The organism is Salegentibacter agarivorans (assembly GCF_900113135.1).
Taxonomy (GTDB): Bacteria; Bacteroidota; Bacteroidia; order Flavobacteriales; family Flavobacteriaceae; genus Salegentibacter; species Salegentibacter agarivorans.
The window spans coordinates 115,344-173,014 of the sequence record NZ_FOOH01000002.1 but is presented as its reverse complement, the minus strand read 5'-3'; the positions used below and the strand labels follow the sequence as shown (position 1 = coordinate 173,014).

The 57,671-nt window shown below is 35.7% G+C and carries 57 protein-coding genes and 1 pseudogene (2 of these 58 cut by a window edge); 34 read left to right on the top strand and 24 right to left on the bottom strand.

Annotated features, from left to right (window positions below; all coding sequences use genetic code 11):
* Positions 1 to 280: the 3' portion of a hypothetical protein gene (locus BM084_RS02800; RefSeq protein ID WP_093302668.1), read on the top strand. It extends 200 nt beyond the left edge of the window; 280 of the gene's 480 nt are visible here — the last part of the coding sequence; the start codon falls outside the window, past its left edge; its stop codon occupies positions 278 to 280.
* 162 nt (positions 281 to 442) lie between these two features.
* On the opposite strand, the gene BM084_RS02795 is transcribed toward BM084_RS02800, so the two are convergent.
* Positions 443 to 1,957, bottom strand: a complete 1,515-nt coding sequence (locus tag BM084_RS02795) for a DEAD/DEAH box helicase (RefSeq protein ID WP_075326828.1) — start codon at positions 1,955 to 1,957, stop codon at positions 443 to 445.
* A 158-nt stretch (positions 1,958 to 2,115) separates the two neighbouring features.
* On the opposite strand from BM084_RS02795, the gene BM084_RS02790 reads away from it, so the two are divergent.
* Together BM084_RS02790 and BM084_RS02785 are read left to right on the top strand one after the other, a co-directional pair.
* Positions 2,116 to 2,814, top strand: a complete 699-nt coding sequence (locus BM084_RS02790) for a Crp/Fnr family transcriptional regulator (RefSeq protein WP_093302665.1) — start codon at positions 2,116 to 2,118, stop codon at positions 2,812 to 2,814.
* A gap of 120 nt (positions 2,815 to 2,934) precedes the next feature.
* Positions 2,935 to 3,501 carry a hypothetical protein gene (locus BM084_RS02785; RefSeq protein WP_143083615.1) on the top strand — a complete coding sequence of 189 codons (567 nt, stop codon included), beginning with the start codon at positions 2,935 to 2,937 and terminating at the stop codon, positions 3,499 to 3,501.
* 56 nt (positions 3,502 to 3,557) lie between these two features.
* Here BM084_RS02785 and cysM read toward each other — a convergent pair whose 3' ends face one another.
* Positions 3,558 to 4,442, bottom strand: coding sequence for a cysteine synthase CysM (gene cysM, locus BM084_RS02780; protein WP_075326825.1), 885 nt, complete (start codon positions 4,440 to 4,442; stop codon positions 3,558 to 3,560).
* On the bottom strand, positions 4,442 to 5,230 hold the full coding sequence (epsC, locus tag BM084_RS02775) for a serine O-acetyltransferase EpsC (RefSeq protein WP_093302663.1): 789 nt from the start codon (positions 5,228 to 5,230) through the stop codon (positions 4,442 to 4,444). The genes cysM and epsC overlap by 1 nt, the downstream gene beginning before the upstream one ends.
* Positions 5,231 to 5,703: 473 nt before the next feature.
* Between epsC and BM084_RS02770 the strand changes: the two genes are divergently transcribed.
* Positions 5,704 to 6,918: an MFS transporter gene (locus tag BM084_RS02770; protein WP_093302660.1), complete on the top strand. Its 1,215-nt coding sequence runs from the start codon at positions 5,704 to 5,706 to the stop codon at positions 6,916 to 6,918.
* On the opposite strand, the gene BM084_RS02765 is transcribed toward BM084_RS02770, so the two are convergent.
* The 3 genes from BM084_RS02765 to BM084_RS02755 all read right to left on the bottom strand — a co-directional run bounded on the left by BM084_RS02765 (position 6,907) and on the right by BM084_RS02755 (position 11,641).
* Positions 6,907 to 8,760: a T9SS type B sorting domain-containing protein gene (locus BM084_RS02765; protein WP_093302658.1), complete on the bottom strand. Its 1,854-nt coding sequence runs from the start codon at positions 8,758 to 8,760 to the stop codon at positions 6,907 to 6,909. The two genes, BM084_RS02770 and BM084_RS02765, sit on opposite strands and share 12 nt — an antisense overlap.
* Before the next feature lie 115 nt (positions 8,761 to 8,875).
* Positions 8,876 to 9,397: a DUF6155 family protein gene (locus tag BM084_RS02760; RefSeq protein WP_093302655.1), complete on the bottom strand. Its 522-nt coding sequence runs from the start codon at positions 9,395 to 9,397 to the stop codon at positions 8,876 to 8,878.
* Complete coding sequence (locus BM084_RS02755; RefSeq protein WP_245764324.1) at positions 9,398 to 11,641, bottom strand: FUSC family protein; 2,244 nt, start codon at positions 11,639 to 11,641, stop codon at positions 9,398 to 9,400. It lies immediately after the preceding gene.
* A 303-nt stretch (positions 11,642 to 11,944) separates the two neighbouring features.
* Between BM084_RS02755 and BM084_RS02750 the strand changes: the two genes are divergently transcribed.
* The gene (locus BM084_RS02750) at positions 11,945 to 12,940 is read left to right on the top strand and encodes an NADP-dependent oxidoreductase (protein WP_093302653.1); all 996 of its coding nucleotides are present in this window, start codon (positions 11,945 to 11,947) and stop codon (positions 12,938 to 12,940) included.
* A gap of 84 nt (positions 12,941 to 13,024) precedes the next feature.
* Here BM084_RS02750 and BM084_RS02745 read toward each other — a convergent pair whose 3' ends face one another.
* The 5 genes from BM084_RS02745 to BM084_RS02725 form a co-directional block, all read right to left on the bottom strand.
* A complete protein-coding gene (locus tag BM084_RS02745; protein WP_093302752.1) occupies positions 13,025 to 13,771 on the bottom strand; it encodes an SDR family oxidoreductase in 747 nt (248 codons plus the stop codon).
* Between the two features lie 144 nt (positions 13,772 to 13,915).
* On the bottom strand, positions 13,916 to 14,971 hold the full coding sequence (locus BM084_RS02740) for an ArsO family NAD(P)H-dependent flavin-containing monooxygenase (RefSeq protein ID WP_093302650.1): 1,056 nt from the start codon (positions 14,969 to 14,971) through the stop codon (positions 13,916 to 13,918).
* Positions 14,971 to 16,020, bottom strand: coding sequence for an ACR3 family arsenite efflux transporter (gene arsB / locus BM084_RS02735; protein WP_075326817.1), 1,050 nt, complete (start codon positions 16,018 to 16,020; stop codon positions 14,971 to 14,973). Before arsB ends, BM084_RS02740 begins: the two co-directional genes overlap by 1 nt.
* A 66-nt stretch (positions 16,021 to 16,086) precedes the next feature.
* A complete protein-coding gene (locus BM084_RS02730; RefSeq protein ID WP_057483221.1) occupies positions 16,087 to 16,419 on the bottom strand; it encodes an ArsR/SmtB family transcription factor in 333 nt (110 codons plus the stop codon).
* A gap of 199 nt (positions 16,420 to 16,618) precedes the next feature.
* Positions 16,619 to 17,329 (bottom strand): SDR family oxidoreductase, encoded by a 711-nt coding sequence (locus BM084_RS02725; protein WP_093302648.1) that lies wholly within the window; start codon positions 17,327 to 17,329, stop codon positions 16,619 to 16,621.
* Between the two features lie 253 nt (positions 17,330 to 17,582).
* Here BM084_RS02725 and BM084_RS02720 point away from each other — a divergent pair, with 253 nt between their 5' ends.
* From BM084_RS02720 to BM084_RS02705, 4 genes are all read left to right on the top strand, one after another.
* Entirely contained in the window at positions 17,583 to 17,957 is a 375-nt protein-coding gene (locus tag BM084_RS02720) for a hypothetical protein (RefSeq protein WP_075326814.1), read from the top strand.
* Between the two features lie 190 nt (positions 17,958 to 18,147).
* Complete coding sequence (locus BM084_RS02715) at positions 18,148 to 18,765, top strand: YqaA family protein (protein WP_075326813.1); 618 nt, start codon at positions 18,148 to 18,150, stop codon at positions 18,763 to 18,765.
* A 169-nt stretch (positions 18,766 to 18,934) separates the two neighbouring features.
* On the top strand, positions 18,935 to 19,711 hold the full coding sequence (locus BM084_RS02710) for a DUF1206 domain-containing protein (protein WP_093302645.1): 777 nt from the start codon (positions 18,935 to 18,937) through the stop codon (positions 19,709 to 19,711).
* A 91-nt stretch (positions 19,712 to 19,802) separates the two neighbouring features.
* Complete coding sequence (locus BM084_RS02705; protein ID WP_075326811.1) at positions 19,803 to 19,961, top strand: YqaE/Pmp3 family membrane protein; 159 nt, start codon at positions 19,803 to 19,805, stop codon at positions 19,959 to 19,961.
* Positions 19,962 to 20,042: 81 nt separating this feature from the next.
* Here BM084_RS02705 and galE read toward each other — a convergent pair whose 3' ends face one another.
* The gene (gene galE / locus BM084_RS02700; RefSeq protein ID WP_093302643.1) at positions 20,043 to 21,083 is read right to left on the bottom strand and encodes a UDP-glucose 4-epimerase GalE; all 1,041 of its coding nucleotides are present in this window, start codon (positions 21,081 to 21,083) and stop codon (positions 20,043 to 20,045) included.
* Between the two features lie 154 nt (positions 21,084 to 21,237).
* Here galE and BM084_RS02695 point away from each other — a divergent pair, with 154 nt between their 5' ends.
* The 6 genes from BM084_RS02695 to BM084_RS02670 all read left to right on the top strand — a co-directional run bounded on the left by BM084_RS02695 (position 21,238) and on the right by BM084_RS02670 (position 28,134).
* On the top strand, positions 21,238 to 21,522 hold the full coding sequence (locus BM084_RS02695) for a DUF3817 domain-containing protein (RefSeq protein WP_075326808.1): 285 nt from the start codon (positions 21,238 to 21,240) through the stop codon (positions 21,520 to 21,522).
* A 3-nt stretch (positions 21,523 to 21,525) separates the two neighbouring features.
* Positions 21,526 to 22,833: a mechanosensitive ion channel family protein gene (locus BM084_RS02690; RefSeq protein WP_093302640.1), complete on the top strand. Its 1,308-nt coding sequence runs from the start codon at positions 21,526 to 21,528 to the stop codon at positions 22,831 to 22,833.
* Between the two features lie 113 nt (positions 22,834 to 22,946).
* Positions 22,947 to 24,020, top strand: a complete 1,074-nt coding sequence (locus BM084_RS02685) for an endonuclease/exonuclease/phosphatase family protein (protein ID WP_093302638.1) — start codon at positions 22,947 to 22,949, stop codon at positions 24,018 to 24,020.
* Positions 24,021 to 24,262: 242 nt separating this feature from the next.
* Positions 24,263 to 26,107: a peptidase MATCAP family protein gene (locus BM084_RS02680; protein ID WP_093302635.1), complete on the top strand. Its 1,845-nt coding sequence runs from the start codon at positions 24,263 to 24,265 to the stop codon at positions 26,105 to 26,107.
* Positions 26,107 to 27,156, top strand: coding sequence for a glutathione synthetase (locus BM084_RS02675; RefSeq protein WP_079713200.1), 1,050 nt, complete (start codon positions 26,107 to 26,109; stop codon positions 27,154 to 27,156). The genes BM084_RS02680 and BM084_RS02675 overlap by 1 nt, the downstream gene beginning before the upstream one ends.
* 57 nt (positions 27,157 to 27,213) lie before the next feature.
* Positions 27,214 to 28,134: a succinylglutamate desuccinylase/aspartoacylase domain-containing protein gene (locus tag BM084_RS02670; RefSeq protein ID WP_093302633.1), complete on the top strand. Its 921-nt coding sequence runs from the start codon at positions 27,214 to 27,216 to the stop codon at positions 28,132 to 28,134.
* Between the two features lie 110 nt (positions 28,135 to 28,244).
* Here BM084_RS02670 and BM084_RS02665 read toward each other — a convergent pair whose 3' ends face one another.
* Together BM084_RS02665 and corA are read right to left on the bottom strand one after the other, a co-directional pair.
* Positions 28,245 to 29,366 carry a lactonase family protein gene (locus tag BM084_RS02665; RefSeq protein WP_093302631.1) on the bottom strand — a complete coding sequence of 374 codons (1,122 nt, stop codon included), beginning with the start codon at positions 29,364 to 29,366 and terminating at the stop codon, positions 28,245 to 28,247.
* A 12-nt stretch (positions 29,367 to 29,378) separates the two neighbouring features.
* Positions 29,379 to 30,455, bottom strand: a complete 1,077-nt coding sequence (gene corA, locus BM084_RS02660; protein ID WP_093302629.1) for a magnesium/cobalt transporter CorA — start codon at positions 30,453 to 30,455, stop codon at positions 29,379 to 29,381.
* A gap of 268 nt (positions 30,456 to 30,723) precedes the next feature.
* Here corA and nhaA point away from each other — a divergent pair, with 268 nt between their 5' ends.
* The 10 genes from nhaA to BM084_RS19490 all read left to right on the top strand — a co-directional run bounded on the left by nhaA (position 30,724) and on the right by BM084_RS19490 (position 40,851).
* Entirely contained in the window at positions 30,724 to 32,046 is a 1,323-nt protein-coding gene (nhaA, locus tag BM084_RS02655) for a Na+/H+ antiporter NhaA (protein ID WP_093302626.1), read from the top strand.
* A gap of 77 nt (positions 32,047 to 32,123) precedes the next feature.
* Positions 32,124 to 34,529: a heavy metal translocating P-type ATPase gene (locus tag BM084_RS02650; protein WP_093302625.1), complete on the top strand. Its 2,406-nt coding sequence runs from the start codon at positions 32,124 to 32,126 to the stop codon at positions 34,527 to 34,529.
* Between the two features lie 60 nt (positions 34,530 to 34,589).
* Positions 34,590 to 34,784, top strand: coding sequence for a cbb3-type cytochrome oxidase assembly protein CcoS (ccoS, locus tag BM084_RS02645; protein WP_075326798.1), 195 nt, complete (start codon positions 34,590 to 34,592; stop codon positions 34,782 to 34,784).
* A gap of 2 nt (positions 34,785 to 34,786) precedes the next feature.
* The gene (gene ccoN / locus BM084_RS02640) at positions 34,787 to 36,988 is read left to right on the top strand and encodes a cytochrome-c oxidase, cbb3-type subunit I (RefSeq protein ID WP_093302622.1); all 2,202 of its coding nucleotides are present in this window, start codon (positions 34,787 to 34,789) and stop codon (positions 36,986 to 36,988) included.
* A gap of 2 nt (positions 36,989 to 36,990) precedes the next feature.
* Positions 36,991 to 37,179: a cytochrome C oxidase subunit IV gene (locus tag BM084_RS02635; RefSeq protein ID WP_075326796.1), complete on the top strand. Its 189-nt coding sequence runs from the start codon at positions 36,991 to 36,993 to the stop codon at positions 37,177 to 37,179.
* A complete protein-coding gene (locus BM084_RS02630) occupies positions 37,176 to 38,057 on the top strand; it encodes a cbb3-type cytochrome c oxidase N-terminal domain-containing protein (protein ID WP_093302620.1) in 882 nt (293 codons plus the stop codon). The genes BM084_RS02635 and BM084_RS02630 overlap by 4 nt, the downstream gene beginning before the upstream one ends.
* Positions 38,058 to 38,075: 18 nt before the next feature.
* The gene (gene ccoG / locus BM084_RS02625) at positions 38,076 to 39,491 is read left to right on the top strand and encodes a cytochrome c oxidase accessory protein CcoG (protein WP_394333632.1); all 1,416 of its coding nucleotides are present in this window, start codon (positions 38,076 to 38,078) and stop codon (positions 39,489 to 39,491) included.
* Positions 39,492 to 39,552: 61 nt separating this feature from the next.
* On the top strand, positions 39,553 to 39,999 hold the full coding sequence (locus BM084_RS02620) for a FixH family protein (protein ID WP_093302614.1): 447 nt from the start codon (positions 39,553 to 39,555) through the stop codon (positions 39,997 to 39,999).
* A complete protein-coding gene (locus BM084_RS02615; protein ID WP_093302611.1) occupies positions 40,000 to 40,701 on the top strand; it encodes a sulfite exporter TauE/SafE family protein in 702 nt (233 codons plus the stop codon).
* Between the two features lie 15 nt (positions 40,702 to 40,716).
* The gene (locus tag BM084_RS19490) at positions 40,717 to 40,851 is read left to right on the top strand and encodes a hypothetical protein (RefSeq protein ID WP_262506661.1); all 135 of its coding nucleotides are present in this window, start codon (positions 40,717 to 40,719) and stop codon (positions 40,849 to 40,851) included.
* Between the two features lie 91 nt (positions 40,852 to 40,942).
* Here the strand turns inward: BM084_RS19490 and hemN are convergent, their stop codons facing one another.
* Positions 40,943 to 42,298, bottom strand: a complete 1,356-nt coding sequence (gene hemN, locus BM084_RS02610; RefSeq protein ID WP_093302609.1) for an oxygen-independent coproporphyrinogen III oxidase — start codon at positions 42,296 to 42,298, stop codon at positions 40,943 to 40,945.
* A gap of 291 nt (positions 42,299 to 42,589) precedes the next feature.
* On the opposite strand from hemN, the gene BM084_RS19080 reads away from it, so the two are divergent.
* From BM084_RS19080 to BM084_RS02570, 9 genes and pseudogenes are all read left to right on the top strand, one after another.
* Positions 42,590 to 42,742 (top strand): hypothetical protein, encoded by a 153-nt coding sequence (locus tag BM084_RS19080; protein ID WP_177195644.1) that lies wholly within the window; start codon positions 42,590 to 42,592, stop codon positions 42,740 to 42,742.
* Between the two features lie 21 nt (positions 42,743 to 42,763).
* Positions 42,764 to 43,054, top strand: a pseudogene (locus tag BM084_RS02605) (SRPBCC domain-containing protein); the annotation flags it as partial.
* A 78-nt stretch (positions 43,055 to 43,132) separates the two neighbouring features.
* Positions 43,133 to 44,200: an AI-2E family transporter gene (locus tag BM084_RS02600; protein WP_075326789.1), complete on the top strand. Its 1,068-nt coding sequence runs from the start codon at positions 43,133 to 43,135 to the stop codon at positions 44,198 to 44,200.
* Between the two features lie 38 nt (positions 44,201 to 44,238).
* Positions 44,239 to 45,069 carry a DUF1853 family protein gene (locus BM084_RS02595; RefSeq protein WP_093302604.1) on the top strand — a complete coding sequence of 277 codons (831 nt, stop codon included), beginning with the start codon at positions 44,239 to 44,241 and terminating at the stop codon, positions 45,067 to 45,069.
* Positions 45,070 to 45,154: 85 nt separating this feature from the next.
* Positions 45,155 to 46,033, top strand: coding sequence for a cation diffusion facilitator family transporter (locus BM084_RS02590; protein ID WP_075326787.1), 879 nt, complete (start codon positions 45,155 to 45,157; stop codon positions 46,031 to 46,033).
* Between the two features lie 111 nt (positions 46,034 to 46,144).
* A complete protein-coding gene (locus BM084_RS02585) occupies positions 46,145 to 47,305 on the top strand; it encodes a baeRF7 domain-containing protein (protein ID WP_093302602.1) in 1,161 nt (386 codons plus the stop codon).
* A gap of 224 nt (positions 47,306 to 47,529) precedes the next feature.
* Complete coding sequence (locus tag BM084_RS02580; RefSeq protein ID WP_075326785.1) at positions 47,530 to 48,270, top strand: NYN domain-containing protein; 741 nt, start codon at positions 47,530 to 47,532, stop codon at positions 48,268 to 48,270.
* A gap of 79 nt (positions 48,271 to 48,349) precedes the next feature.
* Positions 48,350 to 48,748, top strand: a complete 399-nt coding sequence (locus BM084_RS02575) for a GlcG/HbpS family heme-binding protein (RefSeq protein WP_093302599.1) — start codon at positions 48,350 to 48,352, stop codon at positions 48,746 to 48,748.
* A 159-nt stretch (positions 48,749 to 48,907) separates the two neighbouring features.
* Entirely contained in the window at positions 48,908 to 49,366 is a 459-nt protein-coding gene (locus BM084_RS02570) for a VOC family protein (protein ID WP_075326783.1), read from the top strand.
* Positions 49,367 to 49,424: 58 nt separating this feature from the next.
* On the opposite strand, the gene hisIE is transcribed toward BM084_RS02570, so the two are convergent.
* The 9 genes from hisIE to BM084_RS02525 all read right to left on the bottom strand — a co-directional run.
* Positions 49,425 to 50,042 (bottom strand): bifunctional phosphoribosyl-AMP cyclohydrolase/phosphoribosyl-ATP diphosphatase HisIE, encoded by a 618-nt coding sequence (hisIE, locus tag BM084_RS02565; protein ID WP_093302597.1) that lies wholly within the window; start codon positions 50,040 to 50,042, stop codon positions 49,425 to 49,427.
* A gap of 215 nt (positions 50,043 to 50,257) precedes the next feature.
* Positions 50,258 to 51,013, bottom strand: coding sequence for an imidazole glycerol phosphate synthase subunit HisF (gene hisF, locus BM084_RS02560; protein WP_075326782.1), 756 nt, complete (start codon positions 51,011 to 51,013; stop codon positions 50,258 to 50,260).
* Between the two features lie 49 nt (positions 51,014 to 51,062).
* Positions 51,063 to 51,800, bottom strand: a complete 738-nt coding sequence (gene hisA / locus BM084_RS02555; RefSeq protein WP_075326781.1) for a 1-(5-phosphoribosyl)-5-[(5-phosphoribosylamino)methylideneamino]imidazole-4-carboxamide isomerase — start codon at positions 51,798 to 51,800, stop codon at positions 51,063 to 51,065.
* A 175-nt stretch (positions 51,801 to 51,975) separates the two neighbouring features.
* Positions 51,976 to 52,578 carry an imidazole glycerol phosphate synthase subunit HisH gene (gene hisH, locus BM084_RS02550; RefSeq protein WP_075326780.1) on the bottom strand — a complete coding sequence of 201 codons (603 nt, stop codon included), beginning with the start codon at positions 52,576 to 52,578 and terminating at the stop codon, positions 51,976 to 51,978.
* An 80-nt stretch (positions 52,579 to 52,658) separates the two neighbouring features.
* A complete protein-coding gene (gene hisB, locus BM084_RS02545; RefSeq protein ID WP_093302594.1) occupies positions 52,659 to 53,801 on the bottom strand; it encodes a bifunctional histidinol-phosphatase/imidazoleglycerol-phosphate dehydratase HisB in 1,143 nt (380 codons plus the stop codon).
* Between the two features lie 117 nt (positions 53,802 to 53,918).
* Positions 53,919 to 54,965, bottom strand: coding sequence for a histidinol-phosphate transaminase (gene hisC / locus BM084_RS02540; protein ID WP_075326778.1), 1,047 nt, complete (start codon positions 54,963 to 54,965; stop codon positions 53,919 to 53,921).
* Between the two features lie 122 nt (positions 54,966 to 55,087).
* The gene (gene hisD / locus BM084_RS02535) at positions 55,088 to 56,371 is read right to left on the bottom strand and encodes a histidinol dehydrogenase (protein WP_075326777.1); all 1,284 of its coding nucleotides are present in this window, start codon (positions 56,369 to 56,371) and stop codon (positions 55,088 to 55,090) included.
* Position 56,372: 1 nt separating this feature from the next.
* A complete protein-coding gene (gene hisG, locus BM084_RS02530; protein WP_093302749.1) occupies positions 56,373 to 57,236 on the bottom strand; it encodes an ATP phosphoribosyltransferase in 864 nt (287 codons plus the stop codon).
* 374 nt (positions 57,237 to 57,610) lie between these two features.
* Positions 57,611 to 57,671, bottom strand: the 3' end of a protein-coding gene (locus BM084_RS02525; protein ID WP_093302591.1) for a serine hydrolase domain-containing protein. 1,238 nt of this gene lie beyond the right edge of the window; 61 of the gene's 1,299 nt are visible here — the last part of the coding sequence; its start codon lies beyond the right edge, outside the window — the gene reads right to left on this strand; it ends in the stop codon at positions 57,611 to 57,613.

The window sequence follows — 57,671 nt, the reverse complement described above, 5'->3', positions numbered from 1 at the left end:
TTTTTTAGGGGTTTGGGAGGTTTTAATAGGCGTATTTTTACTCTCTAAACGCACGCTAAGGCTGGCAATTGTTTTACTGGTATTACAAATGCCCGGAACATTTTTACCTTTTATTATTTTACCTGAAGTTTGCTTTGAAAATTTTCCATTTGTGCTAACTACCGAAGGCCAGTATATTATTAAAAACCTGGTGTTAATTAGCGCAGCTATAGTAGTTGGTGGCTCGGTTAGGGAAAGGGAATTTATTGAGCGGGATGTAAAATCTGCAGATACCGATTAATTCTATTTCTTCTTAAAGATTCTGAACCCGCCAGACGCCTAAGGCAGGTTCAGAAAAAAATCCCGCTTCGAAAATCTTCGCAACGAGATCTATTAGTTTGTATTTTGACTTCAACTAATATGGAGTATAATCAAGAAAAAACTTACTTGACGTAAAAACCACTTAAAATTCTTTATTAATGGCCATTCGCAATTTTCGGGAGTAATCTTCTTCCAACCAATCGCGGTAATTTTTAGTGCTCTTGCTTATACAATAAGAATATTGCTTAATGCGAGAACTAATATCATCTTTAAGCTCTTTTGCAAGGATTCTTGCATCAAAAACATCTTCAGAATTTTCTACGCACATTTTTACGTGCTGCTCCATAGACCATTCTAAGACTGCTTTAGATTTTAATCCTTTTTTAATCACTTTATCGTAAGCTTCTTCAACGTCAAAATCTACATCTTCGGTATTAGAAAATTGCTCCCTTATTTCGGGAGGCATTACGTATTTAAACTCACGCTCAATTTCTTCATCACTTAATAGATTTTCAAAATAGAAATCTGGAGCCCTAAAGATTTGTTTCCAGTCTACTGGAGAACTCCACTCTCCAAAACGAGCCAGGTTATTACCTAAATCTATCACATTGAATTCAGATTTTCCCGGTAAAACCCTGGAGCCACGACCAATCATTTGAAAATAAAGCGTTAGGGATTTTGTAGCCCGGTTCAATACAATGGTTTCTACCGTAGGTTCATCAAAACCGGTGGTAAGAATACTTACCGAAGTTACAATGGCATCAGGCGTGTGCTTAAACCATTTTAAAATATCTCTTCTATCCTGTTTACTGGTGGTATTATCTAAATGCCGAATAGGTAAACCTGCATTTCTAAAAGTCTCATAAACTTCAATAGAAGTATTAATACCATTATTAAAAATAAGGGTTTTCTTTCCCTTAGAGCGTTCGTAATAAGCTGTAAGCAGTTTTTCCTGCATGGAAATATTAGAATATAACTCTTCTGAAGATTTTACGGTATAATCTCCATTCATTCCCACTTTTAAACTGGTAAGTCCTACGTTATAGCTATAGGTATTTGCACGGGCCAAAAAGCCTTTTTCAATAAGTGAACCTATAGAATCTCCTACAATGAGTTCGCGGTAGTTATCCTTCATAGGTAATTTTATGTTAGAGCTTAGCGGCGTGGCCGTTACTCCAAGAATAAAACACTTCTCAAAAAATTTAAATAATTTCCGGAAAGAATTATAATGAGCCTCATCTATAATTACAAGCCCAATATCTTTAATTTCCAGCTTTTCATCGTGCAAGCGGTTATTTAAGGTTTCTACCATAGCCACAAAACACATATAGTCTTCCTGATCTGGTAATTCTTTAACCTTGGAATTTATAATTTTATTACGCACGCCAAACCCATCTAACATATTGGAGGTTTGCTTACACAATTCTATTCTATGAGTTAGAATAAGTACTTTCTTTTCGGTACGTTGTATATATTCACGCACCATTTGTGAAAAAATAACCGTTTTACCACCACCTGTAGGTAATTGGTAAAGCAGGTTATAATGTTCAGGATGCTTATCTATCACATTAAAGATCTTGTCTATATCTTTTTGTTGATAGTCATAAAGTTCCTTGTCAACTTTTTTGTCTTCTATTCCAAAGGTTTCCACCGCCATAATTTTTTTTCAGATCTGCAAGTTTGCAAAAATAGCTGATTTCTTAGGTTTAAAGAAATATTTACGACAGAAATACAATTTAATAATTAGGAAATGAGTAATTTTAGAATTCATTTTTTGTTCCCTCCCGAAGGTTTTATAAATCAAAACAATTGATTATGAATCAAAAAGGAAAGGGAAATGCGTTGGGATTAAAAACCATTGAAAACAGTATTCTTTTCAAAGATTTTGATAAAGAATCTTTACTATTGATTGCTTCCCAGTTTATTATAGAAAAATGGCCAGCTCATACCTGCAGTAGCTGTTATCAATTAAGACATAAATTTCATATTATAATTTCGGGCCGTTTAAAAGTTTTTAAAACAGACAAAAGGACTGGACGGGAATTTACTTTGTTTTTACTTAGAAAAAATGACTTCTTTGATGTTATAACTTTAATTGAAGATTGCTCTCACAAATTATATTATGAGTCTTTAGAAGATGTAAAAATGTTATCTACACCTATATTAATTGTACGCCGGTGGTTAATTAAATATCCTATATTAAACCAAAGACTGCTCCCTTATTTAGGAAAACAACTTTTAAATATAGAAGAGTATGCCGTTAATCACACTCTTCTAGAAATTCCCGCTCGACTAGCCAGTCTAATTTTAAAGAATATAAATCAGGAATCAAAAAAGCTGGAATTTATTAATGACCTGTCTAATGAAGAAATTGCCAATTTAATAGGATCTACCCGCGCTGTAGTAAACAGGCACTTCCAGGAATTTAAGCATGAAGGAATATTGAAATTAGGGAGAAAAAAGATGGAAGTTATAAATTTAACCCTACTTATAAAGAAAGCGACCAACCAGTAAAAATTTATTCAATTAAATTTTGTTAAATATTATATTAGTGATACTTAAGTAGTTTTACTTCAAGTAATACTCGATTAATTTTAGAGAACAATTATTTATTAATCTCTAAATTAAATTATTATGAGAAAGTTAATCTTAAGCTTACTTTGTATTGCCTTTTTAGGGATGGCATATTCACAGAATGTAATTAAGCTAGACGAATTGAAAATGGACTTAAATCCAAAATCCCTTGAAATTGAAGAATCTTCCAATTCATTAACCTATAATGTGAGTGAAGATTATGTAGGCCAATTTCATTCCAACCCAATGAAATATGCCAGGCAAAATTTTAGCATTATGGACTTTATTACTGCCAACCGCGATAAAGAATACGATACATATCAGGTTACTTTTATCACCAATAAAGGGAATTTAAAAGTTATTTATAATAACCTGGGAGAAATTATTTCCAGTAGCCAAAAATTTATCGATATAAATTTACCTTATAATTCTTTGATAAGTGTTCTAAAAGCTAACAAGGGTTATAGCATTGTTGGCACAAAACATTTAGCATTTTCCAGGGCTGGAGGAGAAATTAATAAGGAGTTTTACAAGGTGAAGCTTGAAAATGGTAAGAAAAGTAAAACTGTAAAAATGAATATTAACAGAGACGCATCAGGCGTGGCAGTGGCAACAATTGTTGAATAACCCAATTTTTAATTTATACTCCGGAAATTAAACCATTCAACTTCCGGAGTAATTTTTTATTCAAAAATATTTGAAGACAAATACCGGTCTCCCCTATCGCAAATTATACTTACTACAATCCCTTCTTCCAACTCATTGCATAATCTAATTGCTGCAGCTGCAGCACCTCCACTGCTCATTCCGGCAAAAATTCCTTCTTCAACAGCGAGTTTTTTAGTCATTGTCACGGCCTCATCTTCACTTACTTCCAAAATTCGATCAACTCTCTCTGGTTTAAAAATTTTGGGTAAATAAGCTTCTGGCCATTTTCTAATTCCTGGAATACGGGAATCGTCCGTGGGTTGAACTCCAACAATTTGAATGTCTTTGTTTTTTTCTTTTAGATAAGTAGATGTTCCCATTATGGTACCCGTGGTTCCCATTGAGGATACGAAGTGGGTGATTTTATGTTTGGTATCGTTCCAAATTTCAGGTCCTGTAGTATTATAATGCGCCTGCCAGTTATCGTTATTACTAAACTGGTTAATCATAAAATAATCGCCACCAGCCATTTTTTCTTCGGCATAATCGCGCGCTCCTTCAATACCACCATCTGCATCAGTAAGCGTAACTTTTGCTCCATAAGCACGCATAGTTTGTACTCTTTCTATAGTAGAATTTTCTGGCATTACCAGTTCTATATCCAGTTTAAATAATCCGGCTATCATTGCCAGAGCAATTCCTGTATTACCACTAGTGGCTTCAATGAGTTTGGTTTCTTTCGTAATATCTCCCCTGTCTAATGCGCTTTTAATCATATTATAAGCGGCCCTATCTTTTACGCTTCCGCCGGGATTTTGACCTTCCAATTTAAAATATAGCTTAACCTTAGGATTTTTAATAAGCGTTTGCGCTTTTACGAGAGGCGTATTTCCTATTAGGTCTAATATAGAATCGTTCATTATTTACTCGTCTTTTTAATATTAATTTGAGGTGTATGGGAAACCATAGAATTTTTAGGTACCGAAGCGGTTAACCAAACATTTCCTCCAATAATACTATTGGCACCAATTACCGTTTCCCCACCAAGAATAGTAGCATTGGCATAAATAGTAACATTCTTTTCTATGGTGGGATGCCTTTTTATATCTTTTAGGTTACGGTCTACAAAAAGGGCGCCCAGGGTAACTCCCTGGTAAATTTTCACATTATCTTCTATTACTGCGGTTTCCCCAATCACCACTCCTGTAGCGTGGTCTATAAAAAATGGAGTTCCTATTTTCGCCCCAGGATTAATATCGGTTCCCGTAAGTCCATGGGCACATTCTGTCATTAAACGTGGAACCAAAGGAAGTCCGAATTTATAGAACTCGTGGCTAAAACGATAAATAGCAATAGCGAAAAAGCCGGGGTAAGATAAAATTACCTCTTCCAGCGAGTTTGCAGCGGGATCGTTTTCTGAAATAGCACGAGCATCTTTATTGAGTTTCTCAAGAATTCCCGGTAATCTGTCTAAATATTCCTGCCAAATATCCCGGCAGGGAGTTTTCGGTTCCCAGCAAACAAGATCTGCCAATTCTTCAAAATCTTTCCCCAGTTTTATAATATTCTCTTCTACCGGTGTTTCTTCATCAAACAACGTGTAAAAGAGGTTATTTGTAAAAGCCTCTGTTTTCTCTTTTATACTGAATTTTAAATTCGGTAGTTTCTTTTGTGCTTTTATCTGCTCTATAACCTCATTCTGGCTCATTTAAAACTATAATTTTAGAATGATAATCTTTGATTTATTCAAATGTAAACAATAGCCAGTCAAATTACATTTAAATTGCTATAAATGCTTTCAATAAGCCTATTTAATTTTTGAAATATTAAAGATTCAAGTTAATATTCTGCTAGTTAATATTTTCATAATTAACTATTAACCAGTTTATTATAAGTATATCTTTATTCTATTAATCAATAAATATAAATAAAATGGCACAGCAAGCAAATCACAAAAAGGACGATGCAAAGAAGGAGCCTAAAAAATCACAGGCAGCACCAAAAAAGCAACCAGCCAGAGAAGGAAAGCCTAAAAAATAATTTAGGTTTATTCAAAAAATCGAAATCCAGGCCACCTCAAAAGGGTGGCTTTTATATTTCAAGGAATTAAAACACATACTTTTCTCTATTGTTCGCCTGTAGTCTTAACTTTGCAACTTTTAAAAATTGAAATAGAACAGTTTGAAAGATTATTTCTACTTTTTACGAGAAAATTATAGAAAAGTCAGTTTTGGCTGGCTACTTACATTTCTATCCAGTTTTGGGCAAACTTTCCTAATTTCATTATATGTTCCAGAAATTGTAAAAGCTTTTTCAATAACCGAAGGTACTTTTGGAGCCATTTACGCCGGGTGTACGGTAGCGGCTTCCATAATAATGCTTAGCGTGGGGCATACCGTAGACCATAAACCGGTGAAAAAAGTAACCGCGTTCACCGTGTTAAGTCTTGGACTTTCCAGTATCTTGCTGGGGCTTTCTTATCATATCGCTATACTTTTTGTTGCTTTAATAGGCTTAAGACTATGTGGGCAGGGATTGATGAGCCATATTAGTATGACTATAATTTCCAAATATTTTGATAAAAACCGCGGAAAAGCACTTAGTATTTCTTCCCTGGGATATTCTATGGGAGAAGCCATTTTTCCTATTATTATTACTTCAATAATTGCGTTTTTTGATTGGCGAATGGCAGCTATTATTAGTGGTATTGCCCTCCTACTCTATTTAATACGCTTAAAATTCACAAACCTAATAGCGTTTGATAAGCAACTTTCTACCGAAGGAAAACCTTCTACCTGGTTGCTTTTAAAAGATTATAAAAGCGTGGTTTCCGATAAACGCTTTGGGATTATGATGCCTGCCAGTTTTATTTTAGGTTTTACCAACACTGCTATTTTCTTTTATCAATATGTATTTGTAGAAGATAAAGGCTGGTCTCCGCAACTTTATGCAACATTTTTTACGGTTTATGCTATTTCCAGATTTATATTTTCCCTGGTTGGTGGCACATGGGTGGATAAATTTACCGCGAAAAAAATGTTTAGAATATATCTTATTCCAATGACTTTAGGTCTTATTCCTTTTGCTTTAATGGATAGTATTATTGGTGCACTTTTATTCCTCATTACTGCCGGTATTACCGGCGGGATGGCGGGAACGGTTAAAACATCCTTAATTGCTGAAATTTACGGAACCGAAAAAATGGGAGCCATTCGAAGTGTTTTTACGATGTTTATGGTTATTAGTACCGCTTTAGGCCCATTATTAGTTGGATTTATGATTGATGGTGGTTTTGATTTTAGCACCATTATCCTGGTAATATTTGCGGCAATGCTTTTAATAAGCATTAACTCACAACGAATAAAAAATATTAGTAAAAAAGCTTCACCGCTTTAAACTAAAAGAACCTTTAAGGGTTTTAAAGCCTTCAATTTTAATATGATACCAGTAATCGTCTGACGGAAGGGAACGCCCGTCTAGAGTGCCATTCCAGTTAAAATCTTTACCATCATCTGCTTTTATTAACTTCCCGTAGCGATCAAAAATTCTTATTTCTGAAGAAGGAAAATATTCGAGTCCGTTAATGCTGAAATCATCATTATATCCATCTGCATTTGGGGTAATAAATTTTGGGATCACAATATGCGGAAATTCCTGGATTACGGTATTACACGACGAAAGATCGCGCATATAAATGGTATAAATTCCGCCGGGAACCAACGTAAAAATATTTGAGGATTGAAAATTTGTACCATCTATAGAATATTCAAAATCACCCTCATTCGCGGGGGTTACTACTATATTTTCTTCCTCTGAAGTTACCGATTCAATTTCGGCAATATCAACCTGGTTAATTTCAAAGTTTTTAGTGGTAGAGCAGCCTTCAGCCGTGGTAAGAACCACGCTATAACTCCCTGCAGCATTTATTTCTATTTGTTCAGAATTCTCTCCTGTAGACCATTGATAGGAAAGCCCCGGTAAACCGGCGTCCAGGATTAAATTGGCCCCATCACAAAGTTGCAGAACTTCATCTTCAACCTGTGGAGTTTCATTTATAGTAAATTCTATCGCTGTTTTAGCACTCGGGGTACATTCTAAACCTTCATTTAAAGCTTCAACATAATAAGTACCGGGTGATTCGGGTAGATAAGAGGTGGTATTTTGCACCAGTAAATTATTATTTTCATCATACCAGTTCGCCACTTCATTTTCTTCAATTGTAACACTTAAAGTTGGAATTTCTTCATCACTGCAAATACTCACATCACCATCGCTTTGTGGTGACGCAGGAGTTTTTAAAATATTTACAGTAAAAATTTCTGAAACAGAACTGCAAAGATTAGCGCTTAAATTAACGGGATCTTCGGCTACTTTCACCCTATAATACCGGGAAGTATTTAAGGCGGGAGTGTTATAGATTTCATCATTTTCACCGGGAATATTTATCCAGGTTTGATTATCGCTACTTTCCTGCCACTGGTAGGCGTGAGTATTATACACCGAATAATCTGGAGTTGCTTCCAGCCTAAGGGTTATAGGGGCTTCTTCAGCACAAATATCTATTCGGTTTTCATCATTTTCAGCAGTAACCGTAGTAAGATCACCGCAAGATCTAAAAATTATATCGTCTATAGCAAGATCATTTCCGCAGCCTCCATCACCATTATTGAACATTTTTAGAATTACAGAATCCTGACCTGCTTCGGTTTGAAAAGTAAGTGCATATTGCTCCCATTCCGGACTGCTTTGTGAGGGAATATTTCCTGTATTTCCTTCTTTTAATAAGTTAGCATCGTTCTCATCCCAAATTTCAAAACGTACATTTATAGGAATTCCACCATCTGGACATACCGTACTGGAACGATTGTAAATATTAATTAAATAGGCAGAAAACTCATAGGTAGTATTTTCGCAAAGTCCGTTAATTTCTGTCCTGTAAAATCTGCCAGAACTAAAAGAAGCATTTACAATTAAGGCATCTCGATTTGAAATGGTGCCGTTGGGTAAACTTGAATGCCAGGAAGTGATTACCCTTCCTATTTGGCTGGAAAGTGTATATTGTCCATCTTGTGGATCCTGGTTTACATAAGTATAATTAGTAGTGCCGGCAGGTAATTGCGAGGCGGTTTCAAAATCTTCATAAAAAATAGGGTCACCCTTGCTCCCTTCACAAAAGCCTAACTGGGCAAAACCTGAAGTGCAGATTATAAGAAAACAAAAAAGAAAGAAAACTTTCATTAATTATAAGGTCAATCCCATAGCAAAAAACATCTCTGGCTTAAATCCATTTCCGGTAGTATGCCAATAATAGATTCCAGCATCATGCTGGTTTCATTTTCTCAAATGTACACAATTACGGCGCGTCTTGAAATTGCATTTCAACTTTTTCGAATTTGTAAGCATTTGGCCAGCTTTGATTTTCAGATTCCGCAGCTATTTTTAAAATTCTATTTTTAAAATCGGGAAGTACGCCTTTTTTCAAAATAAACTTCACCGCTTCTTCAAAAGATTTGAAGATACTTTTACAAAATGCTTCTTTTAAATTGCTTTTTTCTTCAGCAAAAGTTTGGGCAATTTCAATATTAAAAAGCATTAAATCTGCCGTTAAATGGGGTTCTACCCCAAGTTGTTGAAAATGTTTAATTTCCTTTTGGGCAATAGATCTACGGGCTTTTGGTTTACGCCTGGTTTCAGGAAAATATTCTTTAGAAATCTTTAATTTGGCCTTCCGCATTAATTCTTCTTCCCGCGGATTAAACACAAAATCGTAAAAAACCTTTACCGGTATAAAACGTTCGTAGAGATTTACAATTTGCTCTTCCAGCTGCTCCTTATCTAATTCCTGAAGGTATTTTTTTAATTGGCGTTTACTCATTTAGCTGAAGTTTGTTTTCGCTATGGTCTTTTGAAGGTTTTCTGAAATTTCTAATAACCATTGTACCTGGCTACTTACTAATTGAGCTTCCTGCAACCTTAATTGTACATCTTTTTGGTCTTTTACGGGATCTTCCTTTAACTGATTTTCCCTTTCTACCAATAATTCTTTATAGGTTTTTAATAAAGCTGAAGCCGCTTTTTCTGTGCGGGCAGTGTCAAAACCTTTTAATGTTTCTTCCTCTTCTAATCCTTTTATAGCATTTTCTAAATTAGTACAAATGTGAGACACAAAAACTTCAAAATTCTTAGAAGCTGCCGTAGTTTTATGATTTTGAATAAAAGTTCCCAGCGAAGCCAAAGCCGAAAGAAAAGTTTGATTTAAACCTACAATTTTATAAAGCTGGCTTAATTCTTTCTGTTTGTATTTAGGTTCCTGGGTCATACGTTGAAAGGAAGCACTTAAATTACCCATTTCTAAAAATGCTTTTTTCCTTGAAAGTTTATAAGAGGTTGGCAAAGTTCCTTTTATATGATAAAAACTATCAATTTCTTGCAGGTAATTTTTGTTGGCACCAATACTTTCTTTAACCACATTTTTAATATGTTGTGACTCCCAGGCCGGCCATAAAATAAAATTCCCAAGGGCAGCAAGGCCCGCTCCCAATACGGTATCTATAACCCTAAACTGAATCACATTAAAAACATCTGGTTTTAAAAGCGAATAAATAAAAACAATACTCAAAGTTATAAAAACAGCTGCTGTACGGTAGTTGCGTTGAATTAGAGAAAAAGCAAGAGTAAGGGAAAACAGTCCTAAAATTCCATAAACTACCTGGTTTTTTGTTATAAAAACAATTCCCAATGCGATTACCGCACCAATTAAAGTGCCCACTATTCGCTGTTTAGAACGGTCTTTGGTAAGTCCGTAATTGGGTCGCATAATTACCACAATAGTGAGAATTATCCAGTAAGCATTTTCAAAAGAAAAATATAATCCTATGCTGAATCCTACTAAAATTACAATAGCCAGCCTTAAGGAATGCTTAAAAATTGGAGAACCAAAATTGAAGTTTTCAACAAGCATTTTAGGGTCGTAATCTTGTGGAGTAATAAATTGGGAAACTTCTTTATTTTTCAGCAAAACCGGTTCCCGGGTATCTAAATTATGTAAAACCCTAACTATGGTATTTATTTTTTGACCCTGCTTTTCTAAATAATCGAATAAATTTTGAAGTAGAAATGTTTTCTCATTATTTTCTGAAGAAATAAGCATCCGAACTTCCTGGAAATTTTCTTCTACAGCCTTTAAATATTGCCTAATTTCTTTTGTAGAAGATTTCTTTTTCTTCTCTATAACCACCGAAATTTCATCAAGCTGAAAAGCAATTTTTTTTATCAATTTTTTAAAACGCTCCAACAATTCGCGATCTTCCTGTAAAACTTCGTCCATTTTACTGTAATCTACAGGATTGGCCATTGCCAGCTCTAAAATATCTACTAATTCAATAAAAATTAATAAACGTTTTCGGGCATAATTTGAATTCCCCGAGGCACGCCTGGCGTTTATAAGAATATTGCGTAAACTTTCGTGCTTTTCGTTAAGATCGGTTTGAAGAATAAATAATTCCTTCTGAAGTTTTTCTCTTTTAGCGGTTTCAGTAAGTAAATGCGCCCTTGTTTTTAAGTATTTGGCGGTAAGTTCAAGACATTCGGCTAAAAGCTGTTCGGTATGGTGTTTAGGGTTTAAAAAATTCCAGATATTACTTAAAACCAAATACCATAAACCACCTCCAACAATAAGTAAACCGCGTTCCCAGGGTAGAATTTCAGTAGAAATATTTGCAAAACTTAGTACAATGGCAAACAAACCGGCAAAAACAACCAGCGATGCTCTAAAACCGTAAACCGCGAGATAGGCAATACCAAACATTAATATTCCTAAAAGTGGTAAAACCAGCCATAGATAAGCTGAAGCATAGCCCATAATTATAGAAACAATACCGGCCAGCATAGCTGCAAGAATCACCCCTATATTCCTGTGTCTAAAACTGCCCGGAATATCACTGGGAGAACTTAATAAAGCGCCCATTGCGAGAACAACTCCAATTTCAAAATTCCCCAACCAAATAAAAATCCCCACAGGTGAACCTATAGCAAAAGTGAGTACCATTGCCTTAGAGAAATCGGTGCTTCTAATATATTTCAGGAATTCCTGCCAGTAAGTAAGTATAATGTTGGGCAAATCTTATGCGTTTATCGAAGCAAAGTTACGGTGTATTATAGAGTATCAACCAATAGTTTAAGAAATGATAACATTTGAAACATAAATTAGATTACGGTGCATCTTGCTACGAACTTATTCTTTTCGGTTTAATCCATTTCTGTTTATCAGAAGTAATCAGCTTAAAAAATGATTTTAAGTTTAAATTAATAATTGTGAGTTGCAGGGTTCTATTCTTAGCAGTAATTTGAACGAAAGCTGAATTTTTCTGGCCGTGATATAATGAAGAAAATTTCAGTATTAAAATAATTAAATAGTTTAGAAATGAATAAGAGTATACTTTTAAAGAACCGCCCAAAGGGAAAACCTTCCTTATCGGATTTTGAAATTACCGAAATTGAAAAGCCTTCCCCAAAAGATGGAGAGATTTTGCTGCAAACCAAATACATTTCAGTAGATCCTTATTTACGCGGAAGAATGCGCGATGAAGAATCCTATATTCCCCCTTTTGAATTAAACAAACCCATAGAATCTATGTTGGTTGCTGAAGTTATAGAAAGCAAAAACAAGGATTTTAAAACTGGAGATGTTGTTAGCGGAATGTTGAAATGGGAACTTTATCAAATTCATACGGGTGAGAATTTGAACAAGATTGATACCAACCTGGCCAAACCAAGTGCCTACCTGGGCATTTTAGGATTAACCGGGCTAACCGCTCATTTAGCGTTGAAACATATTGGAAAGCCTGAAAAAGGAGAAACCCTCGTGGTTTCTGGCGCTGCCGGTGCGGTTGGAAGTGTAGCCGGACAAATTGGAAAAATTAAAGGCTGCAGAGTTGTTGGAATTGCAGGAAGTGATGAAAAGATTGATCATATAAAGAAGAAATTCGGCTACGATGAAGGAATCAACTATAAAACCACTGAAAATATGCAAAAAGCCATTGAGAAAAATTGTCCCGATGGCGTAGATGTTTATTTCGATAATGTAGGTGGTGGAACCCTGGACGCAGTTATGATGAATATTAACCGCTTTGCCCGAATTATTAATTGTGGTGCGATTTCTATTTATAACGAAAAAGGTATGCCAACCGGCTCAAGACTTGAAGGAATTATGATTAAAAAAAGTGCTTTAATGCAAGGCTTTTTAGTGCGTAATCATTTTGAAGAATTTGAAAGTTCTATTAAAGAATTAGCAGGATGGTTAAATGAAGAAAAGCTTAAATACGATGAAACTATTGTAAAAGGTTTTGATGAAACGCCGCAGGCATTTCTAGATCTTTTTGAAGGAAAAAACACCGGAAAAATGGTAGTTGAAATTTAAGAAACAACCTTTAAATATTAGGCATAAAAAAAGCGTATTTGGAAAATTCCAAACACGCTTTTTTTAATTAATAAGGAACCTAATCTATTGCTCCTGATCTGTTGGCATGATATATACATCATTAATGTTAGCTCTTTTCGGCTGACTTAATGAATAATAGATTGCTTCAGCAATATCTTCTGCTTGCAATGGAGTTAATTCTTTAAACATTGGCTCCATATCTTTCTTGATCTCATCATCTGTAATGGTATCTGTTAGTTCTGTAGATACAAATCCTGGATCTATAGAAGTTACATTTATTCCGTAATGAGGAGCTAATTCTGCTCTAAGTCCTTCAGTGAACATTTTTACCGCTGCTTTAGTAGCACAATAAACAGCTCCACCTGGATAATATTTGTGTGCTGCACTAGAAGATATGTTAACTATATTTCCGCTTTTTTGCTCCATCATTGTTGGTAGCACTGCAGAAACACCATTAGTTACTCCTTTTATATTTACATCTATCATCTTATCCCACTCATCGGTATGTAGATTCTTAACGTAAGAAAGTGGCATTAAACCAGCATTATTTATAATTCCATCAATGCTTCCAAATTCTTCTAAAGTTGAGGAAACAACTTTTTTAAAATCTTCTTTCTTAGTAACATCAGCAGGAACAACTAAAGCCAATCCACCATTTTTTACGATCTCATCTTTTAAAGAATTCAATCTATCTTCACGGCGTGCACTTAATACTACATTAGCGCCTTCCTGGGATAATTTTTTTGCGGTAGCTTCTCCAATTCCACTAGAAGCTCCAGTTATAATTATAGTTTTTCCTTTAATACTCATATCTAATTTTTTTTTTGGTTTCACTCAAAATTAGCGCAGAGTATAGTAACTAACCAGCAATTTTAGATTTTTAGTATGGGTTTAACGGCATAGCCTAACATGCATCAATATTAGAGGATAAAAGCTCTTAAAAAATTGGGAAACTTAGTCTTTTAGATATTCGGAGACTTCTTGTATGGTAGCGCGTGCGCTTCGGCCCACCCCTATTAGAGTAGCAGAAGCATATCCTGTCCAGCCACCATACCCCACTAACCAAAGTCCGTTAGTGTTTTTCGCTCTGGTTCCTTCGGTTATTATTTTTCCATTAGCATCGGTATCCACTATATTGTTTAAATGATCTGTAGCATAATGAAAACCTGTACACCAAATTATAAGGTCAAAATCTTCTTTAGTTCCATCTTCCCAAATTACGCCATTCTCGGTAAACTCGGTGAAACTCCCTTTGGTTTTAAGTACGCCCCTTTCCCGGGCTTCCTTAACTGTGGGCACCATAAGGATATTACCAAGGTTATAAGCTGCGGGATCAAATTTCTTTCCTTCTTTTTCGGCTTTATATTTTGCAGTGGCCACATTAAAAAGTACTCTGCCATCTACATCGTCTGGCAAATATTCGGGATCTTTTAAAGTTGCCCAACTGGTATTCGTTACTTTAGAAACTTCGGCTAAAATTTGTGCTCCGGAATTTCCTTCCCCAACAATAAGCACCTTCTTATTCTCAAGCTTATCGGTATTTTTATATTGAGCTGAATGAATTTGTTTTCCGCGGAAAATATCTATTCCTTTTACTTTCGGAATAAATGGCGCTTTCCAGGTTCCGGTTGCTGAAATTACTGTTTTTGCTGAAAAATCTCCTGCTGAAGTTTTAAGCTTAAAAACACCTGATTCTTTTTCTACATTTTCAACTTTTACCGGACGCTTCACCGGAAAATCATAACGTTCTTCGTACTTGCACAAATAATTAATTACGTGATCCTTGGGCGGAAATCCATCCTCGTTCTTAGGCATTAACCAACCGGGAAGCGAAGACTGATCTGCCGGAGAAAAAAGCCGCAAAGAATCCCAGGTTTTTTGCCAGGCACCACCACAGTTTTCCTGCTCATCAAGTATTAAATAATTCAGTTTTGTTCGTCTTAAATAATAAGCACAGGCGAGTCCGCTTTGGCCGCCTCCAATTATTATAACGTCGTAAACTTCAGCCATTATGCTAATTTTTCTTTAGGATAATATTTCTGTTTCAACCAAAACGCTACACTTACTAAACCAATTAAAACCGGAACTTCAACCAAAGGCCCAATGACTCCTGCAAAAGCCTGGCCGCTATCAATTCCGAAGACAGCAATTGCTACGGCTATGGCAAGTTCAAAATTATTCCCGGTTGCGGTAAATGAAATAGAGGCATTCTGCTTATAACCTGCACCGAAATATTTAGAGACAAAAAAGCTTATAAAAAACATCAGAATAAAATAAACTACCAGCGGAATAGCAATTAAAACAATATCTACCGGGATCTCCACGATGGTTTCACCTTTTAGGCTAAACATCACTAAAATTGTGAACAAAAGCGCAATAAGCGTTAGCGGTGAGATTGCCGGAAGAAATTTTTCTTTATACCAGGCTTCGCTTTTGGCTCTAACTAAAATAACCCGACTTAAATAGCCCGCCAGGAATGGAATACCGAGATAAATAGCAACGCTTTTAGCAATTGTACCAATAGAAATGTCTACAATAGCGCCTTCAAACCCAAAATATGGCGGTAAAACGGTGATAAAAATCCAGGCATAAAAACTATAGAAAAACACCTGAAAAATGCTGTTTAAAGCAACCAAACCAGCACCATATTCGCTGCTTCCTTCCGCGAGATCGTTCCATACTAAAACCATAGCGATACAACGGGCAAGGCCGATTAGAATAAGTCCAACCATATATTCGGGATGATCCTGGAGAAAAATTATGGCGAGAAAGAACATTAAAATGGGGCCTATAATCCAGTTTAGTAATAAGGAGACACTAAGAATTTTTACATTTTTAAAAATCTTAGGTAAATATTTATAATTCACCTTGGCTAAAGGCGGATACATCATTAAAATTAAACCTATGGCAATAGGGATATTTGTTGATCCAACGCTATAGGAATCTATAATCCCGGCACTTTGTGGCATATAATAGCCAATGGCTACCCCTATAAACATTGACAGGAAAATCCATACTGTAAGATATTTATCGAGGAAATTCATCTTTTTTCGAGCCATAACAAAAAGAATTTTTTATTCTATAAGTAAGATTTGAGTTGAAATTTTGGATACCCAGTTATTGCTTTAGCAACACTCATCGTTAGGAGAAATATTAGAATCAAGAAAAGTGGCAAAAAGTTCTTTGACATGGTTCCATTTTTCAGGGTTTATACAGTAACAAACCCGGGTTCCTTCTATATCTCCTTTTATAAGTCCTATGTTTTTCAGCTCCTTTAAATGCTGTGAAATTGTAGGCTGCGCCAATCCCACTTCCTGAACCAGGTCGCCGCAAATACAGGATTTTGATTTTATTATTTCCTGTAGAATGGCAATTCTTGCAGGATGTCCCAGAACTTTGGCGATTCCCGCCAGTTCGTTTTGCAAGGGGCTAAATATTTCCGATTTTGTAAGACCCATTTTTCAATTGTTTATTGCAATATTACGATAAAAGAAATGATAAAGAAAGAGGCTGTCTGGAAAGTTCTTAAAATTGTCATCCTGAATTTATTTCAGGATATAAAATGTTTATAGTTAAAACAAATTAGAAGCTGAACCAAGTTCAGCTTGACGAAAATTATACTTTTCAGTCAGCCTCAATTTCTAATTTCTTAAAAAATTATTTCTTAGGTGGTTGCGATGGTCTTACCTCTATCTTACTTGGTAAGGTACGCTTATTCATTTTTAAAAGATCTACAACTAATTCACCAATATCTTCCGGTTGAATTTTCCAGGCATCTTCTGCATTTGGAGTGTGATCGTTAAAATGAGTAGCCACAGAACCCGGCATAATGGTACTTACATTAATTCCTTTTTGTCTAAGATCTAACATCACCGCCTGGGTAAATCCTGTTAAACCAAATTTACTGGCATTATAAGCAGCTCCTCCTGCAAAAAAGTTAGTTCCGGCAAGACTGGAAATAGTAATAAGATATCCTTTAGATTTTTCTAAAGCGGCTAAACTGGACTTAACGCTGTAAAAAACTCCTGTTAAATTGGTATCGATAGTTTCCTGCCATTTCTCTGGAGATAATTCATCTATAGATCCAAAATGTCCAATTCCCGCATTTGCAACCATCACATCAAGTTGCCCAAATTTATCTATTGCCGCCTTTACGGCTTTTTCCTGACTTTCGTAATTTCTTACATCGGCTTCAAGACCTAAGGCATCAGTTGCGCTTAGTTCTTTAGCGGCTTTTTCAGCAGCATCTTTAGAACGGCTTGTTATGGCTACCTTCATTCCCAAATCTAAAAGCGATTGGGCCACGCCGTATCCAATTCCTTTACTTCCACCGGTAATAAATGCAACTTTTCCTTTTAATAAACTCATAGTATTTTAATTTTTTAGTTAGGCTAAAGCTACTAAACAATGTGATTTCGCTGAAATCTTAAGGACTAAGATATTGTTAATTTTAGAGGCTTTATAATTAAGGGTTAAATGAAGATTATAGGAATAAATAATCTCAAAAACTCATTTAAAAGTGTATAAAAGCTTCTTAATTTCTTTGTTAAAATGTTTTATAAAACTACGAAAGCAGTACATTTGCAAAAAAATTAGTATAACCTGATTAACCTATATTCTCTTGAATAATATCAAAGCCCAAAAATTACTCAATAAGATTCAGCGTGATTTAATGCGCAATGGAATAATTACCAATACCCTGGTAAACGACCTGAAAGAATTAAGAACCCTTGTTGTAGAAGAAGGTCAGCCTTTATTGGCAAAAACCATCAGGTTAACTTTTGAACACGTAGAAGCTTACGATTCTTTTAATATTGCGATCCCAGAAGATGATCCGGTAGAGGAAGGTGAAGAAGCACCTTTACAGGAAGAAGCAACTGGGCAGGAAAGTCTTGATTATCTACTTTCTTTAATGGCAGATCCTTCTAACCGTGTAAATGAATTGGAGTTACGTGAATACGTAAAAGCTTTCAATGAATATGCTGAAGAAAACTAGATCTTAGCTTGAAAGAGTAAACTGGTCTGGTATTTGAATATTAGTCGGCATAAAAAACCTTATTGAACTACCTCGATAAGAAATCCTGGGGTAACCCATAAGGCATTAAGCTGAGATAATTAAAGGAGCCGATATATAAATCGGAATATTTAAATCTCGCTTAGTGAGTAAATTGCTAAAGGAGAATTTGATGAAGAAAGATGCGAAATCTAAAAAGAAGTCGCGCATACGCTTATTGCACCAGTATTATAGTTATACCGGTTTTTACAGCTTTGTTTGGAAAAGTGTAAAAAAAGCAATTTTACCCATAGTTTTATTTGTAGCAGCGCTTTGGGCAATAGATCGTTGGGTGCTGGATATTGAGCAAATGCTGGTAACGGTAACCGAAACTTATTCGCCGCTAGGTATTATAAGTGTTTTCTTTGCTTCAGAATCTTTACTGGGATTAATCCCGCCAGAACTATTTATAGCATGGTCTGGCAAATCTTCCAGTCCAATTCTATACCTTTCTTTACTGGCACTGGCTTCTTACCTAGGAGGTGTAATTTCTTACTTTATAGGTCGCTGGATGACTAAGATCCCGGCTGTACACGAAGCTATTGAAGTAAAAATGGCACAACATATTAAAAATACCCGAAAATGGGGCGGATTTTTAATTATAGTGGGTGCCCTACTCCCAATTCCTTTTGCGATGACGAGTATTGCAGCGGGAATTATAAAATTTCCATTTCCCAGTTATCTTATGTTTGGTTTACTGCGTTTTGTAAGATTTTACCTGTACGCCCTGGTTATTTTTGAAATGGTTTAAAGATTTTTACTTTAAATATTTCGCTAAACAGATCTTTTAAACCCTATATTTAAAACATTTAAATTTTTCAAAATTCATAATTTTGAACCTTTAAAATTTTCCCAAGTCTTCGTTTAACCGTTTTCAAAGAATTAAATTTAGTTTACTAACCAAACAAATTCTTAAGAAAATGGACTCTAAATTAAAGAAAATGGCCCAGGTGGGTTATGTTGCTAAAGCTACTGTTTATGGCATTATGGGGATACTCACTTTTCTCGCTGCATTTAATATGGGCGGTCAAAAATCCAGTAATTTACAGGTAATCAAATTTTTGGAAGACCAAGCATTTGGAAATGCCTTACTGGTTTTAATAGGTCTTGGTCTTTTGTGCTACTCGGCCTGGCGATTTATTCAGTCCATTCAGGACCCTGAAAATATTGGAGAAGATAAAAAAGGGAAAGGAAAACGTGTTGCTTATTTTATTAGTGCTGTTTTATACCTGGGCCTGGCCGTTTATGCATTTATGACGTTAATAAACGCCGGATCATCTTCAGGTGGCAGCTCTGGTGGTGGAATTACCGGAACCCTTGGTGTGGTGGTTTTTGCAATTATAGGCGTAGGACTTATTGTAGCCAGTATTGCCCAATTTAATAAAGCTAAAACAAAGAAATTTCTTGAAGATTTTGGCTACGACTCTATTACAGATGAAAAGAAACGGAAAACAGTTAAAAACACCGGCTACCTTGGGCTAATTGCTCGCGGAATTATTTTCGGGATTTTAGCTTATATTTTTATAAGGGCAGCCGTAGAATCTAATACTTCAAATATGAAGGGAACCTCTGATGCTTTTTCATTTTTGCAGGATTCACCTTATGGTTCATGGCTAATGGGATTAGTTGCTGCAGGTTTGGTTTGCTATAGTATATACGTATTTATGCTGGCCAGGTACAGAAAATTCAAAGCATGATATTTTGTTAAACCCGTACCAAGAACCCGTTAAATCTAATTGGATGACTTGTATTTCTATGTAATTTCGATAGAAATAACCAATTAAAAAAATTATTATGTTAACGATCATTTTAAATATCTTATTACCTCCTTTAGCCGTTTTTATGAAACACGGTCTTGGAGTAACTTTTCTAATAAGTTTACTATTAACAGCTTTAGGTTGGATTCCCGGCATAATTCACGCTTTTATAGTAAACGGTACACGCTAAGCTTTTAAAGCTAACTAACCAATAAAAAAGGTCTGAAAATATTTTCAGACCTTTTTTATTTATAATCAATAGAATAGGAAACTAATTTTCTTCCTCTTCTCTTTTTACTACTTCCTTTTGCCATTCCCAGGCACTTTTTAAAGCTTCATCTAAATGCTTCTCGGTTTTCCAGCCCAACTCTTCATTGGCTTTTTGGGTATCGGCATAGGCTGCAACAATATCACCTTCTCTTCTACCTACAATTTTATAAGGTAATTTTTCTCCGGTAGAACGTTCAAAAGAATTAATCACTTCTAAAACCGAACTTCCTTTTCCTGTTCCCAGGTTAAAAACTTCAAAATTGCTCTTTTCTTTATTTTGCTGAAGTCGCTCTAAAGCTACCACGTGAGCTTTAGCAAGATCCATCACGTGAATATAATCTCTAATGCAAGTTCCATCTGGTGTGGGATAATCATCTCCGAATACCGAAAGTTCTTTTCTCTTTCCAATTGCGGTTTGCGTAATAAAAGGAATTAGATTTTGGGGCGTACCAATGGGTAATTCTCCAATTTCAGCAGAAGGGTGAGCGCCTATGGGATTAAAATATCTAAGGGAAATCGCTTTAAAATTCTTATTTATTTTAGCCGTATCAGTAATAATCTCCTCTCCTATTTGCTTGGTATTTCCGTAAGGAGATTCTGCTTTTTTAACGGGAGCGTTTTCGGTAATTGGCAAACTATCGGCCTGGCCGTATACGGTACAGGAAGAACTAAAAATAAAATATGCGTTTTCTTTTACTTGAAGTTCCTGTAGTAAATAAATTAAACTAGCCAGGTTATTTTCGTAATATAATAGCGGGTTTTCAACACTTTCTCCTACCGCTTTTGAAGCTGCAAAATGAATAACCCCCTCTATATCGGGATATTTTTCAAAAAACTCTTTTACCTGGTTTTTATTTCGAAGATCTAAATTTTCAAAAATCGGAGTTTTTTGAGTGATTTTGGTAATTCCTCCAAGTACATCTATAGAAGAGTTTGAAAGATTATCTATAATTACTACTTCGTAACCTTGTTCCTGAAGCGCGACAACCGTGTGAGAACCTATAAATCCGAGTCCGCCGGTTACCAATATTTTTGAGCTCATTTCTTTTATTTTAATTAAGACGCAAATTAATAAAAATGAAATTGCTAAACCTTCCCCTTAAATATTAATTCCCTGCTAAATATTTCAAGGAAATGTCTATTCTAAATTACCAGATTCTCTATAAAACCTATCTTTGCAATCTAAAATTTAAACTATGCCCCTGGAAAAGCAAAAAACTGTCTTTAAATATGTAAGCATCCTGGAAGGACTTTCATTTTTACTATTATTATTTATAGCCATGCCCCTAAAATATATTTGGGAAATGCCACAAATGGTGCAACAAGTTGGGATGGCTCACGGTGTTCTTTTTATCGCCTATGTTATGGGTGCCATCTGGCTTTTTAAACCTCTAAACTGGAATTTTAAAGAGTTATTAATAATACTTGGTTGCTCCCTGGTGCCTTTTGGACCATTTTACGTAGAAAAAAAATACCTTTAAACTATGAATATAGAGGAAGGATTTAAAAATCTTATTTGTCTTTTTGAAACTTTTCTAATAGATCAGGGAGTAAACCCAACACTCGCGCTGTATTTAAATTTACTGCTAAATATCCTGGTATTAATCCTGATAATTATAGGAGTAAATTACCTGATTAAAACTTTTGTGATTGAAGCTTTTAAAAGTTTTAGTAACAAGACAAAAACTACTTTTGACGATTTTTTAATTAAAACTAATTTCCCAAAATATATTGGGCAAATTCTTCCTCTGGTTATAATTTACCTTACCGTTCCTTATATTCTGGTAGATTTTCCGCTGGCTATAAAGGCTTTTTATTTCCTGATAGATGTCTATATCATTTTTCTTATTGTATGGATAATTAGAAGCATTTTACGCACTACCAAGAGCTACCTAAGAACCTTAGAATCTTTTAAAGATAAACCGGTAGAAAGTTACATTCAGGTAGTAATGATTATCGTTTGGCTGTTCGCCTTTATCTTTATTATTGCTGAAATTACCGGGAAAGATGTAATTAATTTTATAATCTCCCTGGGTGCTGCTTCAGCAATTTTGCTGTTAATTTTTAAAGATACCATCTTAGGTTTTGTCGCTTCCATTCAGGTTAGTGTAAACGATATTGTAAGAATTGGCGATTGGATTACCTTTAGTAAATACGGCGCCGATGGTACCGTGACCGAAATTACCCTGGCAACCGTTAGGGTACAGAATTTTGACAATACCTTTACCTCTATTCCCACCTATAGTTTGATTTCTGAATCTTTTCAGAATTGGCGCGGAATGCAAGAATCTCCCGGGAGAAGAATTAAACGTTCGGTTTTTATAAAACAGAATTCGGTTAAATTTATTACTCCTGAAGATTTTGAAAAGTATAAGAACATACAACTTATTTCTACCTATCTGGAAGACCGGCAAAATGAGATTAACGCTTATAATACTACTAACGAAATAGACAGAAACCTGCCGTTAAACGGAAGAAACCAAACTAACCTGGGTATTTTTAGAAAATATATTGATACTTATTTAAACAACCACTCGGCTGTACATAAAGAAATGTATATTATTGTAAGGCACTTGCAGCCTACCGAGCATGGGATACCCTTAGAAGTATTATGTTTTAGCCGCGATAAACGCTGGGAGAATTTTGAATATATCACCGCCGATATTTTTGACCACATAATTGCTGCCGTTTCATACTTTGATCTTCAGTTATTCGAAGCACCTTCCGGCGATGACATTAGGGATTATTTTAATAAGACGAATTTAGAAAACCCTCCAGATAAAAATTCGTAAATTTTTCCGACGAAATTTAAGTTGAAAAGCTTGAATCAGGCTAATTTTTATTATCCTAAACCTAGATTGGAAGTGGATAAAAATTATCTTTTAGCCACCAAACAAAAACAAATATGACTTTAAAAGGTTTTCTTCAGGGTTTTGGAATTATCGCGGTTGTAATGACCCTAGTTCCTTTAATCGCCGCAGATTTCTGGTGGATTCGTATTTTTGATTATTTGCACATACAATTAACGCTTCTCACCCTCACGGCAATTGCAGCATATTTTATAAGGTTTGATATAAAAAGAGCCGAAGATTATATTTTTATGGTTGTTTTACTGGCTTGTTTTATTTTCCAGGTTGTAAAGATATATCCCTATTTTCCGCATAAAAATTATGAAGTTGGCCAGGCTTCAGAAGAGAATTTCAGTAATAAATTTAGCCTCTATACTTCAAATGTTCTTCAGAAAAATGAAAATCCTGACCTGGTTGTAGCCGATATTAAAAAGCAAAACCCAGATATTTTATTATTTACTGAAACCAATACCCGCTGGAAAAACGATCTTGCTGCAGTAACCAATTCTTATCCTTATAAAGTTGAAGTTCCTTTAGACAATACTTACGGGATGTTATTCTATTCCCGGTTAGAACTTAAAAATCCTGAAATACGTTTTTTAGTAGACGATAGCATACCTTCCATCCATAGTATTTTAAAATTACGCTCTGGGGAAGAAGTGATGTTTCACGCCATACACCCTACGCCACCAATGCCGCAGCATAATCCTTCTTCTTCAGACAGGGATGCCGAAATGATGAAAATTGCATTTATGGTAAAAGATTCTAAGTTGCCGGTAATAGTAGCGGGAGATTTTAATGATGTGGCCTGGTCTTCTACCACGGCACTTTTTCAAAATGTTGGTGGTCTACTAAACACCAGGATTGGCCGTGGCTTTTATAATACTTTTGATGCTTCCAGTTTTATTATGCGATGGTCTTTAGATCACGTATTTGTCACTGAAGAATTTAGGGTTGCCGATTTTAAACTGGGAAGTTCTATAGATTCAGATCACTTACCTCTTTATATAGAACTTAACCTTGAGCCTGAAAAAGCTGAAGAACAAAAGCCCGGGCCTGCAACTAAAGAGGAAATTAAATCTGCCCGCGAACAAATAAAAGCAGAACAAGAAGCTAAAGGAAATAATTAACAAAGACTAAAGCTCTTTCTTGTTTTCACTTCAAATTTCCATTTAGTGCACATATTTCTCACTCTTTAAGTAATTCTTTACTAGAATTCTTAAATAAAACCCAAAGTAAGTTTATGCATTAGTTTTCCTTAGTTTTCTTTCTAAATTTAAATATTGTTTAGCCACATTATAGCTCTTATTTAGCTAATACACAGTGGTTTTATCTTAATAAAATTCAATAGAAAACTTTAGAAAAACTTAGAATGCTGAATATATCTGAATTATCGGAGAAATCAATTAAACAAATTTTAACAATCCTTGAAGAAGATGGCAAAATAAGTGCTTCACTTCCGGGGGCTGGTTTAATTCATATAGAAGATAATTTACCCTACCTGGTTGTTTATAGAAAAAGAGAAGACGATCCCGGCACCGAAAGAATAATTATTAGTGAAGCATCTTACCTTTTAATTGGAAATAAGTTTTTTGAAGCTTACCAAAGATTAATCTATGCCCTGGCCGATAAGCTTTCTTCAGATTTTAAATCTTATATGGTTTTTGAGATCTATACGGGAGAACCTAATAATTGTTTTACCATTAAAGCCCCTGCGCAAAAGCTACCAAGTTCTGTAAAAGTATTAGAAAAAGAACTTAACAGTATAAACGATATATTTTCGGGACTTTATTTAAAAGCCGAAATAAAAGATACTCCCCATCGTCAACGCGAAGGAGACGAGGATATTTTAAGTATAGATGAGGCAAAGAAATCTGGCGCAGTAATCGTAGGGCTAGAAATTCCTCCCGTTTTTCGGAACGAAAATAATGAAGTTTACCCCGTTTTTTTAAGGCAATTTAAAGATTACCTAATTACGTGTATACATAAAGCATTATTTGATTATGTGCGGGTGCAAACTTCCAGTGGGGTGGGCAGTTATCTTGCCCTGGGTAGAAAACATTTAAAGGAAAAAGTCTTTGAAATTGATAAAGCCCTCGCTAAAATAGAACGCTCTTACCAGTTTTTATGGTTGGTTTCTCCCGCCAATATTCAGGATATAAAACAAACCTTTTTTGAAAGTAATTATGAGAAGGTTTTAGATTATCACTATAGATTGCTTCCCATAGACCCAGATCTTTTAAAAAGAGAACTTTATAACCTTAAAGTTGAAGAAATAGACGATCCTGCGATGTCCCATATTTTTAGGGAGAAACGTGAAGAACTGGATCAACAAATCACGATGTTAAGTGAACGGGGCACCTCTAATTTCTTTTATAACAGTATTAGACTTTATAAAGGTTTAGACTCTAAATTAAGTCAGGAAGCAGGTCAAATACTTAGGGAAGTAGACGAAGTAGCCGAAGAAGAAGATGCTGAATTTATTGATGCAAAAGGCTTTAGTAGCTTAGCCCGCCGGGAGTTTGATTATTTTGCTGAACAGGATGAAAATTTTAAAAGTAAGGTTCACATTCGTAAAGATGTGAATATTATGATGGTGAATAAAGGCGAACTTTATATCCCTGCAGATTATAGAATGAATAAAACCGAAGCCACGGCCCTTATTCAACACGAGGTGGGAACACACGTTTTAACCTATTATAATGGTACACGACAACCTTTAGAATTATTAAGCAGTGGCCTCGCAGATTACGATCCGCTTCAGGAAGGACTTGCAGTAATGTCAGAATTTTTAGTAGACGGGCTTACCGGAAATAGATTAAGAACTTTAGCCGGAAGGGTAATTGCTGGTTCGGCATTAATGGAGGGCGCTGAGTTTCCGCAGTTGTTCCGTTTATTAAAAATGGATTATGGATTTACCGCCGAAAGAGCTTTTAATATTACTTCCAGGATTATGCAGGGCGGCGGATTTCTAAAAGATATAATTTATTTAAAAGGATTGGTTCAACTTCGCGATCACTTACAAAATGGCGGGGAATATGAACCGCTATTAGCAGGAAAATTTGGATTAAAACACACCAAAATAATTGAAGAATTAACCGAAAGAAAAGTATTAAAAACGAGCGCACTGCGCCCAAGCTATTTATTAACCGAAAATGTTACCAATAAATTAAACATAATCAGAGAGGGGCTTCCCCTTTCACAAATGATAACCTAATGAAAATTTGCTTTGTATTAAACGATATTAAAAACGAAAAATGTGGAACCTCGGTATTATTAATGAATACTGCTCACGCTCGAGGACATGAGGTTTATGCCATGGGAGTTGGTGATTTTAATTTTCATCACGATGCACCAATTAGTATAAATAGTGTGCAGGTGCCAAAAAATACTAAAACAAAATCTCCGGCTAAATTTCTGGAAGCTTTACAGAGTTCTAAAGCACGTAAAAAGACTATAGCAGCCAATAAACTGGATGTACTCTTTATTAGAAATAACCCTACCGAAGAAGAATCTGGGCGGGAATGGGCAGAACATGCCGGGGTTGCTTTTGGCAGAATGATTCAGCAAGAAGGCGTTTTGGTTTTAAACGATGCTAATGCCCTCTCTAATGCATTTATTGATAAACTCTATTTTGAAGAACTTCCGCAAGAAATAAAACCAGATTCTTTAATTACCAGGAATAAAGAAGATATTTTAAAATTCTGGGAAAAGAATAATAAAAAAATTGTTTTGAAACCCCTGGAAGGTTCTGGTGGTCAAAATGTTTTTTTAATAGATGAAAATGAAAAAAATATCAATCAAATTATTGAAACCATTAGTCAGCATGGCTATGTAATTGCCCAGGAATACTTACCGGCAGTTAAAGACGGTGATGTTCGAATTTTATTAATGAATGGACGGGTCATGGTTAAAGATGGAAAACAGGCTATTATTAGACGCGTTAGTGGTGAAGGAGAATTCCGAAGTAATTTTGCACTTGGTGCCACTGCCGATAGTAGTGACCTTACTCCAGAAATGCAACGTATTGTAGATCTAACCGCTCCAAAACTTATCCGCGACGGACTTTTCTTTGTTGGGCTGGATGTGGTAAAAGATAAATTGATAGAAATTAACGTGTTAAGCCCGGGCGGGATGGAGCGTTTTAAAGACATAGGCTTACCAGATTTCACTCCAATGGTAATTGAAGCCATTGAGCGAAAAGTTGAATACAAAGAGCTTTACGGGCACCAGTTTGATAACAGGGAAATTGCCTGTATGGAATAGTAAACTGTTTCAGAGCATTCAATATAGATTATCGAGTAAAACTGAAAAAGAGATATTATGAGTAATAAACCAGAAAAACATATTCCCAGGATAATTGGGAAATATACCAGCAATAAAAAAGGACCTTTACTTTTTGTAACTGCCGGCATTCACGGCAACGAGCCAAGTGGTGTTAAGGCACTGGAAGAAGTTTTTAAACAATTAGAGAAAACGAAACCTGAAATTGAAGGAACTTTGGTTGGAGTCTCTGGAAACCACAAGGCGCTTAATCAGAATAAGCGCTATATAGATGAAGACCTGAACCGGGTTTGGACCGAAGAGAATATTGATGAGAAAAAATCTGAAACCCACGAGCAGAAGGAAATGTGGGAAATTATAGATATTTTAAAGCAATTTCCTGAAGAAGATTTTACTAAACGTTATTTCCTGGATTGCCACACCACTTCATCGGCGAGTTTACCTTACGTTTCTGTACAGGAGGTTAATGATAATGATGAATGGGCACATAACTTCCCCACTTTTATAGTAAGAGGATTTAGCGATATAATTACCGGAGATATAGATCATTATTTAAGCAGAATTGGAATGACGGGTTTCGTTTTTGAAGCCGGGCAACACGAAGATAAAACCTCGGTTGAAAATCATGAAGGAGTGATCTGGCTTGCTTTAAAAGAAGCTTGCAAGCTAGATCTTTCTAAAATTGAAACTTATCCAGAATGTGTAAATCGTTTTGCTGAAAAAAATGCACCAGATCAAAAAACCTTTGAATTGGTTCATCGTCACGGCCTTGAAGATTCTGATGTATTTGAAATGGAACCGGGCTACGAAAATTTTCAGGAAATTAAAAAAGGAGAGCTAATGGCAAAACAAAATGGCAAGGAAATAAAAAGCGAATGGGATGCCCGTATTTTTATGCCATTATACCAAGCTCAGGGAAATGATGGCTTTTTTGTGATTGAGGAAGTAGAAGGAAAGTAATTGAAGTAAGCTCGAAAATCATAGGTTATTCTGAATTATTTCAGAATCTAATGCGTTAGAACTAATAAAAAGACCTCACCGGTAAAAAACAGTGAGGTCTTTTTATTTGATTAATTTTCAGCAAATTCTACACACACCGGAGACATTACCTCAACGGGAAGTAAATGTTCTTCAAGTTCTCCCGTGTTCATATTTATTTTAAAACTGCTAATTGTAGAAGTATCCTGGTTAGCTGCATAAAGAAAGTTTCCATTTGGAGAAATCGCAAAATTACGTGGTGTTTCGCCTTTGGTTGGGTAATAACCAATCACGCTTAATTTACCGGAATTTTTAACAACTTTAAAAGCCGCGATACTATTATGCCCACGGTTAGAAGTGTACACAAATTTCCCCGAAGGATGTAAATGAATATCTGCTCCTGAATTATTTTCTTTAAAATCTTCAGGAAGCGTTGATATATTTTGAATAATCTCCAGGTTCCCGTCTTCTTCTATTTTCAATACACTTAGCGTTGAATTCAATTCGTTCATTGAAAAAGCGAAGTTTTCATCTTTAGAAAAACTAAAATGCCTTGGTCCCGAGCCTTCTTCTAATTGTAAAAAAGCTTTTTCTTTCTTACTTAATTTCCCGGTTGTTGCATTAAAATTAAACATCCATATTTTATTGTTTCCAAGATCAGAAATATAAGCGGTTTGATTATCTGAAGAAATTGAAACCGAATGCGCGTGAGAGGCTCCAGGATTCTCTAACTGAATTTTTTGTTGTTTTTCCAGGTTTCCATCCTCTCCCCTTTTATAAACCATAACCACGCCACCCATATAATTGGAGACAAAAACATAATTTCCACTTTTGTCAATCTCTATATGGCAGGGCGCAAAACTTTCGGTAGAAATTTTTCCTAATTCTTCTAAACTATTATCACTATTCCTTTTAAACGAATAAATAAAACCAGATTCAGCATCGCCACCACCTAATTCGCTCACCGCATACAGGTTTTTACCATCTTTAGAAGCTTTTACAAAGCTGGGATTAGTAATTTTCGCCACAGTTTTTTCTGGATGCAAACTTCCGTTTTCAGGATCTTGCAAGGCTAGAAATATTCCTTTTGCTTTTCCATCTACATGGCCTTCTTTTTTGGTGTAAGTACCTATGTAAACCGGTATTTCAGCATTTTGAGCGGCACAGGTTGTGGTAAGGACCACGGCCAAACTAATTAGCGTAAATCTTATCATAATTTTATTTGATTAAAGCCATTTTTTACGTTTAAAATAATAGATCATAAGTAGAAAAATAACAATCATTACTCCCCATAATACAAAGTAACTGTATTCCCACTGCAGCTCGGGGATATATTCAAAATTCATCCCATATATTCCCGCAATAAATGTTAACGGAATAAATATAGAGGCCATAATGGTTAAAACCTTCATGACCTCGTTCATTTTATTGCTAATGGTAGTCATGTACATATCCATAAGCCCCCAGGCCATCTCGCGGTATAAATCTATATTCTCTGAAACCTGGAGAATATGATCGTGAAGGTCGTTTATATAATTTTTGGTTCGGGTTTTTATGAGATCGTTCTCTAAATTCTGAAACCGGGAAATAACTTCTTTAAGCGGAAAAACTGCCCGTCTAACCCGTAAAATTGCTCTTTTTAAATCCTGAATCTCATAAGTAATATCGTCACTTGGCTGACTTTCAAAAAGTTGTTCCTCCAGTTTTTCTACTTTTTCGCTTAACTCATCTACCACCAGGAAATAATGGTCTACTATAGCATCTAAAAGAGCAAAAACCAGGTAATCTGAACCATTAGTACGAATGCGTCCGTAAGCCTTTTCCAGGCGACCCCTAACACCATCAAACACATCGCCTCCTGCTTCCTGAAAAGTAAGTACATAATCTTTACCTAAAACAAAACTTATATGTTCATTTACCAATTTATCGTCCTGGTGATAAAGCATTTTGGCCACAATAAACAAATAATCTTCATATTCATCTATTTTTGGACGTTGGGTAGTATTTACAATATCTTCAATAATTAACGGGTGTAGATCGTAATATTTACCCAGTTTTTCTATCTCTGCGGTATTACTTAAACCATCTATATTAAACCAGGTAATTCGGTCTTCAGCTTCAAATTTAAAAGCATCTTCGGTAGAAGAAGAAATATGCCTTTCATAATTCTCTTTATTATAATCTATAACTTCCAGGCTGGTTTCACCAGATTCTTTTCTACCAACATAGGTTACAGTTCCCGGGGGTTGGTTTACAGATTTCATTTTTGGCCTACGTAAACTTTGCGTAATTCTTTTTACCATAATCGTACTTTGTAGGTTAAAGGTAGCAAAGTTTTGTTTTTGGCTCTATTAAAAACACGACGAAACTAAACTTCATTCAAAAATTATCACAAACCTACCTCAGCCAAAAAAAGCCCTTTTAAAAAGTTAATCGTGATGTGAGGGCAGATTTTAAAACATTTAAGTTTCAATTATTCAGTAAAACTGAGTTTAATCATATTTATATGAAGAAAACGACAATAAATTTACCTAATCCTATTAACTGAATATTCTTTACAAACAGGTTATTATGAAAAAATCGCCCCTTGATATTTACCTGCTCTTACCTATTAAAAACTTTATTGAGAAAAAAACTTCAGTTGGATTATTGCTTATTTTCTCTGCAATTCTTGCAATGATCGTTGCCAACTCACCACTGGCTGATGCGTATCACAATCTTTGGAAACAATATATTCACCTGGGAATTAACGATTTTGTAATTAGAAAAAACCTGTTGCATTGGATTAACGATGGCCTCATGTCTATTTTCTTTTTTATGATTGGTCTTGAGTTAAAACGAGAAATATTACAGGGCGAACTTTCCAGTTTTAGAAAGTCTATACTTCCAATTGCAGCTGCTATTGGCGGAATGATTTTTCCGGCTTTAATTTATTATTATTTTAATACCGGTGTAGATTCAATTTCGGGATGGGGAATTCCTATGGCTACAGATATCGCTTTTGCACTGGGTATTCTCTATCTCCTTGGAGACCGGGTTCCTCTTCCCCTAAAAGTATTTCTAACCGCAATTGCTATTGTAGACGATCTTGGAGCGGTGCTGGTAATTGCATTTTTTTATACTTCAGATATTTCTTTACAAAGCCTTGCTATTGCGGGTGTTTTTGTACTTATACTGGCTACCGCTAATTTAATTGGTATTAGAAATACCTTGTTTTATGCAATTATGGGAATTGGAGGTTTATGGCTGGCTATTTTACTTTCGGGTGTTCACGCTACTATTGCAGCGGTTTTAGCGGCCTTTGCCATACCCAATACCATACGTATTAATACGCCCTTATTTCTAAGAAAAACTAAACTCTTAGCTTATGAAATTAAAGAGGAATTTAGGAATAGAAATAAAAACCCGAAAGAAGCTGATGACCATATTTCTCATACTATACAAAAATTCACTTCTTTAACCGAAGATGCCACTCCGCCCCTACAACGTTTAGAACATGCGCTTTACCCCTTTGTAAGTTTTGTGGTTCTTCCAATTTTTGCATTCGCCAATGCAGGCGTGAGCCTTGGTAATGTTTCTTTTGAAGCACTATTAAGCCCGGTAACAATTGGGGTAATGTTCGGACTCATTTTTGGAAAATTTATTGGCATCGTATTCTTCTCCAGGCTTATGGTTTGGACTAAGATTGCCAGTTTACCGCATAAAGTTAAGTGGAAACATGTCTATGGAATTGGTTTTCTCGCTGCTATAGGCTTCACCATGTCTTTATTTATTACTGAGCTCGCTTTTGAAAATGAAAATTACCTGGCCCAGGCCAAAATAGGGATTCTTTCAGCTTCTTTAATTGCAGGCCTAATTGGATATTTCTACTTACGAAAAACGGGAAATGAATAATTATTAATCTTAAAGCTGATTACCATCATATTATCTGATTCAAATTTTCTAAAAATTTGCGGCTAAAATATTTAAGAATGAACAGCTGTTTTCACTGCGGTGAAGAATGTAAGGAAGATCACATTGTTTTTCAGGAAAAAGATTTCTGTTGCACCGGTTGTAAAACAGTTTTTGAGATCCTGAACGAAAGTGACCTTACTTATTATTATGATATCCAGGAAAAACCTGGAATTTCTCCCGGAGCTTCAGAAGGAAAATTCGATTTTCTTGATAACGAGGAAATAACCGAAAAACTGCTGGAATTTAATGAGAACAATACCCAAATAGTTAATTTTCTTATTCCTTCTATGCACTGTAGCTCTTGTATTTGGGTGCTGGAAAATTTAGGGAAATTACACAAAGGTGTGAAATCGGCACAGGTAGATTTTCCAAAGAAAACTGTACGAATAAGTTTTTCTTCAGAAAAAATTAGTTTAAAAGAGCTCGTATATCTTCTTAGTAGAATTGGTTACGAACCCTATATTTCTCTTAAAGATTACGATGAAAAAGATCATCGTGTAGACCGAAGCTTAATCTATAAATTGGGCGTTGCTGGTTTTGCTTTTGGAAATGTGATGTTTCTCTCTTTTCCCGAGTATTTTGAAGTTAAAGAATTCTGGCTGGAGCAATTCAAGCATTTATTTAGATGGTTGATGTTTGCTTTTTCTCTACCGGTGGTTTTTTACTCTGGTGCAGATTATTTTATTTCAGCTTACAAAGGTTTGCGGGCAAAGATCCTAAATATAGATGTTCCCATTGCCCTGGGAATTGCAGTACTTTTTATTAGAAGTACCACAGAAATTATCCTCGATCTTGGCACCGGCTTTTTTGATAGCCTAACCGGACTTGTTTTCTTTTTACTTCTGGGTAAATTCTTTCAGCAAAAAACCTATTCCTATTTATCATTTGAGCGGGATTATAAATCTTATTTCCCAATGGCGGTAACGCGATTAAAAATCAATGCTTCAAAAGAAATTACAGAAGAACAGGTTCAGGTTTATAATATAAAACCCGGCGATCGAATTTTAATAAGAAACGGCGAATTAATTCCTATAGATTCGGTTTTAATGAAAGGCCGCGCGAATATAGATTACAGTTTTGTAACCGGTGAGGCCGAAGCCGTTAGGAAAGAGTCTGGTGAAACGCTTTATGCCGGTGGCCGCCAACAAGGCGGAATACTGGAGATTAAAGCTATAAAAGCCATAGACCAGAGTTACCTCACCAAACTTTGGAGCAATGAAGTCTTCAAAAAAGACAGAAAAGGCCAGTTTCAAAGTTTAATCAATCAAATAAGCAAGCGATTTACCGCTGGGGTTTTAAGTATAGCATTTCTATCAACCCTTTTCTGGCTAATTTACGATCCTTCAATAGCATTAAATGTATTTACCGCGGTTCTAATAATCGCGTGTCCCTGCGCTATTGCTTTAGCAACTCCGTTTACACTTGGTAATCTGTTGCGCATCTACGGAAGAAATAAATTCTACTTAAAAAAAGCGGGGGTAATAGAACAAATTGCAAAAATAGATTGTCTTGTTTTTGATAAAACCGGCACTATAACTTCCAATAAAAAAACCGAGGTATTCTATGAAGGTTTAAAACTTAATGCTGAAGAAGAACAATTGCTTAGCAGCAGTTTAAGAGCATCTGGGCACCCGCTAAGCAGGCAACTTTATCAGATCCTTGATAAAAATAATATTCTAAGTTTAGATGAATTTAATGAACATACCGGAAAAGGAATTAGCTCTGGCAGTAAGGGTAGTAAAATGAAAATTGGTTCCTCTTCTTTTGTAAAAGAAAGCGAAACTGAAACTAAAGAACTCAATAAAACAGCGGTTCATATAAGTAGTAATGAAGAATATAAAGGTTGCTACATTTTTAAGAATTCTTACCGGGAAGGCCTTGCCCATTTATTTAAGGAGTTAGGAGAAAACAAGCAACTCTTTATCCTTTCCGGTGATAATGATGGTGAAAAGGAAAAACTTGAAAATATGCTTCCCTTAAATACTAAGTTTTACTTCAATCAAAAACCTGACGATAAGCTAAATTTCATTAAAAAGCTTCAGGAAGAAGGGAAATCGGTGATGATGATTGGCGACGGACTTAACGATGCAGGTGCACTTGCCCAAAGTAATGTTGGGATTGCAGTTTCAGAAAATATTAATGTATTCTCCCCTGCTTGTGATGGAATCCTGGAAGCTTCAAATCTTACCAGATTGAGTGAATATTTTAAACTTTCAGAAAAGGGTATAAAAATTATCAAATGGAGTTTTGTACTAAGTCTTTGTTATAACGTAGTAGGCCTTGCCTTCGCCGTAACCGGTAACTTAATGCCCGTAATTGCCGCTATTTTAATGCCGCTAAGTTCTATTAGTATCGTGGCATTTACAAGCCTGGCCACAAACCTTGCCGGGAAAAAATTAAAACCTGTATTAACGAAAACCTGATTTCAATCATATTTTAAATTTTAACACCGCTTTAAGTTTGCTGAAAATAATTCATTCTAAATGAACATCATTTACCTCTTACTTGCATTAAGTGTTTTAGTAGCCCTTATTTTCTTTGTTGCCTTTATTTTTTCAGTAAAAAAGGGACAGTATGACGATGTCTATACACCATCGGTAAGGATGCTTTTTGATGATGAATTAGTTAAAGAAAAATCTGATAAATCCAATTCCACCAAAAACAAGAAATCTAATTAACTATGGAAGTAGAACAGTTTCATTACGATAATAAGATCGTAAAAAAGTTTACTATGGCTACCCTGTTCTGGGGTATAGTAGGTATGAGTGTTGGGCTACTGCTCGCCTTTATGTTTATATTTCCCGATCTTACCGACGGAATTTCATGGTTAAGTTTTGGCCGTTTAAGACCATTACATACTAACGCGGTAATTTTTGCTTTTGTTGGGAACGCCATTTTCGCAGGGGTTTACTACTCTACCCAGCGCTTGCTCAAGGCCCGAATGTGGAGTGATTTCTTAAGTAATTTCAACTTTTGGGGTTGGCAGGCTATTATTGTAGCAGCCGCCATTACCCTGCCAATGGGTTTTACCAGTTCTAAAGAATATGCCGAACTGGAATGGCCTATAGATATTGCAATTGCTTTGGTGTGGGTTGCTTTTGGTGCCAATCTTATTGGTACTATGATAAAGAGAAGGCAGCGTCACCTATATGTTGCTATTTGGTTTTACCTCGCAACTTTTGTAACCGTAGCCGTGCTTCATATTGTAAACAATATTGAAATTCCTGTTTCTGCATTTAAAAGTTATTCGATTTATTCGGGAGTTCAGGATGCTTTAGTACAGTGGTGGTATGGGCATAATGCGGTGGCATTTTTCCTTACAACACCTTTCCTGGGTTTAATGTATTATTTTGTTCCAAAAGCGGCAAACAGGCCGGTTTATTCGTATAGACTTTCTATTATTCACTTTTGGTCCCTGATCTTTATTTATATCTGGGCGGGACCACACCACTTATTATATTCAACTTTACCAGACTGGGCACAAAATCTTGGTGTGGCATTTTCTGTTATGTTATTATTCCCATCCTGGGGAGGTATGATTAACGGACTCTTAACCCTACGTGGAGCCTGGGATAAAGTACGTACAGATCCTGTTCTTAAATTCTTTGTAGTAGCTATTACCGGCTACGGGATGGCAACTTTTGAAGGCCCAATGCTTTCGCTTAAAAACGTAAATGCTATCGCGCATTTTAGCGACTGGATTATTGCTCACGTGCACGTTGGGGCTTTAGCCTGGAACGGTTTCTTAACTTTTGGTATGGTTTACTGGTTAGTACCAAGATTATTCAAAACAAAACTCTACTCTATTAAATTGGCCAATGCCCACTTCTGGATTGGTACGTTAGGTATTATTATTTACACTTTACCTATGTACGTTGCCGGATTTGTACAGGCATCTATGTGGAAACAATTTAATCCTGATGGAACCCTTACTTACGGAAATTTCCTGGAAACAGTTACTTCTATTATGCCAATGTACTGGATGCGTGCTATTGGTGGTAGTTTATACATAGTTGGTGCATTTATTTTACTTTATAATATTGTACAAACTGTTAGACAGGGAAGTGCTGTTGAAGACGAATTAGCTGAAGCTGCTCCTTTGCAAAAAGTAACACGAAAAAGAACCAAAGGTGAAGCATATCACTCCTGGTTAGAAAGAAGACCCGTAAAACTTACCATTTTCGCAACTATAGCGATTTTAATTGGTGGCGCGGTACAAATTGTCCCCTCCTTAATGGTAGACGAATATGTACCGGTAATTTCCAGTGTGAAACCTTATACTCCTTTAGAACTTGAAGGCCGGGATATTTACATCCGGGAAGGTTGTGTGGGTTGTCACTCGCAAATGATTAGGCCATTTAGAAGTGAAGTAGAACGCTATGGTGAATACTCCAAAGCCGGAGAATATGCTTACGATTATCCATTCTTATGGGGAAGTAAACGTACCGGCCCCGATCTTATGCGGGTAGGCGGTAAATATTCCGATAACTGGCACCTTAACCATATGTACGATCCGCAGAGCACCTCTTCAGGTTCTATTATGCCTTCTTATAAATGGATAATTACAGACGAGCTTGATAAAAGTGATACCGAAGCTAAAATGAGAGCTCTTAGCAAGCTTGGTGTACCATATACTTTAGAAGAAATAGAAAACGCCCAGCAATGGATGGCAGAACAGGGAACTCAAATTGAGAAAAATCTATACGCAGATCCCGATTTTGTAAAAACTTATGAAGCTGAAAAAGAATTTGCAGAACAAAACGGTACCGAATTCGTAGAAATGCGAAACCGCGAAATTGTAGCGCTAATTGCTTATTTACAGCGACTCGGAACTGACATTAATGCGAAAGATGCAGAAGTATCAACCACTAAAACCAACTAAGCATGTTTAAATTTGTAAAAGGCCATATGGAAAGTATAGACGGGGTTATGATCTACCCGCTAATTTCCCTGCTCATTTTCTTCATCTTTTTTGTAGTGCTATTCTTATGGGTAATTACCGCAAAAAAGAAAGACATAGAAGAGGTAAGCAAATTACCCTTAGATATTAATACCGAAAACCAGGAATTATGAAAACGATAGGATATTTAAGAATTCTGGGGTTTTTAATTCTTGCCCTCGTATTAATAGAATTAACCGTTGAGACCGAAAGTGGTTGGGCAATTGAAGAATACCCGATTATTTGGTGGGTTTTAGGTGTAGTACTGGTAATTGCTGTAGCCATAGAAATTTCTATAGCTGCTTTAGAAAATATGGTTTTTAAAAGTCTTAATTCTGAAGCCCAGCAACATTATACCAGGTTAAAAATTGAAAATTCCGACAAGCAGTTTATAGGCTTAAAAAAGTTCTATAAGAAAATGCTGAACCAGAAACCTCTGGAAAAAGAAGAAGAAATTCTTTTAGATCACAATTACGATGGGATTAAAGAACTGGACAACGATCTTCCCGCCTGGTGGCTTTATGGGTTTTACGTAAGCATTGTATTTGCCTTTGTGTATATGGCTTACTACCACATTTTTGATGGGGAAAATCAAACTGAAGAATACCTGGCTGCCGTTGCCGAAGCCGAAGAAGAAATTGAAGCTTATAAAGCTGCTAATCCAGATCTTATAGATGCTTCTTCAGTAGAATTGCTAACTGATGCTGCCGATTTAGAAGCGGGAGAAACCATTTATATGGCAAGTTGTATGGCTTGTCACCGCGCGGATGGTGGTGGCGCTATTGGTCCTAACCTTACCGATGATCATTGGATTCTTGGAGGCGGAATTAGCAATGTTTTTCAAACAGTTTCTGAAGGTGGCCGTGACGGAAAAGGAATGGTGGCCTGGAAATCTGAGTTGAATGCACAGGAAATAGCCCAGGTATCCAGCTATGTTTTAAGTCTGCAGGGAACCAATCCTCCAGATGCTAAAGCACCGGAAGGAGACATTTGGGAAGCAGATTCAGAATAAATTTTAGAAGAACAGATTTTGGAAAATCAGGAAAAATTCAGGGATAAAATAGCCACGGCAGACGACCAGGGAAAAAGACTATGGGTTTTTCCGAAGAAACCTTCTGGAAAATTTTATGAATATAGAAAATATGTAAGTTATATATTGCTCATTTTACTTTTTGCCGCTCCATTTGTAAAGATAAACGGCAATCAGTTTATGATGTTTAATATCCTGGAAAGACGTTTTAATATTTTTGGTTTTCCTTTCTGGCCCCAGGATTTTCACATTTTTGTAATTATGATGGTAATTGGGGTGGTCTTTATCATCCTCTTTACGGTAGCTTTTGGTAGAATATTTTGCGGTTGGTTTTGCCCACAAACCATTTTTATGGAAATGGTTTTCCGCAGAATTGAATATTGGATTGAAGGTGATCGCGGAAAACAAATGCGCCTGGAAAAGCAAAAATGGGATTCCGAAAAGATTAGAAAACGTTCTCTAAAATGGTTCTTATTCTTTGTTATTTCGTTTCTTATAGCCAATGTTTTTCTCGCTTATTTAATTGGGAGTGATCGCTTAATTCAATACGTAACAGATGGTCCCCTAAACCACCTTAGCACTTTTATTTCATTATTGATTTTTACCGCGGTATTTTACTTTGTATTTGCCTGGTTTAGAGAACAGGTTTGTGTAATTGCCTGTCCTTACGGTAGGCTTCAAGGCGTTCTTTTAGATAATAAATCTATAGTAGTAGCCTACGATCACAAACGCGGAGAAAAGGAAAAAGGAAGGGCAAAATTCAAGAAAAATGAAAACCGTGCAGAAACCGGAAAAGGTGATTGCATAGACTGTTTCCAATGTGTGCAGGTTTGCCCTACCGGAATAGATATTAGGAACGGTACGCAGCTGGAGTGTATAAACTGTACCGCTTGTATAGATGCCTGCGATAGTATGATGGAAGCGGTAGATCTTCCAAAAGGCTTAATACGTTACGCCAGCGAAGAAAATATTGAAAAGAAAGCAAAATTCAGGTTTACGCCCAGGTTAAAAGGTTACAGCATTGTATTAGGAATCTTAACCGCAGTTTTGGTTGGGATGTTATTTATAAGAAGTGAAGTTGAAGCCAGGATTTTAAGATTACCCGGGCAGTTATACGAACGCAAGGCCGATAACGTGGTGAGCAATGTCTTTACTTACAAATTGGTAAATAAAACCACAGCCGATTTTGAAGATATTGAATTTAGATTATTGTCTCACAAAGGAGTAATAAAACCGGTAAAGACTTCAAATATTACCGTGCCGGGACAGGAGTTAACCGAAGGAACACTCTTTATTGAAATACATACGGCCGCATTAGAAGATGAAAAAGAAAAGCTGAAAATTGGGGTTTATAGTGGTGACAGATTAATAGAAACAACAAGCACTATGTTTATGGGACCTCGCAGTTTTAATTAATAAAAGTGCGCATAAGAACTCATAAATTATTAAATCTCGATTAAGAGTAAAATATAAAAAAATGAAAATAAACTGGGGAACAGGAATTGTAATTGGAATGGCACTTTTTATAAGTTTCATTATGTATTTAGTAATAAATATGCTTACCGATAAAAAGTTTGATCACGATTTGGTAACTGAAGAGTATTACCAAAAAGAACTGCATTACCAGGAAGAAATTGATGCAGAAAATAATGCATTTTCCCTTGAAGACAACATTCGTGATCGCAGGGTAAAAGATGGATGGATCGTGGAATTTCCTAAGAATTTAGAACTTTCTAAAATTTCAGGAAACCTAAATTTCTATCGCCCTTCTAATGCTAAACTAGATTTTAATATTCCTTTAGAATTAACATCACATCAAATTTTTATTGCAGATAAAAACCTTGTAGAGGGGCGTTGGAATATCAATATTCATTGGGAATATGAAGAAACGCCCTATTTATATAAAAACGAAATTGTTTACTAAATGTGGATTTCGGCATTAATATTTGGACTTTTAGGAAGTTTCCACTGTGTGGGAATGTGCGGTCCTATTGCATTTTTATTGCCGGTAGATCATAAAAACAATTTAAAAAAACTTGGCCAAATTTCCCTTTATCATTTTGGAAGAATAAGTTCTTATGCCCTTATTGGTATTCTATTTGGCTTACTAGGCAAAAGTTTCAGATTGTTTGGGCTTCAACAGCAACTTTCAATTTTAGTGGGAGTTTTAATGATTTTAGTAATTCTTATTCCGTATAAAAAATTCAGTAAATACAATGGTTCAAAATTTATCTTCAAAATTGTTTCAAAAGTAAAAAGCAACCTGGGTAAACAGCTGAAACAAAAATCACCCGATACTTTTTATACCATTGGCTTTCTAAACGGTTTCCTCCCTTGTGGACTGGTTTATATGGCGGTTTTTGGAGCTATCGCTGCGGGAACGGCTTTAGAAGGCAGTTTATATATGGCACTTTTTGGCCTGGGAACGGTGCCTTTAATGACTGCCGCAATCTACTTGGGAAACTTTATTAACCTTAACCTGAGATCAAAAATAAGAAAAGCGGTTCCTGTTTTTGTGGTAATAATGGGATTGCTGTTTATACTTAGAGGAATGGGACTCGGAATTCCATACCTCTCCCCCATGGAAATAACTCCGAAAATCACTGCAGCGCAAAGCTGCCATTAACCTAAAACACTTGTTATGAATTTATTTGACACTATTGCATTAGTAAATTGGGAACTGGGCACTTTTCTAATCGCGATGTTTTTTGTTGTTTGCGCCGGCCTGGTGCTTATTGTTCTAAATATGATAGGCAGCGGAAATGCCAAAGAATAGAAATTAAATTTTCAAAAAAAAGAAACCTTATAAACATAAAAAAGTCCGTCTGGGAATTTCCAGACGGACTTTTTTGTATTCTACTTTCAGATTAAACTGTCATAGAAAATAATTGGGTGTTTGGTTTCTGTGCCTGCATTCTTAAATCAAAAGCCATACAAATATTACGAACAAAAGGTCTTCCCTTTTCGGGAATGGTTAAGCCTTTTTCAGAAAAACTAACGAGTCCATCAGCTTCCATTTCCCTTAATTTAATAAGTACTTCGGGTAATTCTTCAAAATAATCTTCGGGAGCGACCCAACTCGTTTCCAGGCGACACATTAATTTAAGAATGTGTTTTCTAATTACAAGATCTTCTTCATTTAAAATATGCCCCCGGAAAACCGGAATTATTCCCTCGGCAATAAGTTCCTGGTAAGTCTCAACCGATTTTTCATTTTGGGCAAAACCGTACCAGCTGTCACTAATTGCTGAAACTCCCAGGCCAATCATAGACGCACCAGAAGAGGTGGTATAGCCCATAAAATTACGGTGTAAAGTTTTATCTTCTACCGCTTTATAAAGAGAATCGGTTTTAAGAGCAAAATGATCCATTCCTATTTCAATATATCCTGCTTCTTCCAGCATTTTTTTCCCCGTTTCGTACATTTCACGTTTTTCATCGGCACCGGGAAGATCAGAGTCTTTGAAGCCGCGTTGCCCATTTCCTTTAATCCACGGTACGTGCGCATAGCTGTAAAACGCAATACGGTCTGGCATTAACTGCTTCGTCTTTTCAATAGTATCAATTATATCTTCTTTGGTTTGAAATGGTAAACCAAAAATAATATCATGCCCTACCGATGTAAACCCGGTTTCCCTGGCCTGTTCGGTGGCATTTTTTACGTTTTTAAAAGGTTGAATCCTATGAATTGCTTTTTGTACTTTTTCACTATAATCCTGTACGCCGTAACTTACTCTTCTAAAACCAAGATCGGCTAAAACCTTTAAATGCTCTTTGGTGGTATTATTTGGATGTCCTTCAAAACTTAATTCTGTGTTACAATCTCTTTCCGCTTTACGAAAAAGCATATTCAGTAAAAATTTAAGGTTCTCTGGAGCAAAGAAGGTTGGCGTACCCCCACCAAGATGCACTTCTCTAATAATTGGTTTTTCACCCAGCATTTCTAAATAAAGATCCCATTCCCGCAACACGCTTTCTATATATGGCGTTTCTACCGAGTGCTTTTTTGTAATTCGTTTGTTACAGCCACAAAAAGTACAAAGGCTTTCACAAAACGGTAAATGTATGTAAAGGCTAATTTCTCTATTTTCCTGGAAGCTGCGTTTTAAACTGTTCTCCCAGGCACTTGCAGAAAATGTATTGTCGTCCCAATACGGTACTGTTGGGTAGCTGGTATATCGTGGCCCCGGAACATTGTATTTACTAATAAGGTTAGAAGACATAAAGCAATAGTTTTTTACAAAATTAAAATACGTGTGCTTTATTAGATATGAGTAAGATCAGGTTCTGCATAAAAATTCAAACTAATATGTTTTTTTTCTACATATAGTTTAAAAAACAGAATCTCCAATTTTGTGAATTAATATTTACGATTTTTATAATTTAACTTGTTAATTTTTCTTAAATTTAATTAAATAAGCAAAGGTGAAGCTGGTGATTATTAATATTCGCCCTATAGCAGTTAACCGCGATAAAATCTTATAAGCTTCACTGTTTAATTAAAAAACTATTCTATGTCCCGAAAAATAAAGAAGGAAATTCGAATTAACGAAAATGGAGGTAAAGTATTTAATGCGCTAATAACTCCCAATTTAATTAAAGAATGGTGGGGTGCTTCTCAAGCCATTGTAGTACCAGATGAAGATGGCGTTTTTGCCTTAAGCTAGGGAGAAAATCCTGACAAAGCTGATTACATTGCGGCAGCAAAAATTTCAGAATTTAAACCCCACGTAAAACTTACCTTAAGCGATTATACCTATTTAGCCGATAATGAATATTTACCTTTTAAGGCAAAATTTAAAGTGAAATTCAGGATTCACTGCGAAACTAAATATTGTGTCCTAAAATTAGAACACTCAGGTTTTCCAAATAAATCTGAAGCAGATCAATTTTACTCTGATTGTGAATCTGGTTGGGAAGAAAACCTGGAATCGCTAAAAAATCTTGTAGAACAGGAAAATGTGCCGGTTTATAGCTAAAATGTGCTTCATTTAAAGGAAGAGTAGAAAAATTAAATTACTTTTTCTACCTTCAAAGTTTCAAACCAACTTTAAAAAATGAATTCGGCACCAAAAAACTTGCTTTATCCGCTTGTTGCCTTAATACTAGGCGCTTATTTTCTTTTCACAGGCCTGGTTGATGCAAAAGGCTTTCTAGCTCCCTTAGTAACCGCAATAATTCTCGCGCTGTTACTTATTCCATTGGCTAATCTTATGGAAGCAAAGCTAAAACGCCTTTTTTCATCACTTATAAGTACCATTTTATTACTGCTGTTTTCTTTTGGGGTTTTTATTTTACTCTCTTTTCAAATTAAAAATTTTGTAGATGATTGGGATAAAATTAAGGAGACCATGACGCCCAAAATTGAACAGCTACAAAATTATGCTTACGAGCATACTGCGTTAAGCAGCGAAGATTTAGAAGAATACAAGAAAGAAAATGATATAAAAAGTATGCTCACTTCTGGCGGAAATTCAGGTCAAAAGGCCTTTAACTTTCTTAATTCTGTAACCAGCTTTTTTAGTAATTATTTACTCACTTTTATTTATATTTTTTTCCTGCTAAATTATAGAAGACGCTTCAAAATATTTATTCTAAAATTATTCTCCAATCAACGTAAAGAAGAAGTAAAGCAAATTATTGATGAAACTGCCCGGGTGGCGCAATTTTATTTAAGAGGAAAGTTAATCTTAATTATAATCCTTTCTATTCTCTACAGCATTGGCCTGGGAATTTCGGGCGTGAATAATTATATTTTAATTGCAGTAATCGCTTCTTTTCTCACCCTTATTCCGTTTATAGGAAATATTATTGGGATGGGACTTGCCTTAATATTTGGTTACCTAACCCAGGGCGAAACCAGCATTTTAATTGGCGTAATTCTCACTTTTACTATAGTACAATTTATTGAAAGTTATGTTTTAGAACCTTTTATTGTAGGTGACAAAGTTGATATTCATCCTTTTTTCGTAATCCTCGCCATAATTTTAGGAAATATGATTTGGGGCGTAATGGGAATGATATTGGCAATTCCGGTTTTGGGAATTTTAAATGTAATCTTTAATCACGTGCCATCTTTAAAACCTTTTGGATACCTGCTAAGCACAGATGAAGATAAAGATTAATCTATCTTTCAAAACTACTTTAGTTCTAAATAAAAAGAATGCAAAATCGCGCCGAAAAGCAATTTCAGGGATTTTTAAAAACACCTCCCCTTTGGACAAACTCATTTCAACAAATAGATCAATTTAAACTTCCTGAAATTGAACAGCCATTAAAGCAGCCCATAACCCAAGATTTACCTTCGCTTTCATCAAATTTTGTAATGGGAAAGCGGGTAGAACGATTTTTTAAATGGATAATTAACCAAAATCCAGATTATAATTTGCTGGCTGAAAATATGCAAATTAGCCGCAATAAAATTACCCTTGGCGAATTAGATTTTCTTGTTGAAGACTTAATAAATAGGCGGGTATGTCATATTGAAATGGTTTATAAATTCTATGTTTACGATCCAGCTTTTTCAACAGAAATGCAACGCTGGATAGGCCCTAACCGCCGGGATACTTTTTTGCAAAAAACCGAAAAATTAATAGAAAAACAGTTTCCCCTACTTTACAAACCCGAAACTGAAGAAGTATTGAATTCTTTAGGTGTGAAACCAAAAGAAATATTACAGCAAACCTGTTTTAAAGCTAATTTATTTGTGCCGAAGCATCTTGAGGAAAAACAATTCCCGGTAATAAATAATGAATGTATTGCGGGAATATGGCTTCATTTTAAAGAATTTCTTTCAGCTGAATATCATACGTTACAATTTTACGCTCCACAAAAGCAAGACTGGCCAATTTTACCGCAACACAGCGAAAACTGGGTTAATCATTCAGAAATAATAACTCAAATTGAAAATTCATTCCAAAGAAAAAAAGCGCCATTGATTTGGGTAAAAAAACCGGACAATAAATTTGAACGGCTATTTGTTGTTTGGTGGTAGTTTAGACGATTTTTGGAGAAACACTGGTTTAAATCCAGAGAATAATATTATTCCCATTAAATTTGCAGGCTGAACCACACCACACATGGATCAAAACACCAATGAAGCAATAAAGGCCTCCTGGCTTAGCATTATAGGAAATGCTTTATTGGCTATTGCAAAATTTATTACCGGGGTTTTTGGAAATTCTTACGCCTTAATCGCTGATGCCATTGAATCTACCACCGATGTTTTTTCGTCATTTTTAGTATTATTAGGACTTAAATATTCGAGTCGCCCGCCAGATAAAAATCATCCTTACGGCCACGGAAAGGCAGAACCTTTAATGACATTTGCCGTAGTAGGGTTTTTGGTAGTTTCAGCCACAGTTATCGCTTACGAAAGTATAGAACATATTAGAACCCCGCACAAAGTTCCCGAACCTTATACCCTTATTGTTCTTGCAGTAATTATAATTATTAAAGAATATTTTTACAGAAAAGTTTCTAAAAAAGGCAATGAAACAAACAGCACCTCATTAAAAGCTGATGCCTGGCACCATCGTAGCGATGCCATTACTTCATTAATGGCATTTATAGGAATTTCTATCGCACTTTTTATGGGAAAAGGTTACGAAACGGCAGATGACTGGGCTGCGCTTTTTGCTTCCGGATTTATTTTATACAATGCCTATCTTATTTTACGCCCAGCACTTGGCGAAGTTATGGACGAACATATGTATGACGATATGATTGCTGAGATTAGAGAAATATCTGGCGGCGTTCCAGGAGTTTTAGATACCGAAAAATGCTATGTTAGAAAAACCGGAATGACCTACCACGTAGATCTCCATATAACCGTAAATGCTGAAATTAGCGTAAAAAAAGGTCACGATATTGCTCACAATGTAAAAAATGAACTCCTGGCCCACTTCCCCGAAATTTTTGACGTGCTTATTCACGTTGAACCCGATGATTTCTATTAAATCTAAACTTTGACATCTTCTTAAGATTAGCGTTAAAGCCCTGCTAAACCCCATTGAAATAAAGCGAAATCAACTTATCTTGAATAAATAGTTAACCAAAAAATTAGTAAGATGAGTTTGATAAATGAAAAAGACTTGCAAAAATTAAGCAATCAAGAAAATAAAACCTGTATTTCTATTTTTATTCCTACTCAAAGAGGAGGAAAAGAAGTGCTGGAAGAAAAAAATAAAACCCACCTAAAATCTCTTTGGAAAGAAGTTGGTAATGAACTTAAGAAGAAAGATATTTCTGAAGAGAAAATTCAGGAAATTGGTAAACCTATAGAAGAACTTCTTAATGATAAATCTTTTTGGCGCCATCAAAGCGACGGACTCGCAATTTTTGCTGCTGAAGGATTTTTTGAAAAGTACACCCTGCCGGTAAACTTTGAAACGCATACTTATATTTCAAATGAGTTTTATATAAAACCATTGGTCCCCATGTTTTCTGAAGATACCCGTTTCTATTTGTTGGCACTTCAATTAGAAGATGTGGTTTTATATGAAGCTACCAAATACAGCATAGGCCAGGTAGAGGTAGACGATTTAACACCTTCCCGCTTGGAAGAACGCGTAGGTTTTGATTATAAACAAAAACATTTAGATTTTAGAAGCCAGGGCGCCGGTGGAGAAAAAACCATTTTTCATGGGCACGGCAGTGGTAGCGAAGAAGAACGAAAAGAAGAAATTCTAAAGTATTTTAGAGCTATAGATAAAGGTCTGGATACTATTCTACACAACGAAAATGTTCCACTGGTAGTATCTACTCAAGATTACCTTTTCCCTATTTATAAGGATGTAAACACTTATAAACATTTGTTTGATAAAGTGGTTCCCGGTAACCCATCTGATACCGATATGTTTGGATTGCATGAAAAAGCGCTGCAAACTGTAGAACCATATCTTGAAAAAACAAAAAAGGATAAAATGAAGAAATTTGAAGAACTGAATAATACCGAAAGTACCGGTACATCAGTAACCGATATTCTCCCGGCAATACAACAAGGAAAAGTTGATACTTTATTCCTGGAAAATAGAAATGAAATCTGGGGCACTTACAATAATGATAATATGAATGTGAGTATAAATAATGAGCAAACGAGTAACAACTATTCATTAATGAACTGGGCTGCCAAAGAAGTTTTAAGACAGGGAGGAAATGTTTTTCTAATTCCTGACGCCCAAATGCCAGATAAAAATTCAAAAATGAATGCACTTTATCGTTTTAATTAGTAATTACCTTTTATAGGTTTTATATCTTTATTACCGAGTAAAACTATTAAGTTATCGAATAAGGAAAAGACGGCGTACAGCCGTCTTTTTTATGCAAAAAAAGTATCTTTACTCGATAATCGAGATTAAATGCTCCCAAACTTAACTCGAGATCAAATTATATTTTCCAATAATAATGCTTCGTGAGCTTGCTCCGGAGTAGTATACTTTAAATAATAGATTCTATGGAAACCAACCTAGCGGTACTAATTGATGGTGATAATATACCATCAGCATATATAAAAGAAATGATGGAAGAGATTGCCAAGTACGGTAATCCCACTATTAAAAGGATTTACGGTGACTGGACAAAACCCCATTTGGTAAAATGGAAAAATGTTTTGTTGGAAAACGCAATAAATCCTATTCAGCAATATGGTTACACCCAGGGGAAAAACGCGACAGATTCTGCAATGATCATAGACGCCATGGATATTTTGTATTCAGATAAAGTAGATGGTTTTTGCCTGGTTTCCAGCGATAGTGATTTCACAAGATTAGCTACAAGACTGCGTGAAGCAGGAAAAAATGTAATTGGAATTGGAGAAAAGAAAACCCCGGAACCATTTATTGTAGCTTGCGACCGCTTTATTTATATTGAAATTTTAAAGAGTTCTGATAAGGATAATGAGCAAGAAAGCGAAAAAGGCGGAAAAACTTCCAAAAAGAAAAACGTAGATAAAATTACTCCAAAAGTGGTAAGGCTTATTTCTCAAACAATTTCAGATGTTGCCGATGAAGACGGTTGGGCGTTTCTTGGAGATGTAGGAAGTTTACTTCAGAAAAAACAACCTAATTTTGATTCGCGTAACTATGGCTTTCAGAAACTTACCCCTATGATTCATTCTATAGATAAATTTGAAATTGAATCCCGAACCAACCAAAGCAGTAAATTCAAATTAATTTACGTGAGGAACAAAGATTAAATATTCGTTATATTCCTCTTAAAATCAATATATTCCGTTTTTGATTATATAATTTAGGACAAATTAAAAACCTTAAACTATGAATATCACTTTAGCACAAGCACAAAAAGTAATTGCTGCCGCCGAAAAGAAATCGAAAGAATTAGATGTGAAAATGGATATTGCGGTAGTAGACTCTGGCGCAAACCTAACCGCTTTTGCCAGGATGGACGGCGCCTGGCTGGGCTCGGTAGATATTGCCATTAAAAAGGCTAAGACTGCCAGGTTTTTTGATATGAATACTGGCGAAATTGGAAAATTGTCACAACCCGGTGAAGCACTTTTCAATATTGAGCATTCCAACAACGGACTTATAACGTTTCCTGGTGGCGTGCCTTTAAAAAACAAAAGCGGTGAAATTATTGGAGCAGTAGGAGTTTCTGGAAGTTCTGTAGAAAACGATCACGCAGTTGCAAATTTTGCTGCAGAAAGTATTTAGAGTATTAAAATGGAAACTATTATGTAATGGAAGTCCTATTTTCGGCTTCCATTACATCTTACTTATATATTTGTTTAGAGAATTTAAAATTGAGCTAACCGTCAAAGATTAATATTATTACTACAGCTAAATATTGGTTTCATTAAACAACAAAACTATATGAAAAAATCATTGATTTTAATTTCCTTATTCTTCATATTTATTACGCTTTCTACAAAAGCTCAGGATCTTAATTCTAAAATCACTATCGATCATATCGCAGTTTATGTAGTTGATCTTGAAAAAAGCACCAATTTCTATGAAAACATCATTGGGTTAGAAAAAATACCCGAACCTTTTAAGGATGGTAAACATACCTGGTTTACTTTGGGGTCAAATGTTCAACTGCATTTAATTAAAGGAGCATCTACCATTATTGAACCCGATAAAAACAGCCATCTTTCCCTGTCTGTTCCATCTGTTCCTGATTTTATTAAGGTTTTGGAAAAAAATAAAATACCTTATGAAAACTGGCTTGGAGAAAAACAAACGGTTACCAATCGTGTTGACGGAGTAAAACAAATTTATATCACCGACCCTGACGGAAACTGGTTAGAAATAAATGATGCAAAGAAATAACGCTGCATTTAGCAAACTAATAACAGTTCCTTCAAAACATATTGGCTAAGTCTCTTTTTTAATGTCTGTTTTCCAAAACTTCAGCGATATCTTTTAGGGAATAACCTTTTGCTCTTAGCAGAATCAAGTAATGAAAAAGTAAATCGGCGCTTTCGTTTAAGAATAACTCTTCATTATCATCTTTGGCTTCAATAACCGTTTCTACAGCTTCCTCACCTACTTTTTGGGCAATTTTATTCATTCCCGCCTCAAAAAGTGAAACCACATAAGAATTTTTATCTTCTCGTAACTCAGGCTCCACCTCGCTCATCCTTTTTCGTTTAGCGATAATTCCTTCCAAATGAGAAAGAAAACCGAAATTAGGCTCATTATCCTCTGCCCAGCAAGTATCTGTTCCTTTATGGCAGGTTGGACCTTCAGGTTTAACCGAAATTAGCAAGGTATCATTATCGCAATCATTTTTAATATTGACTAAATGAAGGTAATTACCGCTTTCTTCGCCTTTGGTCCATAAACGATTTTTAGTCCTGCTGAAAAAAGTGACTTTCTTGGTTTCATTGGTTTTCAAAAATGCTTCCTCGTTCATATATCCTAGCATCAACACATTTTTGGTCGAAGCATCCTGAATTATCGCAGGAATAAGTCCGTCGTTATTTTTATTAAAATCTATATTCATCATTATATTTTTATACGTCATCCTAATTTATTTTAGGATGTATATTTGTATTAATAGAAACAGTTTTATAAGCTTTGAAACCCTCATGCTAACCCAAAACTTCAGGATTATTTCAAACGGGTTAGAAGCTGAAACAAGTTCAGCTTGACGAAATATACCACCAATCAAGCTTGTTTCTCTATTCTATCTTCTCTTCTCTTTTTTCATGCTATTATTTAAAGCCTAACTTCCACTCCATTTCTACGAAGTTCCTCTTTTAAATCTTTAATTTCAATTTCTTTAAAGTGAAAAACACTGGCTGCAAGTGCTGCATCAGCTTTTCCTTCAATAAAAGTATCGCAAAAATGCTGCATATTTCCGGCACCACCTGAGGCGATGATCGGAATATTTAATTCTGAAGATAAAACTGCCAGGGCTTCATTAGCAAAGCCTTCTTTAGTTCCATCATTATTCATAGAAGTAAATAAAATTTCTCCGGCACCACGTTCTTCAACTTCTTTCGCCCATTGAAATAAATTGATATCGGTAGGCACTTTTCCACCAACCAAATGTACCAACCATTCGCCGTTTACCTGCTTGGCATCTATCGCCACAGTTATACACTGACTCCCGAATTTAGCTGCAAGTTCATTAATCAAATCAGGATTTTTAACCGCAGAAGAATTTATAGAAACTTTATCGGCGCCATTTTTAAGCAAAATATCTACATCTTCTACTGATGAAATTCCACCGCCAACGGTAAACGGAATGTTTACTTTTTCGGCAACCCGTCTAACCAAATTGGCCAGGGTTTTTCGCTTCTCTTCAGTAGCCGAGATATCAAGGAAAACCAATTCATCTGCACCAGATTTTGCATAGATCTCAGCCAATTCTACAGGATCACCGGCATCGCGTAAATCTATAAAATTTACGCCCTTAACGGTTCTTCCGTCTTTAATATCCAGGCAGGGTATAATTCGTTTTGTAAGCATTTTAAAAGTTTTGTATTAAATAAATACTTTTTGATTTCCCTTTTGGAGGCTAGGGGGCTATTATAAATTTCTCTAATTCTTTCATCTGAATACGGCCTTCGTAAATCGCTTTTCCTATTATAGTGCCTTCGCATCCAAGTTCAGCCAGTTCCGGTAACTCGCTAAAGGTAGAAATTCCACCCGAAGCGATAAGTTTTAGTTTTTTATCTTCTGATGAAGTCTCTTCCAGAATTCTGCGATACAGTTCAAAGGAAGGACCTTCTAACATTCCATCTTTAGAGATATCGGTGCAAATTACATAGTTTATTCCCTCTTCCTGGTATTCCTGAATAAAAGGGATTAGTTCTTTATTAGATTCTTCCTGCCACCCACTAACTGCAATTTTTTCATTGTTGGCATCAGCTCCCAGGATTATTTTATCTGAACCAAATTTCTGAATCCAGGATTTAAAAATATCTGGATCTTTAACAGCAATACTTCCACCGGTAATTTGATGCGCACCGCATTCAAAAGCAATTTGTAAATCTTTATCGGTTTTTAATCCGCCGCCAAAATCAACTTTTAAGCTGGTTTTTGAAACGATCTCTTCCAGAACTTTATGGTTTACGATATTTTTTGATTTGGCACCATCCAAATCTACCAAATGCAAATATTGAATTCCATGTGCTTCAAAATTTTTAGCTACTTCTAGCGGATTTTCATTATAAATTTTCTTGGTGTTATAATCACCTTTAGAAAGGCGAACACATTTACCTTCAATAATATCTATAGCTGGAATTATTCTCATTTTTGTTTTTACTTATTGTTTTGCCACGAATGCACTAATGTTTTGTTTTATTATCAATTTTGCTTCTCTATGTCATTACGAGCGACAAAGGAGCGTGATAATCTTTTGCTAGAAATTTTCTGGTTGAACAGATTGCTTCAGTCGTGCCTCCATCGCAATGACGTCGTCTTTAAATCTACTTTACCGTGTTGGATTGGGTGACTTTCAAAAAATTCTCAAGAATTTTCTCACCCGCATCACTGCTTTTCTCTGGGTGAAATTGTACACCATAGAAATTATCTTTTTGAATAGCCGAAGTGTATTCCACTCCATACTCGGTTGAAGCTATGGTTTCTGCGCATTCCTTTACATAAAAACTATGTACCAAATACACGAATTCTCCTTCTGAAATTCCGGTAAACAACTCGGACCTTAAATCATAAATTTTATTCCACCCAATTTGCGGAACTTTTAATTGGTTATCGAATTTCACCACATCAGCATGAAAAATTCCAAGTCCGTCTGTATCTCCTTCCTCGCAATAAGTACACATTAACTGCATTCCCAGGCAAATCCCTAAAACCGGCTGTTTCAAAGTAGGAATCACTTTATCTAAACCGGTAGACTTTAGCATTTTCATTGCACTGCTGGCCTCGCCCACACCGGGGAAAATTACTTTATCTGCTGACTTTATTTCTTCGGCATCACTACTTAAAATAGCCTCATATCCAAGTCGTTTTATGGCAAATTTGATACTTTGAATATTACCGGCTCCGTAATCTATTATTACAATCTTCATATTCTATTATTGAGTATTAAGCATTGAGTTTTGAGTTTCCTTAAAATATCTAATTACTCAATACTCATATCTAAAATCTTTTAAAGCATTCCTTTAGTTGATGGAAGTATCATTTTTTCAGCATCGCGTTTTACCGCTACTTTAATTGCTTTGGCAAAGGCCTTAAATATCGCTTCAATTTTATGATGCTCGTTTTGCCCTTCAGCTTTTACATTGAGGTTGGCCTTAGCACCATCGGTAAATGATTTAAAGAAATGATAGAACATTTCTGTAGGCATTTTTCCAACCATTTCTCGTTTAAATTCGGTTTCCCAAACTATCCAGTTTCTACCTCCAAAATCTATAGCTACTTGTGCCAGGCAATCGTCCATAGGCAGGCAAAAACCGTATCTTTCTATTCCAAGTTTATTACCCAAAGCTTTACTGAAAACCTCTCCAAGAGCAATTGCCGTATCTTCTATGGTGTGGTGCTCATCAACCTCTAAATCGCCCTTTACCTGAACCGTAAGATCCATTTGGCCGTGGCGTGCTATCTGATCTAACATATGATCAAAAAATGCAATGCCGGTACTAATATCAGATTTTCCGGTACCATCTAAATTTAGTTGAATAAAGATATCGGTTTCTTTGGTTTTCCTTGAAATTTCAGCCGTTCTATCGTTCAGCTTTAAAAATTCATATATTTCTTTCCAACTATCGGTTTTTAAAACAATAGTTTCTTTAACCTTATCCTGATCATTTTTAACCTCATCAGATGCAAGGTCTTCGTGGGTATCTATAAATATACCTTTCCCACCAAAATTATATGCAAATTCAATATCTGTAAGTCGGTCACCGACCATAAAAGAATTCTTTAGATCGTAGTTTTCTTCGTTATTTAGATACTTCTCCTCTAAAAGGCCGGTGTTAGGTTTCCGGGTGGGAGAATTATCTTTTGCAAAAGTACGGTCCATCAAAACCTCTGTAAATTCCACTCCTTCATTTTTAAAGGTTTGAAGAATAAAATTTTGAATAGGCCAAAAGTCTTCTTCAGGATAAGCATCTGTTCCCAGGCCATCCTGATTAGTCACCATTACCAATTCGAAATCAAGTTCTGCGGCAATTTTCTTTAAATAATACAAAGCCTCCGGATAAAACTCCAGCTTTTCAATACGGTCTACCTGGTAATCTTCCGGTTCGTGAATTAAAGTCCCATCACGATCTATAAATAATACTTTTTTCATAATCTATTTTTTCTTCGATGGTCTAACCACCAATTCAAGCTGAACTTGTTTCAGCTTATAATATGTTTTTATGCTAACAACTTAGATCCTGAAACCAGTTCAGGATGACGCTTACGTTTAATCTATATGTTTCAATGCCTCAAGTAATTTATAATTCTCCTCTCCAGTCCCCACCGTAAACCGTAAGGTATTTTCACAAAGCGGTTGTGTGGTTCGGTTTCTGATTACTATGCCTTTTTCTAATAGTTGGTCATAACGTTTATTGGCGTCATCTACTTTTACCAATATAAAATTAGCATCTGAAGGATATATTTTTTCAATAAAATTCACTTGAACTAATGCTTTACTTAAAAGAGCTCTTTCCTTCAGTAAATCAGATATTTCCGAATCCACTTTTTCCTTATTCAGTACACGCTCTAAAGCTCTTAGCTGAGTTAATTCGTTTACATTATAAGGTGGTTTTATCTTATTTAAAATCTGAATAATTTCTTCGGAAGCATAGCAAATTCCCAATCTAATTCCCGCCATTCCATATGCTTTTGAAAGCGTTTGGGTGATCACCAAATTTGGGTATTTTTCCAATTTATTTAGCCAGCTTTCTTCAGTCGAAAAATCAATATAAGCTTCATCGATAATTACTAATCCCTTAAAATTCTCAAGAATATGAATGATCTTTTGTTCGGAAAATGAGTTTCCGGTGGGATTATTCGGCGAACACAAAAAGATCATTTTTGTGTTTTGGTCTACCGAATTCAGGATTTCTTCAACATTTGGTTCAAAATCTGAACTCAGCAAAACTTCCCTATTCTCAATATTATTGATATTGCCCAGTACTTTATACATCCCATAAGTTGGCGGCAAAGTAATCACATTATCAGTTCCAGGCTCACAAAATGCCCTAAACAATAGATCCAGCACTTCATCGCTCCCATTTCCCAATAAAATATGCTCTGTCGAAACATTTTTGATTTTTGCCAATTCAGCCTTTAGGTTGCGTTGTTGCGGATCTGGATAACGGTTTACATCGGTTTGAAACGGATTTTCATTAGCATCCAGAAAAACCATTTCTGAGCCCGTAGACTGGTATTCGTCCCTTGCGGAAGAATAAGGTTTTAAACCGGCCACGTTTGGCCTTACCAGGTTATGTATATTGAATTTTTTCATTTATAATATTAAATTGGATTAAATCGTCATTGCGAACAAAGTGAAGCAATCTCAACATTTAGTTACCACAATTTAAAGATTGCTTCGTGCCTCGCAATGAGGTCCAAAAGTCACTTGAACAATTATTTCAATTCCTTTAATCGTAATGTCACCGCATTTTTATGCGCTTCCAAACCTTCGGCTTCAGCCATTAATTCTATGGCAGGCCCAATTTCCTTAATTCCTTCTTCTGTTATTTTTTGAAAAGTCATACTCTTCATAAAACTATCAAGATTTACACCGCTATATTGCTTGGCGTAGCCATTTGTTGGCAAAGTATGGTTTGTTCCTGAAGCATAATCGCCCGCACTTTCTGGGGTATAGTTTCCTATAAAAACCGAACCTGCATTCTGAATTCCTGCAGCAAAAAAGGCCTCATCATCGGCACAAATAATAAAGTGCTCTGGCCCATATTCGTCGATTAACTCCAGCGCGTCTTCTTTCTTTTCAATGTAAATTAGTCTCGAATGAGCTATAGCCTTTTCAGCAATACTTTTCCTGGGTAAAACCTCTAACTGACTTTCTACCTCTTTCTCCACCTTTTCAATTAGATCTTTAGAAGTAGAAACCAAAATCACCTGGCTATCTGCACCGTGCTCTGCCTGGCTTAGAAGATCTGAAGCCACAAAAGCAGCATTGGAAGAATCATCTGCAAAAACTAATAATTCTGATGGCCCGGCAGGCATATCTATCGCTACATTATGGCGGGTTGCCAGTTGTTTAGCCACGGTAACAAATTGATTTCCGGGACCAAAGATCTTGTAAACTTTAGGAATACTTTCTGTCCCAAAGGTCATAGCCGCAATCGCCTGGATTCCCCCAACTTTATATATTTTGGTAACGCCACACAGTTCGGCGGTGTATAAAATGGCTGGATGCACATTTCCGTTCTTATCTGGCGGAGTACAAAGCACAATTTCCTTACAACCAGCAATATTTGCGGGTGCGGCTAACATTAAAATAGTAGAAAATAAAGGAGCGCTGCCGCCAGGAATATACAACCCAACTTTTTGAATCGCCCTCTTTTCCTGCCAACATTTTACGCCTTTGGTAGTTTCAATTTCAATCCTATCGGTTTTCTGGGCGGTGTGAAATCTTTCGATGTTATTTTTAGCCAATTTAATGGCTTCTTTCAATTCCTCGGAAACCTCATTTGCAGCAGCACTTACTTCTTTTTCGGTAACCTGAGTATTTGTTAGGTTTATGCCATCAAAAAGTTCGGTATATTTTGAAACTGCCGCGTCCCCTTTGGTTTTAACTTCAGCAAAAACCTGATTTACCGTTTCTTCAATATCTTCTACGGTTTGGGTGGGTCTTTTTAAAATTTCAGGCCATTCGGCTTTAGTAGGATTAAAAAACTTTTTCATTTTAAAGTACCATTTTTTCGATTGGCGCTACTAAAATACCTTCGGCACCATTTTGTTTTAATTCATCTATAACTTCCCAGAAACGCTCTTCATTAATTACGGTATGTATAGAACTCCAACCTTCTTCAGCAAGTGGTAAAACAGTTGGGCTGCGCATTCCAGGTAGTAATTTGATTATGTTCTCTAAATTCTCATTTGGAGCATTTAAAAGAATATATTTAGAAGTACGCGCATTTAAAACCGATTTCAACCTGAATTGTAATTTCTCTAAAATCTGTTGACGAACTTCCGAAATTTTAGGTGAAATAGCGAGCACAGCTTCACTCTTCAGCATTACTTCTACTTCTTTTAGTCCGTTTTTGAAAAGCGTGCTTCCACTGGAAACAATATCACAAATACCATCTGCAAGCCCAATATTTGGAGCTATTTCTACTGAACCATTAATAATATGCAATTCGGCTGTAATTCCTTTTTTCTCCAGAAATTCGTTTACGGTATTAGGATAAGAAGTGGCTATTTTTTTACCATCAAGGTCTTCTATTCCGGCATATTTCATAGATTTTGGTACAGCGAGAGAAACACGACATTTTGAAAAGCCAAGTTTTTCGCCCTGGATAATATCTTTACCCTTTTCAATTAAAACATTCTCCCCAATAATTGCTGCATCTACAACACCATCTCTTAAATATTGAGGAATATCACCGTTTCTAAGATACATTACTTCCAAAGGAAAGTTACGAGACGAAGCTTTGAGTTGTTCTTTTCCATTATCTATAGAAATGCCTGCATCCTTTAAAATTTTAAGGGAATCTTCGTTTAATCTCCCTGATTTTTGAATAGCTATTCTTAATTTTTCCTGGCTCATTTTTTTAATTTTTCTTTTTAATTTTTGGTTGGTGTTTATAAAATAAAAAAACCCGTTTGAATAGCTCAAACGGGTTTTAAATATGCTGAAATCACAACACACCAAATTTACCTCGCCTGAGCGCAGTAGTAAATATGATGGTGATCTAATTGAAAATTCTTCATTGTGATTACAAATCTAAATATAAATTTTAAACTGCAAAACAGCTTTCTTGTTTTTTTATGAATTGTTTTACTCGATAATCTATATTTAAATGCTCCGAGGCCTGTTAGATCTAAATTACTCATTTTACTATTTCGGAATAATACTTGAGATAATTTTCTGAAAATCTGTTGAAGTTTGCATTTGCAGTAAAATTCAATTGATTCTATATACTAATCATCTATGGCACTAAAAATCATTTGCCGGAATTTCCAGCCGGTTTCATCACCGGTA

Bases quoted from the DNA above. Each gene is read 5' to 3' on its own strand.
- BM084_RS02795 (WP_075326828.1), bottom strand. From the start codon at position 1,957: ATGGCGGTGGAAACCTTTGGAATAGAAGACAAAAAAGTTGACAAGGAA.
- BM084_RS02790 (WP_093302665.1), top strand. From the start codon at position 2,116: ATGAATCAAAAAGGAAAGGGAAATGCGTTGGGATTAAAAACCATTGAA.
- BM084_RS02785 (WP_143083615.1), top strand. From the start codon at position 2,935: ATGAGAAAGTTAATCTTAAGCTTACTTTGTATTGCCTTTTTAGGGATG.
- cysM (WP_075326825.1), bottom strand. From the start codon at position 4,442: ATGAACGATTCTATATTAGACCTAATAGGAAATACGCCTCTCGTAAAA.
- epsC (WP_093302663.1), bottom strand. From the start codon at position 5,230: ATGAGCCAGAATGAGGTTATAGAGCAGATAAAAGCACAAAAGAAACTA.
- BM084_RS02765 (WP_093302658.1), bottom strand. From the start codon at position 8,760: ATGAAAGTTTTCTTTCTTTTTTGTTTTCTTATAATCTGCACTTCAGGT.
- BM084_RS02760 (WP_093302655.1), bottom strand. From the start codon at position 9,397: ATGAGTAAACGCCAATTAAAAAAATACCTTCAGGAATTAGATAAGGAG.
- BM084_RS02750 (WP_093302653.1), top strand. From the start codon at position 11,945: ATGAATAAGAGTATACTTTTAAAGAACCGCCCAAAGGGAAAACCTTCC.
- BM084_RS02745 (WP_093302752.1), bottom strand. From the start codon at position 13,771: ATGAGTATTAAAGGAAAAACTATAATTATAACTGGAGCTTCTAGTGGA.
- BM084_RS02740 (WP_093302650.1), bottom strand. From the start codon at position 14,971: ATGGCTGAAGTTTACGACGTTATAATAATTGGAGGCGGCCAAAGCGGA.
- arsB (WP_075326817.1), bottom strand. From the start codon at position 16,020: ATGGCTCGAAAAAAGATGAATTTCCTCGATAAATATCTTACAGTATGG.
- BM084_RS02730 (WP_057483221.1), bottom strand. From the start codon at position 16,419: ATGGGTCTTACAAAATCGGAAATATTTAGCCCCTTGCAAAACGAACTG.
- BM084_RS02725 (WP_093302648.1), bottom strand. From the start codon at position 17,329: ATGAGTTTATTAAAAGGAAAAGTTGCATTTATTACCGGTGGAAGTAAA.
- BM084_RS02715 (WP_075326813.1), top strand. From the start codon at position 18,148: ATGAAGAAAGATGCGAAATCTAAAAAGAAGTCGCGCATACGCTTATTG.
- BM084_RS02710 (WP_093302645.1), top strand. From the start codon at position 18,935: ATGGACTCTAAATTAAAGAAAATGGCCCAGGTGGGTTATGTTGCTAAA.
- galE (WP_093302643.1), bottom strand. From the start codon at position 21,083: ATGAGCTCAAAAATATTGGTAACCGGCGGACTCGGATTTATAGGTTCT.
- BM084_RS02695 (WP_075326808.1), top strand. From the start codon at position 21,238: ATGCCCCTGGAAAAGCAAAAAACTGTCTTTAAATATGTAAGCATCCTG.
- BM084_RS02690 (WP_093302640.1), top strand. From the start codon at position 21,526: ATGAATATAGAGGAAGGATTTAAAAATCTTATTTGTCTTTTTGAAACT.
- BM084_RS02685 (WP_093302638.1), top strand. From the start codon at position 22,947: ATGACTTTAAAAGGTTTTCTTCAGGGTTTTGGAATTATCGCGGTTGTA.
- BM084_RS02680 (WP_093302635.1), top strand. From the start codon at position 24,263: ATGCTGAATATATCTGAATTATCGGAGAAATCAATTAAACAAATTTTA.
- BM084_RS02675 (WP_079713200.1), top strand. From the start codon at position 26,107: ATGAAAATTTGCTTTGTATTAAACGATATTAAAAACGAAAAATGTGGA.
- BM084_RS02670 (WP_093302633.1), top strand. From the start codon at position 27,214: ATGAGTAATAAACCAGAAAAACATATTCCCAGGATAATTGGGAAATAT.
- BM084_RS02665 (WP_093302631.1), bottom strand. From the start codon at position 29,366: ATGATAAGATTTACGCTAATTAGTTTGGCCGTGGTCCTTACCACAACC.
- corA (WP_093302629.1), bottom strand. From the start codon at position 30,455: ATGGTAAAAAGAATTACGCAAAGTTTACGTAGGCCAAAAATGAAATCT.
- nhaA (WP_093302626.1), top strand. From the start codon at position 30,724: ATGAAAAAATCGCCCCTTGATATTTACCTGCTCTTACCTATTAAAAAC.
- BM084_RS02650 (WP_093302625.1), top strand. From the start codon at position 32,124: ATGAACAGCTGTTTTCACTGCGGTGAAGAATGTAAGGAAGATCACATT.
- ccoS (WP_075326798.1), top strand. From the start codon at position 34,590: ATGAACATCATTTACCTCTTACTTGCATTAAGTGTTTTAGTAGCCCTT.
- ccoN (WP_093302622.1), top strand. From the start codon at position 34,787: ATGGAAGTAGAACAGTTTCATTACGATAATAAGATCGTAAAAAAGTTT.
- BM084_RS02635 (WP_075326796.1), top strand. From the start codon at position 36,991: ATGTTTAAATTTGTAAAAGGCCATATGGAAAGTATAGACGGGGTTATG.
- BM084_RS02630 (WP_093302620.1), top strand. From the start codon at position 37,176: ATGAAAACGATAGGATATTTAAGAATTCTGGGGTTTTTAATTCTTGCC.
- BM084_RS02620 (WP_093302614.1), top strand. From the start codon at position 39,553: ATGAAAATAAACTGGGGAACAGGAATTGTAATTGGAATGGCACTTTTT.
- BM084_RS02615 (WP_093302611.1), top strand. From the start codon at position 40,000: ATGTGGATTTCGGCATTAATATTTGGACTTTTAGGAAGTTTCCACTGT.
- BM084_RS19490 (WP_262506661.1), top strand. From the start codon at position 40,717: ATGAATTTATTTGACACTATTGCATTAGTAAATTGGGAACTGGGCACT.
- hemN (WP_093302609.1), bottom strand. From the start codon at position 42,298: ATGTCTTCTAACCTTATTAGTAAATACAATGTTCCGGGGCCACGATAT.
- BM084_RS19080 (WP_177195644.1), top strand. From the start codon at position 42,590: ATGTCCCGAAAAATAAAGAAGGAAATTCGAATTAACGAAAATGGAGGT.
- BM084_RS02600 (WP_075326789.1), top strand. From the start codon at position 43,133: ATGAATTCGGCACCAAAAAACTTGCTTTATCCGCTTGTTGCCTTAATA.
- BM084_RS02595 (WP_093302604.1), top strand. From the start codon at position 44,239: ATGCAAAATCGCGCCGAAAAGCAATTTCAGGGATTTTTAAAAACACCT.
- BM084_RS02590 (WP_075326787.1), top strand. From the start codon at position 45,155: ATGGATCAAAACACCAATGAAGCAATAAAGGCCTCCTGGCTTAGCATT.
- BM084_RS02585 (WP_093302602.1), top strand. From the start codon at position 46,145: ATGAGTTTGATAAATGAAAAAGACTTGCAAAAATTAAGCAATCAAGAA.
- BM084_RS02580 (WP_075326785.1), top strand. From the start codon at position 47,530: ATGGAAACCAACCTAGCGGTACTAATTGATGGTGATAATATACCATCA.
- BM084_RS02575 (WP_093302599.1), top strand. From the start codon at position 48,350: ATGAATATCACTTTAGCACAAGCACAAAAAGTAATTGCTGCCGCCGAA.
- BM084_RS02570 (WP_075326783.1), top strand. From the start codon at position 48,908: ATGAAAAAATCATTGATTTTAATTTCCTTATTCTTCATATTTATTACG.
- hisIE (WP_093302597.1), bottom strand. From the start codon at position 50,042: ATGAATATAGATTTTAATAAAAATAACGACGGACTTATTCCTGCGATA.
- hisF (WP_075326782.1), bottom strand. From the start codon at position 51,013: ATGCTTACAAAACGAATTATACCCTGCCTGGATATTAAAGACGGAAGA.
- hisA (WP_075326781.1), bottom strand. From the start codon at position 51,800: ATGAGAATAATTCCAGCTATAGATATTATTGAAGGTAAATGTGTTCGC.
- hisH (WP_075326780.1), bottom strand. From the start codon at position 52,578: ATGAAGATTGTAATAATAGATTACGGAGCCGGTAATATTCAAAGTATC.
- hisB (WP_093302594.1), bottom strand. From the start codon at position 53,801: ATGAAAAAAGTATTATTTATAGATCGTGATGGGACTTTAATTCACGAA.
- hisC (WP_075326778.1), bottom strand. From the start codon at position 54,965: ATGAAAAAATTCAATATACATAACCTGGTAAGGCCAAACGTGGCCGGT.
- hisD (WP_075326777.1), bottom strand. From the start codon at position 56,371: ATGAAAAAGTTTTTTAATCCTACTAAAGCCGAATGGCCTGAAATTTTA.
- hisG (WP_093302749.1), bottom strand. From the start codon at position 57,236: ATGAGCCAGGAAAAATTAAGAATAGCTATTCAAAAATCAGGGAGATTA.